Source organism: Pseudomonas avellanae BPIC 631, from assembly GCF_000444135.1.
In the GTDB taxonomy this organism is placed as follows: Bacteria; Pseudomonadota; Gammaproteobacteria; order Pseudomonadales; family Pseudomonadaceae; genus Aquipseudomonas; species Aquipseudomonas avellanae.
In genome coordinates, this window is record NZ_ATDK01000230.1 from 1 (window position 1) to 57,671 (window position 57,671).

Genomic DNA, 57,671 nt, shown 5'->3' on the forward strand with positions numbered 1-57,671 from the left:
TGGCCAAACTGGATCGTGATGCGTTCTTCAATGCTGAGTTCATGATATGACATAGGTTCACCGTACCGGATTGGTCAGGTGTTGCGCTCAGTTTTTGCCGCCGCCACTTTAAAAAGCTCAGATATCCTATGGGTGGAGTGACCGATAAGTTGTTCTCGCAATTTTTTAAAAATCTATCCAGCTCTGACTCATCAGCGCCTGGCGTTAGCAGATATGATTCACTCGTTCCGAAATTTTATCTTCTAAGTTTTTAGATTTCATTAGCGCCATCGCAGTACGTGTGATCGGTAGACGTGCCTACGAAGAATTTAGGCATTTCCTTGGCTGCTGTTTCTAACCGAAGGCTTGGAGGCTTTTTCATTCAATGCCCATTATGTTCATAAAATTCAGCCTCCTTCAGTTTTAAAGTCGATTACACAGTGTGCTGGTAATACTTACAGGTCCAAGACTGAGGCTCTGGTTTTGTCAAAAATATTAACGTCATTTTTTGAAAGCAAATCTTCAAATTTTGCACTACCGTGTTCGTCTATAAAATTCTTTTCTGAATCATGAATGGCTATGCATTGAAGCCAATTAATCCTGACGTCAGAGAATAACAGCTCTGGAAAATGTCCTTCGTTCCACAAAAAGGGTACTGTTAAATAGATATGAGGCATTGTAGCGTCAGGAAAATATTCGTAGATAATATTCTCCATTACCTCGCCCGGCATCACCGCATTTTCAGTTCTTAAAATCTTGAATGCTGTAGAGATGACAAAATTACACCATTCTTTTTCGTCGTCAGGCGCACCGGCGCAAAGTTCAACTCGGGTGATAAATTCTGATCCATCAGCTTCGCGAAGAAAAGTCTCGGATAATCCTACTGTTCCTATGGATATCATACCTTTGTCAATTTCATCCGGCACTGTGAGCAACTCAAGTGATAAAGTTTTATTGTCATTGTAATAGTTGTTTACACGGAAATCATTTTTTCCGAATACAGACAGCTCATGCTTAACTATGGCGGTGCGCTGTGGGCTGGGTACTCTTTTCATACTAGTCTCCTAAGTAATAGCCATCTGTAGTATCCTCGCCGAGGTGTCCTCGATTTGAGGCGGGTAACTCTGGTCTATATTTTTCCGCTTTATTGAATTCATCTAAAAATTGTTTCCTACTAATACCTCTTGCCTCAGCGCTTCTTACGTGTTTCCAATGTTCGTAGCCTGGTTTATGCCCCATATCCCATGGTTCGGCTTTATTCAAAGGAACATTTGTAAGAGGGTCTCTGACGATGCCGTCGCTGCTTTTAGTGGCAGCGTTCTCCCACACTTTATCTCGAACTCCGGATCTAAATTTTCCCTATTATAGAGGGTTTTTGACCAAGTAGAAGGCTTGTCACTTGCAGTCTTAGGTTTTACCTGTATATTTCCTAAATTCGAGCCTAAGCCGTTAGCAGTTATTTTGTATTTGGCATCGAACGCTATCCCTCTTTTTGCGCCTAGCCCCCCACCAATAAAACCGCCTACGAATGTGGATATTTTTTGTCCATCACCGTCCTCTTCAAAGACGCGTCCACCTATCCAGGAGCCTGCTTGACTCCCGAATAGCCCGCCGAAGAAACCGAACGCGACTACTATGGGCCCAGCGAGTACCGTACCGCTGGCCAGTCCTAAACCCAAAACTGAATTCTCTAGCCACTCAGGCACCTCGGGATTAATGTCATCTGTGGTCTCGGTTCCACCACCGATGAACACATTCGAGGAACCCGCACTAATCTTTCCATCGCAGGCGGTTCGATCACCTACTCGAGCGGCAGGTTGGCCATTAATTGAGACTGAATCACTGCCCTGCGCCAATACTTGAGGCTTTTCTGCATGTTGCTCACATTCTGCCGTGTCTATATGTGCTCGGGCAGCAGGCTTGCCGTTAATAGATACGTTCGGGGAGCCAGACACTATTTTTCCTGTATTGTCGCAGGCAAATGAGAGACTCCCCAGCAGTTGTCCGATGCCTGCACCTGTGGATGCGCCTACACCAACCATTGCGGCGAGTGCAAGGGCACCAAAACCACCGGTTCCTACGACAGCTATGCCAATTAGAACGGCGCCGGCACCCACAGCCAGGCCAGCCAGCAGCCCTTGTAGTGCGCTAGAGTGTTCGATTGGATCATCAACTCGAGCCGCAGCGGCACTCATAACGGAATAGCTTCTTTTAACGAGTCATCGTCTGGTGTTGTGTACCTCAACTCTAAGGTATCAATCAAGGTGAAGAAAGCAGCCCGCTCCTCCGGCGTCATCGCGCTGACATTATTGCTGGTGCCGGTAATCTGCATCAAAAGCGTTTGCCCTTGCTCATCCCGGTGCAGAAAGATCAGTTGTAACTGGTGCACCGGCTGACCCTGCTGTCGCCATCTGAATTCGACCTGACGCGCATCGATTCCGGCTACTTGGGTCGGGAAAAGCGGTTCTAGCCAGTCCAGGTGGGACAGGGTCTTTCCCAGCTCCGTGAGCAGCTGTTGCGCCATGGACTCCAGGTCTGCGTCCGGTTCGACTACCGACCGCCCTATGACAACTGAAAAAGGGCTAGGCCCGAGGTCTGTCAGTGTGAACACATGAAACGTCTTGTCCTTGAACCCCTCTGGACGAATGAAGCTCAGCTCATTGGTCTGAAAGCGTTCAGGCACTGGAATGGCATCAAGGGCTTCTTGTATCAGACGCTCTTCTTCCAGACGCTTTTCTTCGCGAATGCGAGCCTCGGAAATGCGATCAAAAAGGCTTCCACGCTCACCCGGTCTTCTATACATGCGGCTACTCCTTGTCAGTCGCTTACTTGTTCAGGTTGATTTTCGTCGTGCCTTCAACGTTCACCATGATCCCGGACAGGGTGATGGTCCCGTCCTTGTTCATGACCAGCTTGCTGGAGCCCACCTCAAGCGTGATGGAGGTAGCAGCCTTTATTTTTACTTCGCCTTTGTCGACGGTGACGAAGTACGAGCCTTCCTCTACTGCAATGCTCGCTTCAAGCTGGATGGTTTCTGAGTGTTTGCCCTTGACCGTGATCTTTCTGTCACCGCCGACGGTATGACTTTCATTGGCCTCGACGTGGGTGTCCAGGTCGCGCTCGGCGTGCAGGCTTACCTGCTCTGCGCCAGCCTTGTCCTCAAAGCGAAAGAAGTTGGCGTTGCCGCCGTGGCCTTTTATGGAGCGCGTCAGAAAACCGCTTTGGGTCTTGTTGGCTGGCAACGACCACGGCGGAGTGTTCCGGCTGTTGTACACGCTGCCCATGATCAGAGGCCGATCAGGGTTGCCATCGAGGAAGACCATGACCACTTCGTCGTCAACGCGAGGGATCTGGATGCTGCCGAATCCGCCGCTTGCGCCGGATTGAGCGACGCGGACCCAGCATGAGCTCTTGTTATCGCGCTGACCTTTGCGGTCCCAGTGGAACTGGACCTTTACGCGACCCAGTTCGTCGGTAAAGATTTCTTCGCCCGGCGGGCCGACGACAAGGGCGGTTTGCGGGCCGTAAATAGTCGGGCGTGGTGTGGCGAGTTGAGGGCGGAAAACGATCTTTTTACGCACACAGGAAAACGTATTGAAGTAACCCGCCTGCTGGCCAGTGAGGTAGTTGTTGTGGCCGCTACTGCTGACACTGACGAGCAGGAACTGACGGTTTTCAGCCAATCCGTGATCGTGGTCATAGTGCTGCAACAACTCGAAGGTGTAGCCGGGTTTCATTGCACGGCAGTTACTGGCCCCTTGAAAGTCTTTGCCCTTCAGTTCCAGTGCTTCGATCCGCCGACGCAGCAACGTTTCGCCCTCGTGGGACGTTCCGTGGGTGTATTGACCGGGGAAATCATAGATCTCGAAATGTTCGACGTCGCCCTGCTGGTTCAGGCTGTTCATGACAACAGGCAACCGATTGTTCGGCTGGCGATAATCGAAAGTCTGCACCGCCATCCGCGATGCCTGCAAATGGCGGTTGGCGCTCCAGTCAGTGATGGAGTCTGCCAACTCGGTTACTGATGCGGTATGAAAGCGGATCTGCGGTTGTTCGGGCAACGGCACCAGCGAGGTGGAGTCGTCGCAGATGATCATGGTGTGACCTTCGGCGGTGTGCTCGAAGTAGTAGAACAATCCTTCTTCTTCCAGCAGGCGCTGGACGAAGCTGAAGTCAGACTCACGGTACTGGGTGATGTAGGTATGGCGCTTTAGCTGCGTGGCCAGACGGAATTCGTGGCGAGAGATTGCGGAGCACTGCGCAAACACTTGAGCGACCACTTCATCGACCGTATTGCTCTGAAAAATGCGGGTATCAACGCGGTTTTCCAGCATCGCGAACCAGGGCCGCAATGTGGCGGTGTAGCGAGCCATGCCGCCGTCGCTTCCGACGCTGGCAAAGCGTGTCAGGTATCCAGCGATATAACGTGAGGAGCCGTCAGCCAGTTCAATTTCGATCACCGAATGCTGGCCCATCATCGACTTCAGCTTGATCCCCGAGTCGTAGTGAATGAGCAATAGCTCAAAGCTGTAAGCCTGAGAAAGCCCTTCTGTGCCGCTGAAGGACTCCAGCAGCAATTCCTGATTGGGATTGGCGAGATTCCTGAATTTGAAAAGACGCCGGTTTTGCGGCGAGAGCATCGCGGCAAGGTCCATCAACATGTACATCTCCTTGAAGGCTGGGCGTCGGACGCCGCCGGATTCAACGGCTCCTGCTCGTACTGACGAACAGGTCGCGGGCCTGGTACGCAAGCATCAACCTTATGGAGTACTGCTGCGACGTCTACAGCCCATGAGGTCAGCGTTAAATCTCTGAAAATGTTGTGGGAATCGGGCTACAGACGTGACCGATACCTCGCAAATATCAGCGAGTGTGACCGCAACAACGGGTGAAAGTGCCAGTGGTCGGGTATGTTTGAACGAATACGATCTAAGCAAACGCGACGATTTACGGCCATGAAAGCAGGTGTTCAGGTCGCTATAAAGGCGGGATGTTCGTGGAGTTCGAATGCCATAACGTGCTGGCTTACAAGGCTGGATAAGTTACGTGTGTAGCGGGGATACCGGATACTACCTGATTATTCTCAAAGAGCGATTGATGCATAAAAGCCCGCACAAGCGGGCCATTTACTGGTCTTGGAACAGCAGGACTTCATGCAGAAAGCCGAGAACAACCGACAGCCACCCAAACCGCCGGTCACTCCCCATTCAGCCTCAGTCCAGCCTCAACTCAGGCGGCTCTGGCGCATCCTTGGTTGCCGGGGCCACTTTGGTGTTTACCGGTTGCAGCGTGGTTTGCCCAGCCGGTGCGCCGTGTTTGTCGCTTGGCTCGGCGGGCACCAGTTTGTATTCCAGGCCCTGGGTGTTTTTGAGGTAGATCTCCATCTGACGGAACGAGATGTTGATGTGCTGTTTCTTGAACTCGCGGTTAATGAAGCGGTTGATCTCGTCGAGCACCGGGTTGCGGTCGCCCAGGTCGCGGACGTGCATGCGCAGTTCGTGGTCGAGGGTGCTTTCGCCGAAGTTCAGGAAGTAGACGATGGGCTCTGGCTCCTTGAGCACCCGAGGGTTTTCCCGCGCGGCTTGCAGCAGCAGGGAGCGCACCAGGTCCAGGTCCGAGCCGTAATCCACGCCCAGCTTGAGCGTTACGCGGGTGACGGTGTCGGTCAGCGACCAGTTGATGAGCTGGCCGGTGATGAAGGTTTTGTTCGGGACGATGATGTCCTTGCGGTCGAAGTCGGTGATGGTCGTGGCGCGGATGCGGATCTTGCTGACCGTACCCGACAGGGCACCGATGGTGATGGTGTCGCCGATCCGTACCGGGCGCTCGAAGAGGATCATGATGCCGGAGATGAAGTTGGCGAAGATCTCCTGCATGCCGAAGCCCAGGCCCACTGACAGCGCTGCGACCAGCCACTGCAGCTTGTCCCAGCTCACGCCCAGTGTCGACAGCGTGGTCACAAAGCCGACGCCTGCGATGGTGTAGGACAGCAGCGTGGTGGTGGCGTACGCGCTGCCTTGCGCCAGGTTCATGCGTGACAGCACAAGCACCTCGAGCAAGCCGGGCAGGTTGCCCGCCAGCACAAACGTGATGACGATGATGACCCCGGCACCGAGGAAGTCGCTCAGGCTGATCGGCACCATGCTCATGTTGGCGCCGGTGCCGCTGGTGTATTCGTAAAGAATGATGTTGTCCAGGTAGGCGAACACTGTGATCAGCTCGGCCCAGACCAGATACAGTGCGCCGACGAAGCCGGCCAGCAGGGCCAGACGAATCAGGCGCAGCGACTGCTGGTTGACCTGTTCGATGTCCAGTTTCGGTTCTTCGACAGGGATGTCGCTGTCACCGTTTTCTCGCGCAGCCTGACGTTTGGCCAGCGCACGCTGGTAGGCCAGTCGCCGTGCGGCAACGCCCAGACCACGAACGAAGGTGGCTTCGACCATCAGCCAGATCATCATCAGGTACAGCGTGTCGATCAGACGGTCGCTGAGCTTGAGGGCGGTGTAGTAGTAGCCGAAGCACACCGCCAGAAAGAGCGCGACCGGCAATGCCGTGAACGCCACGCCCAGCGTCTTGCGGAACAGCGACGCGTTGTGGTGCGTTGGGCTGGAGAGCAGCAATCGGCCCAGCAGCCAGGTCATCAGCGCGTAACAGGTCAGCACCACGCCGATACCCAGCACGTCGTCGGCCAGCGCGGCCGGTTGATGCTCGGCGACCGCAACCACGGCGACCAGCGCCAGCACCACCAACCCCAGGCGACGAACCCAGCCGCGCAGGAACGCGACCTGCGCCGGTTCCCAGCGAAAGTGCAGCTGCGCAACGCCGGACGGGGCCAGCACGCGGTAGGCGGTGTAGAACACCAGCCAAGCCAGCGCGATCTGCAGCAAGGCCTCGCCGAGGTTGGCGTTTTGCCCGCGCGCATCGATTTGCAGGGCATAGCCACACAGCGCCAGCCCCAGTGCGACCGGCATTGCCAGCAGCACGTTGATCAGCAGCGCCAGCGGGGTTTTCCACTGGCTGTCACGTTTGAAGTGGCCGATGTCGGCGTGCAGCCGGTTGAGCTTCTGGTACAGCGCCTTGCGCCTCCAGGTCAGCACGCCGATCAGCAGCAACAGCGGCAGAAACAGCAGCGGGCGTTGCGTCAGGCCGTCCGACAGTTCGCTGAGGCTGGACGTCCAGGGCAGGGTCGCGACCTGTTTTTGCAGGCGCGGCCAGATGTTCTGGAACCACTCCAGGTCCAGTGGCTTGTTGCTGGGGATCCAGAACATCTGCTCGTCCAGCGTGGAGCGCAGGCCGACGGCGGTGCTGGTCAGCTGCTTCTGGTTCAATTGCAGCGTGATGGACTCGTTGAGCAACGCGCTCAACTCACGATTCAGGCGTTCGAGCAGGTCGCTGCGGGTGATGGCCAGATCAAGCAGCGTCCTGCGCAGTTGCGGGGTGACATTTTCCGGGGGCTGGGTGGCGAGCAGCCGTTCGACGTAAGCGGTCGGTGTGCTCATCTGCTCGCGTTGCTGATTGACGTCGAACTGATACAGGCGAATGTTGGCGATTTCGTCAGCCAGGCCTTTGTCCAGTTCCAGGTGCGGCAACGACTGTTTTTGCTTGTAGAGAATCTTGGACAGCAGCAGGCTGCCGCTCAGCACGTTGATCTGCTCGCTGAGGGCTTGATCGGTCTGCGTCAGGTTGTCCAGTTGCTGCTTGGTCTTGAGGTTTTGCTGGGTCAGTTCGTTGAGACGGTCGGTGCCGCGCAACAGGTAATCCGACAGCTTGAGGTTGGCCGCGCTTTCGGTCGCCAGCAGGCTGCTGCCGCCGGATTTCTGCGCTTCCAGAGAAATATCGGCTACAGTTTTCTGCGACTGGGCGCGACGCTTATCGTTGATCAGGGTTTGCAGGTCCTGAATTTCCTGCTCCTGACGGGCGACTTTTTCGGTCAGCAAGTCGTGCTGGCTGTTGCCCAGGTCCTGCAACTGGCTGTTGCCGGCCAGTTCCTGGCGACGCAGCAGGTTCAGCGCGTTGATCGAGGCCAGTTCCGCGTTGAGCAGATTGCGCTGATCGGCGCTCAGGGTTTTGCCGTTGTCTTTGCCATTCTTGAGGATGGCGTTGATCTGCTGGATGCGTGTCTGATTGGCGCTGATTTCAGTCTGCGCCCGTTCTGGCCGGGTTTGCGCGGTGATGGCCAGGCTGTTGGCTTCGTTAAGCTCGCTTTGCAGATCACTTTGCTGGGTGCTGCGCTGGCTGAGCAGTTGCTCCAGTTGCGGCACATCAAGGCCGCCGTAGCGCTGCGCGACCGCAACGACCTTGCTTTCTTTCAACCGGGCCAGCTCGCGCTGGTTGTCCGAGGTCTGTTTCGGCGCTTGAGCCAGTTGCTGCTTGAGGGCGATCAGCTTTTGTTCGCTGTCGTCTTTGCTGTTGAGAAACGCCAGCGTCTGCTCAAGCACCTGCTGCAAGGCCTTCTGGTCGGCATCAGGCAGTTTGCGATCGGCAATCTTGTCGAGGCTTTGCTGCACGGCATCGCGGGTGGGCGGCTCGGCGGCCAGCGCCGGGACGGTAGACAGGCAAAGCGCAAACAGTGCGGCAGCACAAATGAAACGCAGGGAAAACATAGACACCGGTCGCATGATGATACGTGTGGGTTGGCAGTTTAAAGGAACAGTCCGGGGCCCGGGCGGGTTCCTTCGGGGAATTTGACGCCGACTTTCTGGATCTTGTTCCCGTCCATCACGGCAACGGTCCAAATAGTGCCATTCCATTCAATCTGGTCACCCACCACAGGCTCGCCGCGATTCTTTTGCACGATGAACTGGCTGAGCGGCATTCCGGGGTCGATGCCGTCGAGTTTCAGGCCGTACAGCGCCGCCACTTCGCCCAGCCGCGCATCGCCTTCGAGTACGAAATCGCCGAAAAAGCGCAGGTCCAGACCGCGTTGCGGTGCTTGGCTGAACAGTTTGCCCAGCGCTGGAAGGTCGTGTTCGTGGCCGATTACACACAGCAGGTCGCCCACTTCCAGGGTCGTACTGCCAGACGGGTGCAGCAGCTGCTGGCCGCGAAACAATGCGGCAATACGTGTGCCTTCCGGCATCTTCAATTCGCGCAGCGCCGCACCGATGCACCATTTTTCAGCGCCCAGCCGGTAAACGAACAGCTCCCATTCGCTGGTGACATGCACCTCCAGCGCGGCGCGGGAAATAGGCGCGGGGTCTGGCGGAACCGTCACTTTCAGCAGCTTGGCCATCCACGGCAGGCTGGTGCCTTGCAGCAGCAGCGAAACCAGCACGATGAAGAAGGCCAGGTTGAAATACAGTTGCGCGTTGGGCAGCCCGGCCATCAGCGGGAACACCGCCAGAATGATCGGGACCGCCCCACGCAGGCCGACCCAGGCAATGAACGCCTTTTCGCGACCATGAAACGCCTTGAACGGCAGCAGGCCGACCATCACCGACAACGGGCGTGCGACCAGAATCATCCACAGCGCCAGGCCCAGCGCCGGTATCGCAATCGGCAGCAGGTCGTGCGGTGTGACCAGCAGGCCCAACACCAGAAACATGCCGATCTGCGCCAGCCAGGCCATCCCGTCGAGCATGTGCAGAATGCCGTGGCGGCTGCGGATCGGCCGGTTACCGAGCACCAGGCCGCACAGGTACACCGCAAGAAAACCGCTGCCATGAATGGCGTTGGTCAGGGCAAAGATCGCCAGCCCCCCCGCGATGACCAGAATCGGGTACAGCCCGGCGGCCAGATTGATGCGGTTGACCAGTTGCAGCAAAATCCAGCCGCCACCCAGGCCGATGAAACTGCCGATACCGAATTCCTGAATCAGGTGCCCCAGCAGGCCCCAGTGCAGGCCGGTCTGGCCACTGGCGAGCATACCGATCAGGGTCACGGTCAAGAACACCGCCATGGGATCATTACTGCCCGATTCGATCTCAAGGCTTGCGGTGACACGCTCGTTCAGGCCTTTGCCGCCGAGCAGCGAGAACACCGCTGCGGCGTCTGTCGAACCGACGATGGCGCCGATCAGCAGGCCCTGAATAAGGCTCAGGTTGAACAGCCACGCGGCGACCATGCCGGTCAATACAGTGGTGATCAACACGCCTACCGTTGCCAGCGACAAGGCCGGCCACAGCGCTACCCGAAAACTGGCCACCCGCGTTCGCAGGCCGCCGTCGAGCAGGATGACGGCCAGCGCGAGGTTGCCGACCAGGTAGGCGGTAGCGTAGTTATCGAAGATGATCCCGCCGCCATCCACGCCCGCCACCATGCCCACGGCCAGAATGATAACCAGAATAGGAATGCCGAGGCGCGATGAGAGAGAACTGACCAGGATGCTTGCGGCTACCAGCAACGCGCCGATCAGGAACAGGCTGTTGATGGTGGTGGCGTCCAAGGGCGGTACTCCATACAAAACGAAAGTGAAGCGAAAAGCGGAAAAGTGACCATGCAGTCCGCGTGCCAAGGGATTTAACCTGTTGAATTGCTTGGCTGTCAAAGTGCAATTTCAAGTCTGGGGCAGATGAAGCTCTCCGGCACACGTGATTCGCGACCATGAGTCGTTACTGAATATATATACACCGCAGGCCAAACGCTCTAAGTCCTAACGTCTGTGCTCCACCCCTCAGAGAGTTTTCATCATGGACGAAGATGATTTTGCAAAAGGCTCGGTTACCGACGAACAGTTTTGGGCGCGTGTCCGGGAGAACTTTTCGGTGAGCGATTACTTTCGGCTGAACAGGATCAGCCTGAAGTCGCCTGCAGCCCAGGCCAGCGAAGATGTGAAGCGCGAATGCCTGGCGAAGTGGGACGTGGAGCTCGAGCCGGACGAAACACTGATCGCGACCCTGTTCCTTGAGGACCCGAGTGCCTATCCGGCACCGCAACGGGCCAATGTCGTGCACGCCATGACATTGACCCAGGCGCTGCTGCGTAACTGGCAACAAAAGGGCAACGGCGACTGGTTCGATCACCTCGGGCATCTGCTGGCTCATCGTGACGGCGGTTTCAACTGTCAGGTCGTTGACGAAAAACTGCCGACTTATGACTGCATTGCATATGAGGCTGTCTACCGGAAAACTGACCCCCAGCACTACGGCTCGACTACCCAACTTGCCATCACTGCCGAGGCATTCAAGCAATACATCTGGGATCATAATCTGCAATCAGGCTATCTCGCCTACCTGAAGCAGTTCTGGCAGGCGCACGCCAAAGACTACAACCTTATGCTCAAGGCCGGATTGTTCAAGGCGGCCTGGCTACAAGCCGACGAACAGACTCTCAAGGCCGAGCACAAGGCCATGATCCTGGAGGCGCTCGGCTTGCCTGGCGATCGGGGCTGGAAAGAACTGAGCTTCGACGATTTTGTCGCCGCCCCGGTTTCCACTCGCGTGACGATTTCCGAATTGCGGGTGCATGGTTACAGCGCGGTCGACATCATGGTCATACGCAGTGCCGATTCGCCGACTGTACTGCTCTATATACCCGGTAACTCGTCGCCCATTCATACCTTCAAAAACGCCGACGCACTCAAGGACTGGGTCGCGCTGATGTGCAGGGATCCGGGCAAGCGCCGTTCTTTCGAGGGGCATTTCAGCGCTGCAGATGATGTCGATGGTTTTTTCTACAGCGGTGTTGCCACTGCGCTGCGAGGCTTTGCGGTCTATCCGAAGCTGCTGGATTCCGCGACCGGTGCCTGGAACCCCCGCAAACTGGTGCAGTTCGGCGAGCCTTTGCATCCGTGGCCGTTTTCGCACTTCAAGGATCGGGTCAAGGCGAAGTCAGAAACCGATGCGCTGCAAAAAATTCGCAGCCATGACGACTATTGGAAAGAAGAAGTCAGCAGTGGCTTGAGCGAGTGCGTGTCTGTCCTGGGAGGCGTCTCCATCGTCTTTCCCGAACTTATGCCGGTGATTGCGGGGCTGTCTCTTGCGCTGGTAGGACTTGGCGTCGACGCGGCAGTGAATGGTCGCACGCTCGAAGAGCGCCAGGCAGGGCTTGGGCGGATTGCTTTCGGCGTATTGAATGCGTTGCCGATCCTTGCCGAGGAGGGCGCTGCGGTCGAGGCAGGAGTTGAAACGGGGCTGGTTGACGACGCGGGTGGCGGCTATGAGGTTTCTGGCCCATCTACAATCGACCCTGCTATAGAGGTCGAGCCGGTTCCTGTTTTCAGGGAAGAACCTCCAGCCTTGCGCTCGCTCAATCCAAAAATGCGTCGCCTGTTGCGTGCTCTCCAGGTGCCTCAAGAATTACCGGGCCTGGCACCGGGCGAAGTGGCGGGTATCTATCCGCTTGAAGGCAGAAGCTACATCGAGTTGCATGATCGTACCTTCCGGGTGGAGTGGGTGCCGCAGGAAAAGCAGTACCGAATTCGCACGGCCTCGGACCCGCGAGCCTGGGGCCCCTATGTGAAGACTATCGACACCGGCTATTGGGATCTGGACCTCAAGCCGGGGTTGCGCGGCGGGGAGAGCTTCGATGGGTCGCAGTTGCCGCCTGCCAGCGAGGCAGAAATTGCCTCAATGTCGGTTGTGGCTGGCGAGCCTGCAATCGAGGTGCAGCGCTGGGCACCCAAAGTGCAGGTCGAGTTGCCTCTGGATCAGATCATGATCGAGGAAGTCCTGAGCCAGGAAAAAGGAACGGTCGTAGAGAAATACTTCATTCAGATTGGAGGCAGCAGGAAGAGCGTCTATTACGATGCCGATATCCTGTGCTGGAGAACTGACCAGTCTTCAAGCGGGCTCGTCTGGCTGGACCGCAACGGGGGCTGGAACAGCGGGTCTGAGGATGCATTCAGAAAGGTAAGGGCAAAACTGCCACAGAGCCGCCGCTTCGAAATCTATGCCTTCCCTCGCGTGCCCAGGATTCCTGCAGATGCCGAGCCCGTCAGCCGTGTGGTTCATCATATATGGCTGGGCGAACGAATGCCGGGCAATAACCTGCTGGAAAAGATGCTCGACAACATGCGAACCAGTCCGGACTTGCGCTTCGAGCTGCATATCGATATCAACCACCCGACGGCCCATCGGCAGTTAGTGGATTACTTTAGCGAACATTCGCAAATGCAGATTTCCAGACTCAAGGAAGAAGCGTTTTTCCCCTCATTCTTGAATGGAGAAAATGGCGAGGCGTTCAACTATTTCATGCATTCGGATAATCGTAATTATGCTGCTGCTTCGGACGTTCTACGTTACCGGCTGATCGACGAGTATGGCGGCATTTATCTTGATTGCGATGACACCATTGATGTTTCTTTCGCTGGCGCGCCATTAAAAGCCGGGCCCAATGATGTATTACTGGGAAGGCGTCTGGAGGCGAAGCAATTGAGCTACACCGGGCCAGGTAACAGCCATTTCGCCAGCCGCCCGAACAACCCGGTTCTGAAGAGGTTCCTGAAAGAAATAAACACCCGCTTTCAGAATGAAAAGCAGACCAACAACGCGTTTTTCAGCACGCGTAGACCCTTCATTGATCGCAGCAGTGAAGCCTTGCGAAGCGCTTCGAAAGACAGAATGACGCCCTACATGACGCGCATTTCAGACCTGACCGGTCCCAAACTCATGTCAGACGTCTTGAGAAAACTGCGACCTGACTATTTTGATCTGCTGGAGCGTTCCTACTTACCGGTTGATGAAGTCCTGTCCGTGTTGTACATCGAACACCTGAACGAGGCCGTGGACTTTTATTTTCCCTTCAAGAGAGTCGCGAAAATCTCGTCAGGCTCTGAGAACGGTTGGTAACGGATACTGTTTACATCGGCTCGGCTCTTTCGCCAGACGGGCGGTTTGCTGAATAAGGACCACATGTAACGCTATAGATAGTTAGTGCCACACTTGTATCAATGGGTGACTACATGCATGACTTCTCTCATACAGGAAGACGTCATGACATCCACACCTTCGATAGCCCATATACCTGATCAGCAACTGCTGCGTGAACGCGCGCGGCAGTTTTTTCTCGATTATCCCGATCTGCACGGTCTGGCCTCCAGCGTAGCCAGCAAGATCATGCTTCGGCACACGAAAAAGGTGTTCAACCCTGACAAGGTCTACTGGCATCGTTTCGGCAGCGCAAGCAGCAGTCCGCGCACATTTACCGGCTGGCAGCATTCCGGCAAACCGTTGCAGTCGATGACATTGATCGAACTGCTCATGCAGAATTTCAGTGCCCACGACCAGGAGGCCAGTGACGAGCTGTCTCTTTACGGCGGTTTCTACACCGATGGTCCTGATCACGAGTTTTTCGACGAGCGCAATGAAGTGCCAATGTTGCCTCAAGATGTACTCAAGGACATGTGGACGCTCGACTTCAGCACTTTGTACACCCGACGCATGGACCGCTTCTGGAGCGCGCACAGTGAAAACTTCTGCATTCTGGCCAAGGCGCACTATCTGGTGGCAGCCGCTAATTGCTTGCGCAAGGGCCAGCTTTCGTCAGACGATTTCAAACACGTCACGTGCATCGTTACCGCTGATCCCTCGCAGGCTCCAACGCTGAATAACTTGCGCAACTCGCGCCCGTCAATGCCCGGCCTTTCGGTGCATATGCTGGACATCAATGGCATCAAGGCTCATGACATCCTGCGCATCGTTATCGCCGGTGGGCGGGAGGTGATTTACTGCCCCGACGCAGAGCAGCCCTTTCGGGTGTTCGACAACGAACGCGCTGTTTACAACTGGCTCAAGGGCCAGTTCACGAGCGAACAGGCGGGCAAGGCGCTGACAGGCCATTTCCTGCGTGGCGAGGCGACACGAACACAAGACAGTGCCAGGTTTTCTCGCGGGGTCAGCGATTTGCTCGCGCACGACTGGCGTGCTGACGTTCGGCTCATCAATCAATCCCAGGCGCCCATTGTGGGTGATCCCTTCACTTACCTGCGTGACATCGCTCGTCAGGTAATGACTGCTGACGCACATCAATTGCTGACCTCCAATGCCGATCTGCGTAAACAGATGTGGATCGGTTATCTGAGCGCGTTCATGCAGGTTTTTGGCGGGCTCGCCCCGCTGGGCTGGCCAATCGCCTTGACGCTGGTTGGCGCAAGCCTTGCCAATATCGGGTTGAACATCGATCAGGCGGTCAATGGCAAGACCCCGGCGCAACGCCGGGCTGGTGTGTTGGGCGCCATTCTCAACACCCTCTACCTGCTCTTTAATCTGCCGCTGTTGATGTCCATTCGGGCCACGCCCGAGCCTACGTCGTTAGCGCGGGCGGACGTCGTGTCACTCTCCGGTGAAGTTGTGCAGAGCGGCGCCCCTGTCGATCCACTGGAAAACATTGAAGGCAACCTGCTGCTGGACAGCCTCACGCCTTCAGCCGAAGAAGGTAGGTTTCGTGGCATTTACTCGGTGGGCAAGGGCGAAACCTGGATCAAGATTGCGCAGTTGCCGTATCGCGTGATGTTCAATGAACAGCAGCAATGCTGGTTTATCGTCAACCCGGACAATCCTTTTGCGTTCATCGACAGCAGGTCTGTACGTCTGAGTGCTGACGGGGAGTGGACGTTGATGAAACCACTCGGCTTGCAGGGCGGCTCGCCCATGGATGGGCAGGTTCCTTCGACCAGCGCATCTGCCCCGACAGGCAAACCTTACGCAACGGTGCGATCGACGTTTTGGGACAGGTATCTGCAAACGGACATGTTCAACGAGCAGGACTATGCAGAAACAGCCCTGACTCGTCAGAAAGAGGCCATGGCGATCTGGGAGCCAACCCCGGAGGATGTTCTGGAGTCTGATTCTTCGCCGGAAGGCGATGAGGTGTACAAAGACCCTTGGCATGGCAAGCATCGGGTGTTCAAGGTCGGTCAGGACGAGTATTACGGCAGAAATATCATGCTCTATACCCAGAATGACTCGGAGTTCAATCGGTTCCTGCGTACGGGCGAGAGCAACAGGGTCAATCAGGTACGACTCATCGAGCACCTCGCCGAGGACATTCATGTGGTGGGGTACAACAATGATGTCGAGTTGTATCGGGGTGGCAGCGGCGAGCGGGGCACTTCGGGAGCTGTATTTCGCAGTGGGAAGATCAAGGTCGGCGATGTGCTGGTCAATACCGATATCACTTCGTTCAGCGAAAACCCCTATGTGGTCAGCGCCTTCGCCAGCAGTCGGGCCGGGGCGCCGGTTAGTGCCATGATTGGGCCGGTAACGTTCGATGACACATCGGTGGTCTTCATTTTGCCCAAAGGTCGATATTTGAGGGCCACCCCGATTGCGCCCTTTTCAGCGTCACCCGAGGAGGCGGAGTCGATCTTTCTGCCCGGCTGCTATTTCAAGGTCGAGAGCATCGAAGAGGTAGTCGGCGAGTTTTACCGCATTATGAAAATCCAGATGCAAGAGGTTGACCGCCCGGCTCAAGGACGGCCACTTTACGATTTGCGTACAGGCGAACCTTTCAGTCGAGAGCACTACGCACTCAAGTTAGGGGCGGAAGCCAAGGTACTGGTCGACCGGTTTTTTCCACAGAACCCGGTCACTGATCTGTTCAGTCCTCACTGATCAAGCGCTAGCCAGTTTTTCATCAGAACCAGTCATCGCGCATTGCCAGACAGGTGTCATCGCGGTTTTCCAGAATCGCCAGTTCGTGATGGCAGCCCGGTACTTCCCACGTCAGGAAGTACCGGGCAGCTTGCAACTTGCCCTGATAAAAATCACTGTCCGCCGAATTACCCTTGCCCAGGCCTTCCTCGGCGCGGATCGCCTGTTCCAGCCAGCGCCAGCCTATTACCGTGTGACCGAATGCCTTGAGGTACAGCGCCGAGTTGGCCAGTGTGCTGGTGATCCTGCCCTGCGCCAGATCGCCCAGCAGCCCCAGAGTGACAGCCTGCAAGCTAGCAACCAATTGCTCCAGAGGTTGGCGCAATTCAACGAGTGACGCGTGAGCCTGCGCGCGCTCGCAGGTGCTGGCGATCAGGCGCAGCAGTTGCTTGAGACCGGTGCCGCCGTTCTGCGCCAGCTTGCGCCCGAGCAGGTCCAGTGACTGGATGCCGTGAGTGCCTTCATGAATCGGATTGAGCCGGTTGTCGCGGTAGTACTGCTCAACGGGGTACTCGCGGGTGTAACCATGACCGCCGAGCACCTGAATCGCCAGTTCATTGGCCTTGAGGCAGAATTCCGAAGGCCAGGATTTGACAACGGGGGTCAGCAGGTCCAGCAGTTCATGGGCGTGCTTGCGGACGTCTTCTGTTTCCCCGGTCTGGGTGTCGTCGAACAGCCGTGAGGCATACAGGCACAGGTCGAATGCGCCCTCTACGTAAGCCTTCTGGGTCAGCAACATGCGTCGCACGTCAGCGTGCTGAATGATCGGCACGGGCGTGCTCTCGGGGCTTTTGCTGTCGGGCAGGCGACCCTGAGGTCGATCCCGGGCGTAATCCAGCGAATACAGATAGCCCGAGTAGCCCAACATGACAGCGCCCAGGCCAACGCCAATACGCGCTTCATTCATCATCTGGAACATGTACGTCAGGCCGTGATGCGGCTTGCCAACCAGATAGCCGACACACTCACCGTTATCGCCGAAATTCAGCGCTGTAGAGGTCGTGCCTTTCCAGCCCATCTTGTGAAACAGCCCGGCAAGCAGCACATCATTGCGCTTGCCTAAGCTGCCGTCGTCGTTGACCAGAAACTTGGGCACGATGAACAGTGAGATGCCTTTGACGCCACCTGGCGCATCCGGCAGTTTCGCCAGCACCAGGTGGACGATATTTTCCGACAGCGAATGATCGCCCCCGGAAATGAATATCTTGTTGCCGCGCAGCCGGTACGTGCCGTCATCGGCCGGTTCGGCGCGTGTGCGGATGTCTGACAATGATGAACCCGCATGGGGCTCGGTCAGCGCCATGGTGCCGAAAAAGCGTCCCTCGATCATCGGTTGTAGAAAGCGCTGCTTCTGCTCGTCACTGCCAAAACTTTCGATCAGGTTTGCGGCGCCCATGGTCAGAAACGGATAGGACGTGGTCCCGACGTTGGCGGCCTGAAAGTGGGCAAAGCAGGCTTGCGACAGCAGGGTAGGCAACTGCATGCCACCCACGTCGAAATCACGCGATGCGTTGAGAAAGCCCGCCGCGATAAACGCGTCCACTGCAGGCTTGACCTCCGGGATCAGAATCGCCTCGCCATTTTCATAGCGCGGTTCGTTTTCGTCAGCCTTGCGGTTATGCGGTGCAAAGTACTTTTCCGCGATGACGCGCGCCGTCCCCAGCGCTGCATCGAAGGTTTCCCGCGAATGCTCGGCAAAGCGCTCGCGACGCGTCAGACCTTCGGCGTCCAGCACTTCATACAGCTCGAAAGCCAGGTTTCGGGAACTGAGCAGCGACTCGGACATGATGGCGTACCTGTTCTTGGAATAGGCTCAGTCTAGGTTGCGTCGTGGGAAGAGGGTAGCAAGATTGATGAGGGTGATAGGCGAGCGTCGGAGAGAGGTATTGCTGTGAATAAAAACGGCACGCCGACACGGAGCGTCGCACGATAGTTGAGATTATCGTTCCTCACGCTCCAGCGTAGGAATGCCTTGCGTGACGCTCCGCGTCACAAATCTGCGCCACGCTGGGGACTCAATATCAGTCCCCAGCTCCTATCGCATCACCCTATCGTCATCAAGCTCGCATTGCCCCCCGCCGCCGCAGTGTTGACGCTCAATGCCCGTTCGATCACCAGGCGCTCCAGCGGGACGTTGGTTTCGCCGTGGGACAGGCCGTTGACGCCGACGATCGCGCCGCTGCGCTGGGCGATCTGTTGGCAGATGGCGCGCAATTGGTCGGAATCGCCGTGGTGCAGAACAGCGTCGATAGCGACTTCGTCCTTGGCCCAGTCAGGTATCAGCTTGATGCGGGCCTGAACTTCTTTTGGCAGGCGAGCGAAGAGCGGTTTGCTAACGTCGCTTTCCGGCCAGATGGCTGCACTGCCGACCGCCAGCACGGCTGCCAGTTGAATCAGCAGGTCGTTCTCGTCGTCAGCCAGGCACAGCACGTGCTCGCGTGGCAGGATGGCGTAACTGTTGCGCTCGCCGGTCGGGCCGGCCAGTTGGCGGGTGATGCCGCTTTGCGATTGCTCGGCGTACTGGCCGCACAGCGCATCCAGTTCGGCGTGCTGGCTGCTCGCTGCCCAGGCCTTCAAGGCTTGCAGCGGTTTGCTCATCACTTCGCGCAGACGTGTATCCGGTGCAACCAGTGCATCGCCACGCACAAACGATTTTTCGATGGCATCCAGCGGTCTTGTCGACAACAGGCGATACAGGTACAGCGGGCCACCGGCTTTAGGGCCGGTGCCAGACAGGCCTTCGCCGCCAAACGGCTGAACCCCGACCACCGCACCGACGATGTTGCGGTTGACGTAGACGTTACCGGCGTTGACGTTATCGATGACCTTGGCGATGGTTTCGTCGATGCGCGTGTGCACGCCGAGCGTCAGGCCGTAGCCGGATGCATTGATCTGGTCGATCAACAGGCCTAGCTCCTTACGCTTGTAGCGCACCACGTGCAGCACCGGGCCGAAGATTTCGCGTTGCAGTTCATCGAAGCTTTCCAGCTCGATCAAGGTTGGCATCACGTAGGTGCCGCGCTTGAGTTCGGCGCTTTCGGCGATGGCAACCTGATAAACCGTGCGGCCCTTGTCGCGCATTGCCTGGATGTGTTTCTCGATACCGGCCTTGGCCTCGGCGTCGATCACCGGCCCAATGTCCACGGACAAGCGTTCCGGGTTGCCCAAGCGGCTTTCAGCCATCGCGCCCTTGAGCATTTCGATGACGCGATCTGCCGAGTCTTCCTGCAGGCACAGCACGCGCAGTGCCGAGCAGCGTTGCCCTGCGCTGTCGAACGCCGAGGATACGACGTCTATGACCACTTGTTCGGTCAGTGCCGAGGAGTCCACGATCATTGCGTTCTGACCGCCGGTTTCGGCGATCAGCGGGATCGGACGGCCCTGAGAGTCCAGGCGACCGGCGACATTGCGTTGCAGCAGGCGGGCGACTTCGGTGGAACCGGTGAACATCACGCCCTTGACGCGCTCATCGCCCACCAGCCCGGCCCCGACGGTTTCGCCGCGGCCCGGCAGCAATTGCACCACGCCTTCCGGGATTCCGGCTTCAAGCAGCAAGCGTACCGCCTGAGCGGCAATCAGTGGCGTCTGCTCGGCGGGTTTGGCCAGTACCGGGTTACCTGCAGCCAATGCAGCGGCCACCTGACCACTGAAAATCGCCAGCGGGAAGTTCCACGGGCTGATGCAGACTACCGGGCCCAAAGGGCGGTGCGCATCATTGGTGAAGTCGTTGCGCGCCTGCACCGCGTAGTAGCGCAGGAAGTCCACGGCTTCACGCACTTCGGCGATGGCGTTGGCGAACGTCTTGCCTGCTTCACGGACCAGCAGGCCCATCAGCGGCTGAATCTCGGCTTCCATCAGGTCGGCGGCGCGCTCCAGAATCGCGGCGCGTTCGGCGGGCGGCGTGGCCTGCCAGATCGGGCCGGCGCTCAAGGCGCACTGGATGGCATTGTCGACATCCTGCAAGGATGCTTCCTGCACATGGCCGACCACGTCACGCAGATCCGACGGGTTCAACGCCGCAGCAAGCGTGCCTTCGCTGGCCGTGCAGCCGAGCATTGGCGTAGCTTTCCAGTCGTTGTGCGCGGTCGACAGCAGGGCTGAGGACAGCGAAGCCAGACGATGTTCGTTGGCCATGTCGATGCCACTGGAGTTGGCGCGCTCGGTGCCATACAGATCGCGCGGCAGCGGAATACGCGGGTGCGGCAAGCCAAAACCGCCTTCCTGCGTTGCCATGCGTTCGATCTGGCTGACCGGATCGGCGACGAGTTCCTGAATCGAGATCGAGTGGTCGGCAATCCGGTTGACGAACGAAGTGTTGGCGCCGTTTTCCAGCAGGCGACGGACCAGATAAGCCAGCAGGGTTTCGTGAGTGCCAACCGGCGCGTACACGCGGCATGGACGGTTCAGCTTGCCGTCGGCGACTTTGCCAACAACCTGCTCGTAGAGTGGCTCGCCCATGCCGTGCAGGCACTGGAACTCGTACTGGCCGGGGTAATAATTCTGACCGGCAATCTGGTAGATGGCCGCCAGGGTGTGGGCGTTGTGGGTGGCGAACTGCGGATAGATGACTTCCGGAGCGGCCAGCAGTTTGCGGGCGCAGGCGATGTAGGAAACGTCGGTGTACACCTTGCGGGTGTACACCGGATAGCCTTCCAGACCTTCAACCTGCGCGCGCTTGATTTCGCTGTCCCAATACGCGCCTTTTACCAGGCGGATCATCAGGCGATGGCGACTGCGCCGAGCCAGATCGATCACGTAGTCGATCACGTAAGGGCAGCGCTTCTGGTAAGCCTGAATCACGAAACCGATGCCGTTCCAGCCGGTCAGTTGCGGCTCGAAGCACAAGCGCTCAAGCAGATCGAGCGACAGCTCCAGGCGGTCAGCTTCTTCGGCGTCGATGTTCAGGCCGATGTCGTACTGTTTGGCCAGCAGGGTCAGCGACAGCAGGCGCGGGTAGAGCTCGCCCATGACGCGCTCGTACTGGGCGCGGCTGTAGCGCGGATGCAGTGCCGACAGCTTGATGGAAATACCCGGGCCTTCGTAGATGCCGCGACCGTGGGAGGCTTTGCCGATGGAATGAATGGCCTGCTCGTAGGACGCCAGATATTTCTGCGCATCGTGTTCGGTCAATGCCGCTTCACCCAGCATGTCGTAGGAGTAGCGGAAGCCCTTGGCTTCGAAACGACTGGCATTGGCCAGAGCCTCGCCGATGGTTTCGCCGGTGACGAACTGCTCACCCATCAGGCGCATGGCCATGTCGACGCCCTTGCGGATCATCGGTTCGCCGCGCTTGCCGATGATCCGGCTCAGCGAGGAGGTAAGGCCTGCTTCGTTGTGCGTGGCGACCAGCTTGCCGGTCAACAGCAGGCCCCAGGTGGCTGCGTTGACGAACAGCGACGGGCTGTTGCCCAGGTGCGGCTGCCAGTTGCCGTTGCTGATCTTGTCGCGAATCAAGGCATCGCGAGTGCCTTTGTCGGGAATACGCAGCAGCGCCTCAGCCAGGCACATCAGGGCAACGCCTTCCTGGGATGACAGCGAAAACTCCTGCAGCAGGCCTTGAACGATGCCTGCGCGCCCGCCCGCGCTTTTCTGATTGCGCAGTTTTTCGGCAATCGACGCAGCGAGCTTGTTGGTCGCTTCGGCGACAGGCGCTGTCAGGCGTGCCTGTTCCAGCAGCATGGGCACCACTTCCTGCTCCGGGCGACGGTAGGCGGAAGTGATCGCCGCACGCAGCACTGACTGCGGCTGAATGCTTTCGGCAAAATCCAGAAAGCATTGCAGGCCTGCATCTTCTGCCAGCTCACCACGGTCTTCGCTGTCTTTGCCTGTCGCGCCATTCAGCTCAAGCAAGGTTGCACCACTTTCCAGCTTTTCCAGGTAATTGAAAATCGCTTGCTTGATCAACCAGTGTGGCGTGCGGTCGATCGAATGGGCGGCGGCTTTCAATCGCTCGCGGGTAGGGTCGTCGAGCTTGACGCCCAAAGTGGTGGTGGCCATGTATTGTCCTCATTGTAGCCACTGCAAGTGTGGCGTCGGCTTTCACGCAGATTAGCGTCGAGGTGGGGGTGGGTGCAACCTAGTGCAACCCGTTTTCGAGAATATTTTGTGACATTCCCGTCAGGCAGTCAGATGAGCGCCTGCTGTGCTCGGTGATGGTGCGAAATTTTTTGTAACTTATACCGAAAACGCACTAAAGAGACGCGAAAACGTACATCTGTGTGTTTTTTGTAACAGGTGCAACTCATGAGGTGAAATGGGTTGCACCTTGTGCGCTTTGTTTAATAGGATTCGTCCCCGCGGAGCAACCGCCAGTCATTGATTGCCGTACCTCACGGAGCGGTCAGTCAGCGCGGTGTCGGGTGCAAAGGCGCGTATGCACTGATATGTCGGTCGCTACCCCCTTTTGGCATCGGGTGCCAACATAAAAACAATGCCAAGGCAGAACTCATGAGTGTCAGCAACCCTACCTTGATCACGTTCGTGATCTACATCGCGGCAATGGTATTGATCGGCCTGATGGCGTATCGCGCCACCAACAACCTGTCGGATTACATCCTTGGCGGACGTAGCCTGGGCAGTGTGGTTACTGCTCTTTCGGCGGGCGCCTCGGACATGAGCGGCTGGCTGCTGATGGGTTTGCCGGGGGCTATCTACATGTCCGGCCTGTCGGAAAGCTGGATCGCCATCGGTCTGATCATCGGTGCGTACCTGAACTGGCTGTTCGTCGCCGGCCGTCTGCGCGTGCAGACCGAGCACAACGGTGATGCACTGACACTGCCGGATTATTTCAGCAGCCGCTTTGAAGACAGCAGTGGCCTGCTGCGCATCATTTCGGCCATCGTGATTCTGGTGTTCTTCACCATTTATTGTGCCTCCGGCATCGTTGCGGGTGCGCGCCTGTTTGAAAGCACCTTCGGCATGTCCTACGAAACGGCGCTGTGGGCCGGCGCTGCAGCAACCATCGCCTACACCTTCGTCGGTGGTTTTCTGGCCGTGAGCTGGACAGACACCGTGCAGGCCACGCTGATGATCTTCGCCCTTATCCTGACGCCGATCATCGTGCTGCTGGCGACCGGCGGGGTCGACACGACCTTCCTGGCGATTGAAGCGAAAGACCCCGCCAGCTTCGACATGTTCAAGAACACTACATTCATTGGCATCATTTCCCTGCTCGGCTGGGGCCTGGGTTATTTCGGTCAGCCGCATATCCTGGCTCGCTTCATGGCGGCCGATTCGGTCAAGTCGATTGCCAGCGCCCGACGCATTTCCATGGCCTGGATGATCCTGTGCCTGGGCGGCACCGTGGCGGTCGGCTTCTTCGGCATCGCTTATTTCTCCGCACATCCGGAGGTCGCCGGGCCGGTTACCGAGAACCCGGAGCGGGTGTTCATCGAGCTGGCCAAGCTGCTGTTCAATCCGTGGGTTGCCGGTGTGCTGTTGTCAGCCATTCTGGCTGCGGTGATGAGTACGCTGAGCTGCCAGTTGCTGGTGTGTTCCAGTGCGCTGACCGAAGACTTCTACAAGGCTTATCTGCGCAAGGGTGCTTCACAGCTTGAGCTGGTATGGGTCGGCCGCGCGATGGTGCTGCTGATCGCAATCATCGCCATCCTGCTCGCTGCCAACCCCGAGAACCGCGTGCTGGGTCTGGTGAGCTACGCCTGGGCGGGCTTCGGCGCAGCATTTGGTCCAGTGGTACTGATTTCCGTGCTGTGGAAGGGCATGACCCGTAACGGCGCGTTGGCCGGTGTGATTGTCGGCGCAGCCACCGTGGTGCTCTGGAAGCAATTCAGCACCATGGGCCTGTATGAAATCATCCCTGGTTTCATTCTTGCCAGCATTGCCATCGTGGTGTTCAGCCGAATTGGCACACCGGCATCGGCTTCGATGCAAAAGCGCTTTCTGGCAGCCGAGCAAGAGTTCAAAGCCAACCGTTGATCACGCGCTGTTTGAATAACAGCTGAAATAAAAGCGGCCCGCACTTCCTGTGAAGTTCGGGCCGTTTTTTTTGCCTGAGCGAGGCTTGCGTGCCATTCAGCTCTTGTTGTGATCGATATCAAGGTTATAGAACGTGGCCTTGCCGCCTTCCGAGGTGTACCCGGTATTGTCCTGGGTATAAACACCTGCCTTGAAGTACAGCGGCTTGTCGCGCCAGGTCTTGCTGATGCGCTTGCTCCAGTCGGTGTCGTTGACGCTGACCGTCAATTTGCCGCCCTTGCTCAGGTGAATGACGTAATTGAAGGTCTGATTCAGCTTCACGCCTTCGACTATCGTATAGACCTTGCTGTCGTCGTCATCGTAACGATTGCGAACTTTCGCAACGATGTCGCCAGTCTTGGTGTCTTCCTTGTACTGGTACTCGACTTTCAGAAGCGGTTCGGTGCTTTCGTACGCGTGGATCTGGCCGATCACGATCTTGCCCGACGAAGGCACCTGATCGACTTCCAGTTTGGCGTTCAGGTAATTGTCCGCATCCGGGTACATCCAGTTATGCAGCGTTCCGTCGGGCCATGTTTCCCGTAACTCGCTGCGTGAATACTTGGCGTTTTCGGTTTTGGTTCCGGTTACCGGTGACCAGAACACAATGGAGTCCGATTTGGATTTGAAGTATTTGCCGTCATAACCTTTCACAAGCTGAGCGGTTGTAATGGTCTTGGGTGGGGAGCCCACTGGAATGCTGAGTTGGTACGATCCGAGATCGATCATTTTTTATCCTTCCGCGCATGTCTTTTTGCTACCAAGGGGGACCTCTAGTGAGAGGGTTTGAGGGCGTTTTATACGGATCGTAGGGCAATTTGTTAATGGAAACTTGTCGAACCAATGACGTCAAAGTGCTGTCACTTTTCCTGCAGGGCAGGCCCTGTAAGGCGTGCAGAGAATGACCGTTAGTCGGGTAGATCGAACTTTGAGGGTAGGGAAGAGGTGCCTTGCTTCTGCTTTTGGCGAGACGGGGCTAGAGTTATTCCAAAGTATGACGGTCATCCTGAAACCCAGGCGTCATGCCCACACAGAGAAGCAGCATGGAACGCGTGCCAACCCAACCTCATGATGGCTCTTCGGTTTTACTGGTAGTAGACGATTACCCGGAAAATCTGGTGACGATGTGCGCTGTTCTGCAAAGAGCGGACTGGCACATCGTGACTGCAAGCTCAGGAATCGAAGCACTGACGGTGCTTCTGGAACAGGAAGTCGACCTGGTTCTGCTGGATGTGCAGATGCCGGGTATGGACGGTTTCGAGGTTGCACGCCTGATGCGTGGCAGCCAGCGTACCCGTCTGACGCCGATCATTTTTCTCACGGCCAACGAGCAGACTCAGGATGCCGTGCAGAAGGGCTATGCCAATGGTGCGACGGACTACCTGTTCAAGCCCTTCGACCCCAATGTGCTCAAGCCCAAGGTGCAGACTCTGCTTGAGCAGCAGCGTAACCGTCGTGCGCTGCAACAATTATCGATGGAGCTGGAATCGGCTCGTGCTTTCAACGCGTCAGTGCTGGCCAACGTGGCCGAAGGCATTCTGGTGGTCGATGAAACGGGCAAGATCAGCTTCGCCAACCCGGCCATCTGCCAGTTGTTGAACGCCTCGGTCGATCAATTGCGCGGGACGCAGGTGCTCGACTATGTCATCGAGCCGCAAGTCGGCAGCTGGCTGGAGTCGGGTTTCTACCAGCACTATCGCAAGGCTGATACTTACCGCGTACACGACGCCATTCTGCGTACCGCACAGGGCTCGCAGTTGCCGGTGGCGCTGTCCTGCGCGGCGCTGCCGGCCGAGCAGAAAGCGATGGTGCTGACGGTGCTCGATATGTCGGTGGTGCGCGATCTTTATCAGCAACTGGAAAAGCAGGCGGTTACCGATGCCTTGACCGGTCTGCTCAACCGGCGCGGGCTGTATCAGGCGGTTGAAAGCATGCTGTTGCGCAACGAGCGCGCAGACAAATATCTGGTCGTGCTGTTCATGGACCTGGACGGCTTCAAGCAAATCAATGATGCCCTGGGCCATGATGCCGGTGATCAGGTGTTGCTCTGGGTCGCCGAGCAGTTCAAGGACAGCATGCGGCCCTATGACGTACTGGCGCGTATTGGTGGTGACGAATTCACGGTGGTGATCGACGGGCTTGATTACCCCGAACAGGCGGCCAAAATCGCCGAAAAGCTCATTGAACGTGTGTCCGGTCGGCGGCAGGTCAATGGTGTCGATATCACCCTTGGCGCCAGTGTCGGGATTGCCACCTTCCCCGATTGCGGCTCGAATCTGGACGGTTTGTTACGTGCAGCAGATATCGCCATGTACGAAGCCAAGCGTGCCGGGCGTCAGCAATACCGGTTCTACGACCAGAACATGAACGGCCGCGCCCGCTCCAGGCTGATGCTTGAAGAGAGTGTGCGCACGGCCATCGACGGCAAGGACTTTTCGGTGGTGTATCAGCCGCAGATTCACGTCGGTGACGGTCGGCTGCGCGGTTTCGAGGCGCTGTTGCGCTGGCAGCACCCGGCGGTAGGCGAAGTGCCTCCAGCGTTGTTCATTCCTTTGCTTGAAGAAACCCGGCTGATCAACCGGCTGGGTGGCTGGATCTTCGATCAGGGCGCCGAGCAGCGTCAGGCATGGAGCGGCGTGTTTGCCCCTGATGTGGTGCTGAGCGTGTGTGTCAGCCCGACACAGTTCTGCATGCCCAATCTGGCGTCCGAACTCAAGCGCGCGATGGACCGCTTCGATTTGAAACCGGGGCAGATCGAGGTGGAAATCACCGAAGGCTCGCTGGTGCACAACCTCACGCACAGCCACAAGCAACTGAAGTTACTGCATGAAGTCGGCGTGCGCATTGCACTGGACGACTTCGGAACGGGCGAGTGTTCGCTGTCGCACCTGCGCAATCTTCAGCTTGATACGTTGAAGCTCGACAGGCGTTTTGTGGCCAACATCGTGGAGTCCAAGCGAGAGGCTGCGATGGCCAGAAGCATCATCGACCTGAGTCGCAACCTCGATATGCTGGTCATTGCCGAGGGCGTCGAAACCGTCGAGCAATATCAGTGGCTGACCGATAACGGTTGCCAGGTCATGCAGGGCTTTCTGATCGCTCATCCGATGGTGGCGGAAGACGTTTTGCACTTTCCCGGGCACTTTGAGCCAGCAGGCTTGAAGAGGGGTGGTTTGCTGTAGAATGGCGATTTTCGATTCCATGCCAAGGCCCCATGACTGCATCCAGCCAGGCTCCACTCAAATACCTGCAGGCCTACCCGCAGGCGCTGCAGGATCAGGTGCATCAACTGATCGTACAGGATCGCCTGGCCGATTACCTGCAACAGCGTTACCCCGCAGGCCATCAGATTCAGAGTGACAAAGCGCTTTACGCCTACGCACTGGCCCTCAAGCAGGACCATCTGCGCAACGCGCCCGCCATCAAAAAGGTCCTGTTCGATAACCGCCTGGACCTGACCCACCGCGCCCTCGGGCTGCACACCAAGATATCCCGAGTGCAGGGCGGCAAGCTCAAGGCCAGTAACGAGATCCGCGTGGCAGCGTTGTTCAAGGAGGCCCCGGCAGAATTTCTGAAGATGATCGTGGTTCACGAACTGGCGCACTTTCGCGAGTCGGACCACAACAAGGCGTTCTACCAACTGTGCGAGCACATGCTGCCCGGCTATCACCAGCTGGAATTCGATCTGCGCATTTATTTGACTTACAACGAGCTGAAAGCTTCAAGCGGTAAGTTTTGAGCTACAAGCTACAAGCTACAAGCTTAGAGCTGGGCGTTGAATGCATTTAAAAAGGATTCATTGATGGAGATCAGCAAGACCAAAAGCAGCTTCTATCGGCGCTTGTATGTGGCGTACCTGATTGATTCAAAGCTCGCTTGCAGCGTACCGGAACTGACCGCAGTAACCGGCATGCCCCGCCGCACGGCGCAAGACACCATCGGTGCGCTCGCCGACCTGGATATAGAGTGTGAATTCGAACAACAGGAAGGTGCGCGTAACCACGCTGGCAGTTACCGGATTCGGGACTGGGGTGCCATCGACAAGAGCTGGATTGCCAGTAATCTGGCCAGCGTCAAAACAGTGCTCGGATATCCCTGAGAAGCAGCTTGCAGCTTGCAGCTTGCAGCTAAAAGCTGACAACTGTCCCTACTCCAGATCGCGGCGCATGCCGATGTGCGGGATGTCGTCTTCCAGATAGACTTCGCCCACCGGGTTGAAGCCATAACGGCTGTAGTAGCCCTGCAAGTGCGCCTGAGCCGAGAGATAGATCGGTTGGTCGGGCCATTTGCGCTCGGCGTTTTCCAGTGCCTGAACCATCAACTCGTGGCCAATGCCTCTGCTGCGGATAGAAGGCGCTGTCACAACCCGGCCAATGGTCACATCGCCGCCCTGCTGAATCGGGTCCAGCAAACGCAGGTAAGCAACCAGTTTGTCTTCCTGCCAGGCCATCAGGTGGCAGGTATCGCCTGTCAGGTCCTGTCCGTCCACGTCCAGATATACGCATTGCTGCTCAACCACAAACACCTCGGCACGCAATTGCAGTACGGCGTAGAGCTGCTGGATGCTCAGCTCGGTGTGATGTTTGCAGATCCAATTGATAGACATGTCGCAGACTCGCAGGGAAACCAGAAGCGAAGTCTAAACGTATCCAGCGACATTCCCAATAAACCCTGTCAACGAAGTGTGTGGCGTTGCAGAACGTGTTCAGCCCGCCAGTTGTCTACCGACGGCTTCAGGTCTTCAATTAAAAGCAGCGGGCACTCTAATGCGTCGCGGTTTTGCTGCCGATAGGATTGCATCGGGCATACCGCTCTTTTCAGGAACCTGGGCATGTCGCAGTGGCTTCGAGCGGTTGGGTTGCTGGTCTTTCTGCTGATGGCAAACGCCAATGCAGCTGAAAAGTTGCGCCTTGTCGCTGACCCCTGGCCTCCGTTCACAGATGCGCTGCTGCTCAATGGCGGGCTGGCGACCGATATCGTCAACACGGCGTTGAAGCGCGCCGGGTACACGACCCTCTACGAACAGGTGCCTTGGGCGCGGGCGCTGCTGGGGTTGAGCGAGGGGCGTCACGATGTGCTCATCAATGCGTGGTTCAGTGAAGATCGCACCATAATCGGCCAGTTTTCTGCCGAGTACCTGCTTAACCGTATTCGCTTCATCAAGCGCAAAGAGTCGCCGATTGATGCTCTGACCCATGAGCAACTGCACCATTACCTGATCGCCGTAGTGCGCGGCTACGCCTATTCGCCCGCATTCGACAGCGACGTGCTGCTCAAGAAGGTCCCGGTGCAGAACTTCTCCACGGCAGTGCGCATGCTCGCTGCTGAACGCGTGGACCTGACACTGGAGGATGAATACGTGGCGCGCTACAACCTTGCGCTGGAGGCCAGCGAGGTTCGTGATCGTGTCGAGTTTCTACCGGGCTCGTTGAGCGAAAACAGCCTGCATATTCTGGTCAGCCTGAAAAACCCCCATCACGCAAGGATCGTCGCCGACTTCGACCGGGAAATTGCCGCCATGAAAGCCGACGGCACCTACGAAGAACTGCTCAGACTGCACGGTCTGCAAGGGCCTCCGGAGCTTTGATCAGGTGAGCGGCGAGGGTGCGCAGCGGCGCCAGTTGGCGGCAGATCAAGGCCAGTTGGGCCTGTACCAGACGCTGGCTTTCGTCCATCTCTTCGGGGAGCTGTTCCAGTTGAGTGGCCAGCGCCTCCTCGACGTCGCTTTGCACGGCGACAGACTTCTTGTCGGCCAGTCCTGCGGCGATTTCGTCAATGCTGGCTGCCAGTGAGGTGCCCACGTTATCGATCAGGTGCTCGCGGACATCGCTCGGCAATTGCGTATCGCGGTGTGCGCCGAGGCCCGACAGGTAGCTCAGCAGCGTGTGTGACAGCACCAGAAAGCGGAAACCGACGTCTGCCTCCTTGCGGAAGTGACCGGGCTCCATGAGCATGTTCGCCAGGGTGGTGGACAGCGCGGCATCGGCATTGTGCGCGTTGCGCCTGGCCAGTCGGTAGGCCAGATCGTCACTTTTGCCCTTGGCGTATTGCTGCATGATCTGCCGAAAATACACGCTGTTGCAGGTCAGGGTATTGGCCAGCACCTTGTTCAGGCGTCGTCCCTGCCAGTCGGGCAGGAACAGGAACACCGCGAGCCCGGCGATCAGGCTGCCCAGCAAGGTGTCGAACAAGCGTGGCAGGAACAACCCGTAGCCGTCGCCGACCTGATTGAAACAGAACAGCACCATGACCGTGATGGCCGCGGTCGAAAGCGTATAGCGGGTAGTGCGGTTAACGAAGAACACCACGCCAGCCAGCACCGCGCACATCGACTGCAGAATCGGGCTGGTGACCAGATCGAACAGCACCCAGCCGACGGTCAGGCCGATGGCCGTGCCGATGATCCGCTGACCGAGCTTGCGCCGGGTGGCGCCATAGCTGGGCTGGCAGACAAAAACCGTGGTCAGGATGATCCAGTAGCCTTGCGACGGATGAATCAGGTGCACCATCGCGTAGCCGATGGTCAGTGCCAGCGGCAGGCGCAGTGCATGGCGGAACAGCAGCGAGGTCGGGGTCATCTGCAGGCGCAGGCGCGTCCAGACGTCCTTGAGGTTGCGCGGTGAACGGTCGAGCAGGCTGCTGTCGGTGGCGTCGGCCACGGCGTCCGGGTTGCTGGCGTCGCTGATCAGGCGATCCAGCGTGCCGAGGTTGGCGGCCAGTGCGCGCAGCGAGCGCAACAAGCCGCGCCATGCCGGGTTGCTCTGGATGCGCAGGTGCTCAAGCGAGGCCTGCAGGTCTTCCATGGCTTCTGCGAAGCTTGGGTCGTACACGAACGGCTGACGCAGCTGTATGGACTCTGACAGTGCCTGACAGGCAACGCCTTGCTGACGCAGCAGGCGCTGACAGCGGAACAGCACGTCGCTGTGGAAAAACGCATCGGCCAGCGAGTTGTAAGGGTAGTGCGACGAGCTGGCGCGCTCGTGGATGTCCTGAGCGATGAAATACAGTTTCAGGTAGCGGCTGACTTTCGAGCCGGGCCGACTACTGCCAACGCGGTGCAGAATGATTTCCTTGGTGGAGTTCAGCGCCGCAACAACACGGCCGTTCTGTTGCGCCAGCTCCAGGCGGCGGGCCTCCACGTTGAGGGTGCGAATCGGCTCGAACAGCGTCGATTTGAGTTTCAGATACTGCCCCAGTTCGCGGAACAACCGCGCCAGCGCCTGCTGCACCGGCTGGTTGGAAAACAGCATTTGCCACAGCACCGACAACAGGCCGTACCAGGCAGCGCCTGCCACCAGCAGCATCGGCTCGTGCCAGAAGTCCAGCACCTCACCACCGCGCTGATCGACGCCGATCATGGTGTAGACCGAGAGAATCAGCGTGCCGTAGGCAATCGCGCCATATCGCTCGCCCAGCGCGCCGAGCATGGTCAGGCAGAAGCTGGCCAGCGCCAGTGAGCAGACGAACAGCCAGGGGTAGGGGAACAGCAGTTCTACAGCGAGTGCGGCGATGCTGAAGCACACCAGGGTCACGGCCAGGGCATTGAGCCGGCCTTGCCAGCTGTCATCGGTCTCGGCCAGGGCGCTGGCGATAATCCCCAGGAACAGCGGGATCAGCAGGGCCATCTCGTTTTGATACCAGCACAGCGCCATGCTGCCGGTCAGTGCGATAAAGACCCGAACGCTATAGCTGAATTTATCCAGCGCCCACAATCGACGGAGAGTATGACGGAGAGATTTCGATGCCATGGATAAGCTGACGGCCCTGTTCGCAATTGATCGATCGTGCAGAAGGATATGTACAGGCCAAACGGCTGGCTGTACATCCGCCTCGCACAATTTATACCGGCCTGCGGTGTTGCGATGTTAGTTCAAAACGTTACGTCAGGCGTATTGCGCGGCTGCATAGGCTGATGCCCAGGCCCACTGGAAATTGAAACCGCCCAGATGGCCGCTGACGTCCAGCACTTCGCCCACAAAATAGAGACCGGGTGATTTTAGCGATTCCATGGTCTTGGACGACACTTCACGGGTGTCAATGCCGCCCAGCGTTACTTCGGCGGTGCGATAGCCTTCGGTGCCGGCCGGGACCACCTTCCAGCTCGCCAGTTTTTCAGCGATATCGGCCAGTTCGGCGTGGGTGTACTGCTTCATGGGCTTGGAAACGAACCAGTGTTCGGCGATCAGGTTGGCCATCTTTTTGGTGAAGATTTCCCCCAGCAGGGTTTTCAGCTCGCTGTTGGGGCGTTCGGCCTGTTGTTGCGTGAGCCAGGCGGGCACATCGTGGTCAGGCAGCAGGTTGATTTCGACGGTGTCGCCGTGCTGCCAGAACGAGGATATCTGCAGAATCGCCGGGCCACTGAGGCCACGGTGAGTGAACAGGATGTTCTCGCGAAAAGCGGTGTCGTTGCAGCTGACCAGACAATCCACCGAGGTGCCGGACAGCTCGGTGCACAGCTCCTTGAGCTGATCGGTGATGGTGAACGGCACCAGCCCCGCGCGGGTGGGCAGCAGCGTGTGGCCGAACTGCTTGCCGACCTGATAGCCGAAGCCGGTGGCGCCCAGCGTCGGGATCGACAGCCCGCCTGTGGCGATGACCAGCGACTCGCAGTTCAACGTGCCCAGCGTGGTGTGCAGGCTGTAGCCGGATTCGGTTTTGTCGATCTGCTGCACGGAAGTGTCCATGTGCAGACTGACACCGGCCTGACGGCATTCCTCCAGCAGCATTTCCAGAATGTCACTGGACTTGTTGTCGCAAAACAGCTGGCCGAGTTTTTTCTCGTGATACGGCACGCCGTGTTTGGCGACCATCGCGATGAAATCCCACTGGGTGTAGCGTGCCAGGGCCGATTTGCAGAAGTGCGAATTCTGCGACAGGAAATTGGCCGGCTCGGTGTACATGTTGGTGAAGTTGCAGCGCCCGCCACCGGACATGAGGATCTTCTTGCCGGGTTTATTGGCGTGATCGATCAACATCACCTTGCGCCCGCGAGCGGCAGCGGTAAACGCACACATCAAACCTGCGGCGCCAGCGCCAATGATTACAACGTCAGTAACGGGCACAGCGTGTTTCCTCGGTTATGCAAATCGATCTGTCACGATCGTTCCCATGCTCCGCGTGGGAATGCCTCTCGTGACGCTCTGCGTCACATATCTGCGCCGCACCACCTATTCATAATCCAGCTAACGACTATTTCAGAGAATCCGTACGCGCAGCGACTTGCCTTTGATCTTGCCATTGTTCAGACGCTCCAGCGCCTGTTTGGCCATGCTGCGTTCGACGGAAACGTAGGCCTGAAAGTCAAAGATCGCGATCTTGCCGACCTGGGTGCCCGCAATACCCGCTTCGCCGGTCAGTGCGCCGAGTATGTCGCCCGGACGCAGTTTGTCCTTGCGGCCGGAGCCGATGCACAGCGTGGTCATGGCGGGCAGCAATTTGCCGCCTTCCTTGATGCTCAGGTTGTCGTACTGCTGCCAGTTCAACGGGGCTTTCTGCAATTCTTCGATCGCGCGGGCGCGCTGGCTTTCTGACGGTGCCACGAGGCTGACCGCGATGCCTGTCTCGCCTGCACGACCGGTACGGCCTACACGGTGAATGTGGATTTCCGAATCGCGGGCCAGTTCGACGTTGAGCACCATGTCCAGTGCATCGATGTCCAGACCGCGCGCGGCTACGTCGGTGGCGACCAGTACCGAAGTACTGCGGTTGGCGAACATCGCCAGCACCTGATCACGGTCACGCTGCTCCAGATCGCCATGCAGGCCGACCGCAGACATGCCTTTGGCGGTCAGGTGGTCGACCACTTCCTGAACCTGCTGCTTGGTGAAGCAGAACGCGACGCAGGACGTTGGGCGGAAATGGCCAAGTACCTTGACCACGGCTTCCAGACGCTGCTCGGGGGATATCTCGTAGAAAATCTGCTCGATCTGGCTGTCGGCGTGCAGCGCTTCGACTTTTACAGTCTGCGGATCGCGCATGAACTTCGACGACAGTTGCTTGATGCCGACCGGGTAAGTGGCCGAGAACAGCAGGGTTTGGCGGCGCTGCGGGGTCTGCTCGATGATGTCGGCGATGGAGTCGTAGAAACCCATGTCCAGCATGCGGTCGGCTTCATCGAGAATCAGCGTGTTCAGACCGTCAAGCACCAGCGAGCCTTTGCGCAAATGCTGCTGAATGCGGCCTGGCGTGCCAACGATGATGTGCGCGCCGTGTTCCAGCGAGCCGATCTGCGGGCCAAAAGACACGCCGCCGCAAAGGGTCAGCACTTTGATGTTGTCTTCCGAGCGCGCCAGGCGACGGATTTCCTTGGCCACCTGATCCGCCAGCTCGCGGGTCGGGCACATGACCAGTGCCTGGCAGCCGAAGAAGCGCGGATTGATCGGGTTGAGCAGGCCGATGCCGAACGCAGCGGTCTTGCCGCTACCGGTCTTGGCTTGCGCGATCAGGTCCATGCCCTTGAGGATCACCGGCAGGCTCTGCGCCTGAATCGGCGTCATTTCGGCGTAACCAAGCGACTCCAGGTTAGCCAGCATGGCAGCAGACAGAGGCAGAGAATTGAAGGCGGTGTTAGTCACGACGGTGGACCTGCAAAACAAAAATGTCGCGCAGTGTATCACCCGCCAGCCAGACCTGGCACCGCGATAAAGGTCGTGGGTGCGAGCTTGCTCGCGAAGGGGTCCGTACAGCCCCGGAAGACGGGGCGTCTGGACCATGGTCTTCGTGAGCAATGCGGATCGCCGCCCCGGTCACACAGGATCTAACAATGAGCGCGGAGCATGGGCGCGATAGCCAGACAAAAAAATCCCCGCTGGAGGGCGGGGTTGAGGTTCGAGCGTGGCAGCTCGCAAAGGTGTACGGCAAGGCCCGTCGTGGTGACGGGCCTGGCTGGCTTACAGCAGGATTGTGCGGATGTCCGTCAGCAATTCGCTCAAGCGCTTGGTGAAGCGTGCAGCAGCTGCGCCGTTGATCACGCGGTGATCGTAGGACAGCGACAGCGGCAGCATCAGTTTCGGCTGGAAGGCTTTGCCATCCCAGACAGGCTGGATGGTTGCCTTGGAAACACCGAGGATCGCCACTTCCGGCGCGTTGACGATCGGCGTGAAGCCGGTGCCGCCAATGTGGCCGAGGCTGGAGATGGTGAAGCACGCGCCCTGCATGTCGTTTGCAGTCAGTTTCTTGCTGCGCGCCTTTTCAGCCAGTACGGCTGCTTCGGCTGCCAATTGCAGCAGGCTCTTCTGATCGACGTCGCGGATGACCGGGACCAGCAGGCCGTCCGGGGTGTCCACGGCGAAGCCAATGTGCACGTACTTCTTACGGATCACAGCCTTGCCGCTTGGTGCCAGCGAAGCGTTGAAGTCCGGCAGTTCCTTGAGCAGATGCGCGCAAGCCTTGAGCAGCAGCGGCAGCACTGTCAGCTTGACGCCAGCTTTCTCGGCAGCGCCTTTCTGCGCAACACGGAAAGCTTCCAGGTCGGTGATGTCGGCCTGGTCGAATTGCGTGACGTGCGGGATGTTCAGCCAGCTGCGATGCAGACCTGACGCACCCAGTTGCATCAGGCGAGTCATCGGCACTTCTTCGATTTCGCCAAAACGGCTGAAATCGACTTCCGGGATCGGCGGGATGCCCGAGCCGCCGCTTGCGCCGCCTGCTGGAGCTTCCTTGGCCTTCTGCATCATGGCCTTGACGTAAACCTGAACGTCTTCTTTCAGCACGCGGCCGTGTGGGCCGGTGGCGCTGACCGCGCTCAGCTCGACGCCGAACTCGCGTGCCAGCTGACGAACAGCCGGGCCTGCGTGAACCTTGGCGCCGTCTTTGGCCGGTGCTGCTTCGGCTTTCGGTGCAGGTGCAGCGGCCGGGGCAGCCGCTTCGGCTTTGGCAGGTGCGGCAGCCGGTGCGCTGGCGGCAGGCGCCGGTGCAGCAGCAGGCGCTGCGCCTGTGACTTTCAGTTTCAGGATCAGGTCGCCGGTGCCGACTTCCTGGTCCAGCTTGACTTCTATGCTTTCGATAACGCCTGCGGCTGGAGACGGGATCTCCATGCTGGCCTTGTCGGACTCAAGGGTGATCAACGATTGATCAGCCGTGATGCTGTCACCGACCTTGACCATCAGTTCGATGATCTTGGCTTTGCCCGACGAACCGATGTCCGGAACATGAATGTCCTGAACGGTGGCGGCGGCAGCCGGAGCTGGCTCGGCAGCAGCGGGTGCGGCTTCGGCAGGTTTTTCAGCAGCGGCAGCGGCAGGGGCCGCAGCGGCTGCAGGTTCGGCAGCAGGTGCCGGCGCTGCAGAAGCTTCGCCTTCCACTTCCAGCTCAAACAGCTCGTCGCCTTCTTTCAGGCGGTCGCCCAGCTTGACCTTCATGGCCTTGATGACGCCAGCCTTGGGAGCAGGGATTTCCATGCTCGCCTTGTCCGATTCAAGCGTCAGAACGCTCTGGTCGGCTTCGATGCGATCACCGACCTTGACCATCAATTCAATGACTTCGCCTTCACCGTTGCCGATGTCGGGTACGCGAATTAACTCACTCACTATGTCTCTCCTTAGGAGAACCTGTTCACTCACGAATACGCTGGCTCAGTTACAACGAAACAGCCAGGATGCTCATTTACGGTGGGTAAATTCCGCATCCTGGGCTGTTTACGCTCTGATCAGCGCTCTTGAAGCAGACTCTTAGCAGTCCAGTGGATTGCGTTTTTCAGGATCGATGCCGAACTTGACGATGGCTTCCGCCACGACTTTAGGTTCGATATCGCCACGATCAGCCAAGGCTTCCAGAGCTGCCAGCACAACGAAGTGGCGATCGACTTCAAAGAAGTGACGCAGCTTCTTGCGGCTGTCGCTACGGCCGAAACCGTCGGTGCCCAACACTTTATATTCCTTGGTCGGAACCCACTGACGAATCTGGTCAGCGAACAGCTTCATGTAGTCCGTCGAGGCAATGACCGGGCCTTTGCGACCGTTGAGGCACTGCTCAACATAGCTCAGTTCCGGCTTCCGGCCAGGGTGCAGGCGGTTGTTGCGCTCTACAGCCAGACCGTCGCGACGCAGTTCGTTGAAGCTGGTAACGCTCCACACGTCAGCACCGATGTTGAACTCGTCGCGGAGAATCTTCGCCGCTTCGCGAACTTCACGCAGGATGGTGCCCGAACCCAGCAACTGGACGTGGTGCGCGGCTTCCTTGGTGTCTTCTTCGAGCAGGTACATGCCCTTGACGATACCTGCCTCGACACCGGCCGGCATGGCTGGCTGCGCGTAGGATTCGTTCATCACGGTCAGGTAGTAGAAAACGTCCTGCTGTTCTTCGAACATCAGGCGCATACCGTCCTGGATGATCACTGCCAGCTCGTAACCGTACGTCGGGTCAAAGGTGCGGCAGTTCGGGATGGTCGATGCCAGGATGTGGCTATGACCGTCTTCGTGCTGCAGGCCTTCGCCGTTCAGGGTGGTACGGCCGGCGGTGCCGCCGATCAGGAAGCCACGGGTGCGGCTGTCGCCAGCGGCCCAGGCCAGGTCACCAATGCGCTGGAAACCGAACATCGAGTAGAAGATGTAGAACGGAATCATCGGCTGGTTGTGGCTGGAATACGAAGTGCCGGCAGCGATGAAGGAGGACATGGCGCCTGCTTCGTTGATGCCTTCTTCGAGGATCTGGCCTTTCTTGTCTTCGCGATAGAACATCACTTGTTCTTTATCGACTGGCTCGTAGAGCTGGCCGACCGACGAGTAGATGCCCAACTGGCGGAACATGCCTTCCATGCCGAAGGTGCGTGCTTCGTCAGGGATGATCGGCACGATGCGCTGACCGACTTCCTTGTCCTTGACCAGTTGGGTCAGGATGCGCACGAAGGCCATGGTGGTGGAAATTTCGCGGTCGCCCGAGCCGTCAAGGATGGCCTTGAGGGTGTCGAGTGGCGGGGTCGGCAGGTTGAAGCTCTTGGCGCGACGCTGCGGTACGAAGCCACCCAGCGCAGCACGACGCTCGCTCAGGTAACGGGCTTCGGCGCTGCCTTCTTCCGGCTTGTAGAACGGCAGGGCTTCAAGCTCTGCGTCCTTGACCGGGATGTCGAAACGGTCACGGAAGTGACGCAGGCTGTCGACATCGACCTTCTTGGTGTTGTGCGCAGTGTTTTTCGCTTCGCCGGCACCGGTGCCATAACCTTTGATGGTCTTGGCCAGAACCACGGTCGGTTGACCCTTGTGGTTGACGGCTTCGTGGTACGCCGCGTAGACCTTGTACGGGTCGTGGCCGCCACGGTTGAGTTTCCAGATCTCGTCGTCGGACAGATCGGCAACCATGGCCTTGAGTTCAGGCGAATTGAAGAAGTGCTCGCGAACAAACGCGCCGTCCTTGGCTTTGTAGTTCTGGTATTCGCCGTCGATGACTTCGTCCATACGACGTTGCAGGATACCGTCGACGTCCTTGGCCAGCAGTGGGTCCCAGAAACGGCCCCAGATGACTTTGGTGACGTTCCATTGAGCGCCACGGAACACGCCTTCCAGTTCCTGGATGATTTTGGCGTTGCCGCGAACCGGGCCGTCGAGGCGCTGCAGGTTGCAGTTGACGACGAAGATCAGGTTGTCGAGCTTCTCGCGACCGGCGAGGGCGATGGCGCCCAGGGATTCCGGCTCGTCGGTCTCGCCGTCACCCAGGAAGCACCAGACTTTCTGCTTGCCTTCCGGAATGTAACCGCGGTGCTCCAGGTACTTCATGAAGCGCGCCTGGTAGATCGCCTGGATCGGGCCAAGGCCCATCGATACGGTCGGGAACTGCCAGAAATCCTTCATCAGCCATGGGTGTGGGTAAGAAGACAGGCCTTTGCCGTCGACTTCCTGACGGAAGTTGTTCATCTGGTCTTCAGTGATGCGGCCTTCGAGGAACGCACGGGCGTAGACGCCTGGCGATGCGTGACCCTGGAAGTAGATCAGGTCGCCGCCGTGTTCGTCGGTCGGGGCCTGGAAGAAGTAGTTGAAGCCGATGTCATACAGCGTGGCGCTGGAGGCGAAGCTGGAGATGTGGCCGCCCAGATCCGGGTCGCCGATGTTGGTTTTGACAACCATGGCCAATGCGTTCCAGCGCACCAGCGAGCGAATGCGGCGTTCCATGAACAGGTCGCCAGGCATGCGTGCTTCGTGGGTGACAGGAATCGTGTTGCGGTATGGCGTGGTGATAGCGTAAGGCAGCTGCGAACCACTACGGGTGGCCAGCTCGCCCAGACGGGTCATCAGGTAGTGAGCGCGGTCTTCGCCTTCTTTGTCGAGAACCGATTCCAGGGCGTCCAGCCATTCCTGGGTTTCGACGGGATCGAGGTCTTGCATGGCTTGCTCCAGGGCGGAAAGGCTTCCAGAATCGGTTGCCTGAGTTTGCGACTGGCCTTGTGGGCAGACGACATAAATTCTTGGATTACCGGAGGGTGGGATCCGGCGGCGTGTAGTTTTACTACAAAACGACGACGATTTCAGCCCTCCGAGTATCGGACCCAGTAGTAAAACTACAGAGAAGCGACTCAATCGCTCCTGTTGTCTTGTAACTTAAAACGTTACTGTTGATCGCTATTGAATATCTTGCAGGTAAAAAGCGGATTTTTATGCTTCTAATTTGATTTTTCCAGCAATTTATAACCTTTGTTCGACAAGCGGTGCTGGCAGACGTATCTCGCCGTCATGACGAGCGGCCGTTTGCACGCCGATCAAGGATAGACCATGAGCCTACCTTCACTGGCCGATTTTCCGGCTATTTTGCTGCCGTTGATTACCCGTGCCCGGCAAACCTGGCGCGCCGCCCTGACTGAATCGTCCGCCGACGCGCTGGCGTCTTTCGAGGCCTGGCCCGAGGCACGCCGCACGGCATTTGACCGGGTGTGTGCGGCCAGCGACTTTGTTGCCGAGCAAATCTGCCGCGATCCGCAGATGTTCCTGCAACTGGCCGGTTCGGGCGAGCTGGAACGTAGCTTTTCTGTCGGCGAGTTGCGCGCACAAATTGCCGATGCGCTGTCGAGCGCCGTCACCGAGGACGAACTGGGGCGTAATCTACGTCGGCAGCGCGCACGCCAGCAAGTGCGAATCATCTGGCGCGATCTGACCCGTCAGGCAGATTTGATCGAAACCTGCCGCGATCTTTCCGAAATGGCCGATGCCTCGATCGACCTTGCCTACCAATGGCTCTATCCGCGCCATTGTCAGCAGTTCGGTACGCCGACCGGTCGCCATTCCGGCCTGCCGCAACAGATGGTCATTCTCGGCATGGGCAAACTCGGCGCGGTCGAGCTGAACCTTTCGTCGGACATCGACCTTATTTTCGCCTACCCGGAAGGCGGCGAGACGGTCGGCACCAAGCGCCCGCTGGACAATCAGGAATTTTTCATTCGCCTGGGCCAGCGGCTGATCAAGGCGCTGGACCCGGTGACGGTCGACGGTTTTGTGTTCCGTGTTGACATGCGCCTGCGGCCTTACGGTTCATCCGGGGCGCTGGTGCTCAGCTTCAATGCGCTGGAGCAGTATTACCAGGATCAGGGCCGCGACTGGGAACGCTACGCGATGATCAAGGCGCGAGTGGTCGGCGGCGATCTGGCGGCGGGTGCCGAATTGCTCGAGATGCTCCGACCGTTTGTGTATCGCCGTTACCTGGATTTCTCTGCCATCGAAGCGCTGCGCACCATGAAGCAGCTGATTCAGCAGGAAGTGAAGCGCAAGGGGATGGCGGAAAACATCAAGCTCGGTGCCGGCGGAATTCGCGAAGTCGAGTTCATCGCCCAGGCGTTCCAGTTGATCCACGGTGGCCGCGACCTGAGCCTGCAACAGCGTCCGCTGTTCAACGTGCTGAAAACCCTCGAAGGGCAGGGTTATCTGCCCTCGGCGGTGACCGAAGAGCTGCGCGAAGGCTACGAATTTCTACGCTACACCGAGCACGCCATTCAGGCGATTGCCGACCGCCAGACGCAAATGCTGCCTGACCACGAACAGGATCAGGCGCGCATCGCCCTGATCATGGGCTTTGCCGACTGGGCCAGCTTTCACGAACGCCTCATGTACTGGCGCAGCCGGGTGTCCTGGCATTTCCGTCAGGTCATCGCCGATCCCGATTCTGATCCGGACGACGAGCTGCAGGACGACAGTGAAGTGGTTGTGGGTGGCGAGTGGCTGCCCTTGTGGGAAGAGTCCCAGGATGAAGACGCAGCGGGTCGTCAGCTGTTGCAGGCAGGTTTCGTCGATACCGGCAAGGCACTGAAAAGTCTGGCCAACCTGCGCAGCAGCCCGAATTTGCGCTCGATGCAGCGTCTGAGTCGCGAGCGTCTGGATGCCTTCATTCCCCGGCTGCTGGCGCAGGCGGTGGAGCATGAAAAGCCCGATCTGGTGCTGGAACGGGTGTTGCCGTTGGTGGAGGCCGTTGCCCGGCGTTCGGCGTATCTGGTGCTGCTCACTGAAAACCCCGATGCGCTGCGCCAGTTGCTGACCCTGTGCGCCGCCAGCCCATGGATCGCCGAACAGATCGCGCTTCCCGCTACTGCTTGATGAGCTGCTCAATGAAGGCCGCCTGTTCAATCCGCCGTTGGCACCGGAACTGGCGGCTGAGCTGCGTGAGCGGCTGGTGCGTATTCCTGAGGACGACCTCGAGCAGCAAATGGAGGCCCTGCGCCACTTCAAGCTGGCGCACAGCCTGCGGGTGGCGGCTTCCGAGATATCCGGCAGCCTGCCATTGATGAAAGTCAGTGACTACCTGACCTGGCTGGCCGAAGCGATTCTGGATCAGGTGCTGGCCCTGGCCTGGCGCTACAGCGTGGCCCGTCACGGCACGCCTTTCCGGCCCGACGGCACATTATGCGATCCGGGTTTTGTGATTGTCGGTTACGGCAAGGTCGGCGGTATCGAGCTGGGTCATGGCTCTGATCTGGACCTGGTGTTCATTCATGACGGAGATTTGCAGGCCGAGACCGACGGCGCCAAACCTATCGACAGTGCGCAGTTTTTCACCCGGCTGGGGCAGCGGGTGATCCATTTACTGACCACACAGACCAACTCCGGTCAGTTGTATGACGTCGATATGCGCCTGCGCCCGTCCGGTGCATCCGGGCTGCTGGTCAGCTCGTTGGGTGCCTTTGCCCGCTATCAGGCCAATGAAGCCTGGACCTGGGAGCATCAGGCGCTGGTTCGCGCGCGCGTGCTGACCGGCAGTCGTGATGTGGGTGAGCAGTTCGAGAAAGTCCGGGCCGATGTGCTGGGTCGCGAACGTGATCTGGGCACGCTGCGCGCCGAAGTCAGCGAGATGCGCGCGAAGATGCGTGACAACCTCGGCACCCGGCTGACAGCGGCGGGCAGGGCGGCCAATGCCTTCGAGGCGTCGGTGCCATTCGACCTCAAGCAGGACGCCGGTGGTATCGTCGATATCGAATTTATGGTGCAATACGCCGCCTTGGCGTGGTCCAGAGAGCATCCCGCGCTGTTGCAATACACCGATAACATCCGGATTCTCGAAGGGCTCGAAGAAGCCGGACTGTTGCCTGATGTGGAGGCCAGCCTGTTGCGTGAAGCCTACAAGGCGTATCGCTCGGCGGCGCACCGTCAGGCCTTGCAGAAGCAGGCCGGGGTGGTCAGCGGTGATCAGTTTCATGCCCAGCGGCGTGAGGTGATGCGGATCTGGGCGCAAATGGGATTGAGCTGAGCCGCAAGGCCGCGCCGTATTCCGCTGCGCCGCTATATAAAGCTATGACAGGGAGGCGACAGGTTGTGTGGGAATGTCACGCAGCCTGCTCGGCCTCCCTGATCGTTTCTGGTCGTTTTTGGATGAGACATGAAAATTCTGATCGTTGGGCCTAGCTGGGTCGGTGACATGGTGATGGCGCAAACGCTGTTCCAGTGCCTGAAACAGCGTCATCCCGAGTGCGAAATCGACGTGTTGGCCCCTGAATGGAGCCGTCCGATACTGGAGCGCATGCCAGAGGTTCGCGCTGCGCTCAGTTTTCCGCTTGGTCACGGTGCGCTTGAACTGGCGACCCGTCGGCGCATTGGCAAGTCCCTCGCTGGCCAGTACGACCAGGCCATTCTGCTGCCCAACTCGCTGAAATCCGCGCTGGTGCCGTTTTTCGCCGGTATCCCGAAACGCACCGGCTGGCGCGGTGAATTCCGTTACGGCCTGCTCAATGACGTGCGTACCCTCGACAAACAGCGCTACCCGCTGATGATCGAGCGTTTCATGGCGCTGGCCTTCGACAAGGGCGCCGAGCTGCCACGTCCTTACCCTCAGCCCAGCCTGCGCATCGACCCCACCACGCGCGACGCGGCCTTGAGCAAGTTCGGCCTGACCCTCGACCGTCCGGTGCTGGCGCTGTGCCCTGGCGCCGAGTTCGGCGAGTCCAAGCGCTGGCCGGCAGAGCACTACGCGCAAGTGGCCGAAGCCAGCATTCGTGAAGGCTGGCAGGTCTGGCTGTTCGGTTCGAAAAAGGATCATCCGGTCGGCGAGAGCATCCGTCAGGAGCTGATTCCCGGCCTGCGCGAAGAATCCGTCAACCTCAGTGGCGACACCTCGCTGGCCGAAGCCATCGACCTGCTGTCGTGTGCCGACGCCGTGGTGTCCAACGATTCGGGCCTGATGCATGTGGCCGCAGCGCTGAACCGCCCGCTGGTGGCGGTCTACGGTTCCACATCGCCAGGCTTCACGCCGCCGCTGGCCGACGAAGTCGAAGTGGTCCGTCTGGGTCTGGAATGCAGCCCCTGTTTTGAACGCACTTGCCGTTTCGGCCATTACAACTGCATGCGTCTGCTTGAACCGGACGCCGTGATTCAGGCACTGACCCGCCTGAGCAGCACTCCGGTCGAGGTCGCCTGATTTTGCGGGTACTGCTGATCAAGACGTCTTCGTTGGGTGATGTGATCCATGCCTTGCCGGCGCTGACCGATGCGGCCCGGGCGTTGCCCGGCATCCGCTTTGACTGGGTGGTAGAGGAAGGTTTCGCCGAGATTCCCGCCTGGCATCCGGCAGTCGACATGGTCATTCCGGTCGCGATCCGCCGCTGGCGCAAAAACCTCTGGCAAACGTTCAGGTCCGGCGAATGGCGGCGCTTCAAGGCGCGTGTTCGCGAGCAGCGTTACGATCTGGTGATCGACGCCCAAGGCCTGCTCAAGAGCGCCTGGCTGACGCGCTACGTTGATGCGCCGGTGGCCGGTCTGGACCGCGACTCGGCACGCGAGCCGGTGGCCAGTCGCTTTTATGACCGCGCCTTGGCGGTGGCACGCGGGCAGCATGCCGTCGAACGGCTGCGTCAGTTGTTCGCCCAGGCGCTGGGCTATCCGCTGCCGTCCGGCATGGGCGATTACGGACTCAAGCCACTGGCGGCGCTGGATAACACCTTACAGGCACCGTTCGTGCTGTTTTTGCACGGTACAACCTGGGACACCAAGCATTGGCCCGAGCTTTACTGGCGGCAACTGGCCGAATTGATGGCCGCACGTGGCTTGCATGTGCAGTTGCCGTGGGGCAATCCGACCGAAAAAGCGCGTGCCGAACGCATCGCCGAAGGTCTGGAGAACGCCCATGTGCTGCCGAAACTGAACCTGGCGGGTGTCGCGCGGGTACTGGCCAGTGCTCAGGCCTGCATAGCGGTCGATACCGGCATCGGGCACCTGGCCGCAGCGCTGGACGTACCGACCATTTCCCTGTTCGGCCCGACCAATCCGGGCCTGACCGGGGCTTATGGCAAGTCGCAGGTGCATCTGGCCAGCGACTATCCGGGCTGCACGCCTTGCCTGCAAAAGAAATGCACCTACCAACCGAGCGCCGATGATCAGCGCCGGTTCGACCTTAAGCGCGAGTGGCCGTTATGCTTCACTCGCTTGAATCCCGAGCGAGTAGCGAGCCAACTGGGCGCGCTGTTGCTGGCAAAGGAACCTGGCTGATGCAACTGGCTTTTGTACTCTACAAATACTTTCCATTTGGCGGCCTGCAACGCGATTTCATGCGCATTGCGCTGGAATGTCAGCAGCGCGGCCATCAAATTCGCGTCTACACGCTGATCTGGGAAGGCGACGTACCGCCCGGTTTTGAAGTGCTGGTGGCGCCGGTCAAGGCGTTCTTCAATCACCGACGCAACGAAAAGCTCACTGCGTGGATGGAAGCGGACCTGGCGGTACGCCCGGTGGACCGTCTGATCGGTTTCAACAAGATGCCGGGGCTGGACGTGTATTACGCCGCTGACGGTTGTTTCGAGGACAAGGCGCAGAACCTGCGCAGCCCGCTGTACCGCAAGTGGGGCCGTTATCGCCATTTCGCCGATTACGAGCGCGCCGTGTTCGCCAGGGACTCGAAAACCCAGGTCTTGATGATCTCCGAAGTGCAGCAGCCGCTGTTCATCAAGCATTACGACACCCCGTTGTCGCGTTTCCACCTGCTGCCACCGGGCATTTCCCAGGACCGTCGCGCACCGCCAGACGCTGCGGCCATTCGCGCAGATTTTCGCAGGGAATTCGGTCTCGCCGACAATGACCGTTTATTGGTGCAGATCGGCTCCGGTTTCAAGACCAAGGGCGTGGATCGCAGCCTGAAAGCACTCGCGGCTTTGCCGGCAAACATGAAGAAACACACTCGCTTGTTTGTAATCGGCCAGGACGACCCCAAAGTATTCCAGTTGCAGAGCGCTGCGCTGGGGTTGGGCGATCAGGTGACGTTCATGAAAGGGCGCAGCGATATTCCGCGTTTCCTGCTCGGTGCCGACCTGCTGATTCACCCGGCCTACAACGAAAATACCGGCACGGTGTTGCTCGAAGCGCTTGTGGCCGGGCTGCCGGTAGTGGTCAGCGCAGTGTGCGGTTACGCCCATTACATTGCCGAGGCCGATTGCGGGCGGGTTCTGGATGAGCCGTTCGATCAGGCGCAGCTCAATCGCTATTTGACCGACATGCTTCAGGATGATGCTGCGCGCAGCGCCTGGAGTCGCAACGGTCTGGCCTTTGCTGACACAGCAGACCTTTACAGCATGCCGCAACACGCTGCGGATGTGATTCTGGCGGAGCACTATTGATGAAGTTGTTCCTTGCTGAACCGTTCAAGAGCCTGTGGGCCGGGCGCGATGCATTCGCCGAGGTCGAGGGCCTGAGTGGTGAGGTCTACCGCGAGCTGGAAGGACGTCGCACGCTGCGCACCGAAGTTGACGGGCGTGGCTACTTCGTCAAGATCCACCGCGGCATTGGCTGGGGCGAGATCGCCAAGAACCTGGCAACCGCCAAGTTGCCGGTGCTGGGGGCGGGCAAGGAATGGGACGCCATTGAGCGTTTGCACGAGGTCGGTGTGCCGACCATGACGGCTGTGGCGTATGGCGAGCGTGGCAGCAACCCCGCCGCGCAGCACTCGTTTATCGTCACCGAAGAGTTGGCACCGACCACCAGCCTGGAAGACGTCAGCCTCAACTGGCGTACCGAGCCACCCGAGCCGCGCCTGAAAAGGGCGTTCATTGCCGAAGTCGCCAGACTGGTCGGGATGATGCACCGGGCGGGCGTCAATCATCGCGATTGTTACATCTGCCACTTTCTGTTGCACACCGAAAAACCAGTGACCGCTGACGATTTCAGGCTGTCGGTTATCGATCTGCACCGTGCTCAGACCCGTCGGGCGATCACGCCACGCTGGCGCAACAAGGACCTTGCGGCGCTGTACTTCTCGGCGCTGGACATCGGCCTGACCCGTCGCGACAAACTGCGTTTTCTCAAGGATTATTTCCAGAAGCCTTTGCGCGAAATACTGCTCAAGGAAGCCGCGCTGCTGACCTGGCTGGATAAAAAAGCCGACAAGTTGTATCAGCGTAAAGTGCGCTACGGGGATGCGCTCTGATGGCGGGTTGGAACCTTGAGCCCGAGTACACTTCTCTGGCCCGGGACTTCGGAAGCCTGGACGCCGTGTTCGCCTTGCAAGGCCAGCAGTTGACCCGTGATCCGCTTTCCGATGTCATCCGTGTCGAGCGCGCCGGCGTCTACTATTTCGTCAAACGCTACGTGGGCGCGGGCAAAGGCCTGCGTCGTTACATGGGCAAGCCCAGGGTCAAGTCCGAGTGGCAGAACCTCAAACGCTTCGCCAAATGGGGCATTCCCACGGCTGAAGTGGTGGCCTGGGGGCTGGAGCGCAACGGCGCAGCGTACGATCGCGGCGCACTGATCACGCGTGGCTTGCCGAACACCGAAGACTTGTCGGCGCTGGCGCAACGCAAGGACCCGCGATTGGCTGATCGCCAGTGGGTCGATGGCATCAGCCGTCAGTTGGCGGCTTATACCCGGATCATGCACGACAACCATTTCACACATAACGATTTGAAATGGCGCAATCTGCTGGTCGATAACGAAGGCAGGCTGTTTTTCATCGATTGCCCCAACGGCGCATTCTGGTGGAGCTTCATGCTGCGCTACCGGATCACCAAGGATCTGGCGTGCCTGGACAAGGTTGCCAAGTATCACCTGTCGGCTACCCAGCGCCTGCGCTTCTACCTGCAGTACCGTCAGCGAGCGCGTTTGAACGCCGCCGACAAAAAACGAATTCGACACATCGTCAGCTTTTTCGAGGGCCGTGAATGAGCGTTTTTATTGCCAGTGCCGATCAGCCTTTGCTGATGCGTCACGACCTGGCTGATTTTGAATCGCTTTGGAACATCCGGCTCGATGCAGTCGATGAGCCCAACACCGGTCGCGGTGGCTGGAGCAGTGTGTTTCGCCTTGATCTGGACGGCCAGGGTTTCTACCTCAAGCGCCAGAGCAATTACCTGACGCACACGTTGCACCACCCGTTTGGCGAGCCTTCGTTTTCGCGTGAGTTTCGTAATATCAGCCGCTACCGCAAACTGGGTATTCCGGCGCTGCAAGCGGTGTTTTACGGCGAGCGCAAGGTCGATGGCGAGCGCCGTGCAATCCTGATGACCCGCGCGCTGGATGGCTGGACCGATCTTGATGAGCTGTTGCAGCAATGGGGCGCATTGGGTTCGGAGCAGCGTTCGGGGATACTTCAGGCCTGTGGTCTGCTTGCACGCACGCTGCATGGCGCGGGGCAGGTGCACGGCTGCTTCTACCCCAAGCATATTTTTCTTCAGGCAGTCGGCGCGGGCTATCAGGCGCAACTGATCGATCTTGAGAAAACCCGCCCGGTGATCTTCGGCAAGCGTGACTTGGCCAGGGATCTGGAGCCGCTGCTGCGGCGTGCCCAGGTTTGGAATGACGCCGAGCGGCGCGAGCTGTTGGCGGCTTACCTGCAAGCCACGCCCGACAGCCTGCTGGTCGATGCCTGGAGCGAGCGTCTGGGCAGGCGCGCCGCTCACAAACGTGACCTTCAACACCGATGATTTCAACACCGACGATAAAGAGACCCGTTGATGCGTTTGTCTGAACTCAAGAACGCGGGGCGCACCCCCGAGTTGCCGATGAGCCTGACGCTGGCCGATGCGGCCGGCCCGGCCGAGTTGCAATTGCTGACCCTGCTGCGCGTGTTGCCGGGGCAGCGCTATGTGGGTGCCGGTGTGTGGCGAGGCAGAACCGTGCTGGCAAAACTGCTGGTCGGCGACAAGGCCGCCCGGCACTTTCAGCGTGAACTGGCAGGGGTGCGTTTGCTTGCCGAACAAGGCCTGACCACACCGCTGTTGCTGGCCGACGGCTTGCAGGAAGGCGAAGGTGGCTGGCTGTTGTTCGAGTTTCTGGAGCAGGCGTCCAGTCTGGGCGATGCCTGGACCGAGGTTCAGGAACTGCCGCCTCTGGCCGACGAGCAGCAAGCGGTACTCGGCGAGGCGCTGACTGCCATCGCTCAGCAGCACGCCAAAGGCTTGTGGCAGGAAGATCTGCATCTGGATAATTTGCTGCGTCATAAGGGGCAGCTGTACCTGATTGATGGTGCGGGCATTCGCGCCGAGCAGGCCGGCAAGCCGTTGTCGCGGCAAAAGGTGCTGGAAAACCTTGGGGTATTCTTTGCTCAACTGCCCAAGGCTTTTGAGCCATTCACGGAAGAGCTGCTGGTGCATTATTTGCTGAGCAACGGCGAACATGGCTTGCCGATGGAAGCGCTGCAACGGCAGATCGACAAGGTTCGCAGCTGGCGGCTCAAGGATTTTCTCGGCAAGACCGTGCGCGATTGCAGCCTGTTCAGCGTCGAGGACACCGCATCGGTGTTTCGCGCTATTCGCCGCAACGAAGAAGTGACCATGCTGCCGGTGCTTGAGCAGGCTGACGCCTTGCTCGACAAAGGGCACTTGTACAAGACCGGTGGCGCGGCAAGCGTGGGGCGGGTCGAGGCCAGCGGTCGCACGCTGGTCATCAAACGTTACAACATCAAGAATTTCAGTCACTGGCTCAAGCGCTTCTGGCGTCCGAGTCGCGCCTGGCATTCGTGGCGCGAAGGCAATCGCCTGATGTTTCTCGGCATTGCCACGCCCAAACCGCTGGCGGTCCAGGAGCAGCGCTTTCTCGGGTTGCGTAGCAAAGCCTGGCTGGTCACCGAGTTTATCGACGGGCCGGACATCATCGAGCGCTTCGCGCCCTATGTCGAAAGCGGTGATGCCCCCGAGGTCGAGTTGCTGGCGCTGGACAAACTGTTCGCACAGCTTATTCAGGCGCGCATCAGCCATGGCGACTTCAAAGGGCACAACCTGTTCTGGCACACCGACCGCTGGGCGATGATCGACCTGGATGCCATGCAGCAGCAAAGTTCGCAATCGTCCTTTGCAGCAGCCTACGCGCGTGACCGGGCGCGGTTCATGCGTAACTGGCCGGTGGAGAGTGCGCTGCACCAGAGGCTGGAGCAGCGCTTGCCGAAGATCGGGTCAGCCTGAGGCTGAGTCTGCGCGTCAGCCCACCCGCGTCAGGTTCATCTCCTCCAGCGCCGCTACCAGCGCGTCTATGTTCTCAAAAGGTTGGAGGTGGATGTGCGGCCAGCGCACGCGCTCCAGGTACAGCTTGCCTTCGGCATTGACCAATATGGGCGTGCGGTGAATCAAGGTGTCGCGAGCACGGTGGACAATGGTCTGCAGGCTGCCCTCGGTTTGCTCCACCAGAAACATTCCTGGTCTGTCCAGTCGCTGTTCGAGGGTAGCAGGCTGGGGCGGCCGAATGGCATCCTTCGCGCGCGGTATTTCTATCTCAACTCGATAATCGCCTTTGATGTGTACGTCGGTCGTCGAGATGCTTCCTGATAAAAGTTCTCCCGGGTCGTGCATCACACCCTTCGACTGCCCCGGTGCCACATCGACAACCCGCAGACCAATTCCGCCTTCCAGCTCGGCGATACCCGGCACCACGCCCTGGTAGCCATTGGAATGGCTGTTGCCAACCAGTGCGATCCACTTGTGTGAGCCCATGACGTCCTGATGCCTGCGCAGGGTGCGCGATGCAAAGTAGTTCATCATTTGCTGGCGGGCGATTGAACCATCGTTGTCAAGGCCATTAAGGTGGTAGCTGGCTGCGCAGTCGATGGCCCGGACTTCCACGCCGTGCTGCCGCGCTTTGATGACCAGTTGCTCGAAGGTATAGACCTTGTCCGGGTCGGTGTGATGACCCCGGTCTAGAACTTTCAGGTCGTGAAGCAGGGTTTTGCTCATCTGGCCGGTTTCAAAAAAACGATCCAGATCCGCCTGATGCAGGTCGGTCAGCAGGTGTTCCATGTACAGCGTGCGCACGTTTTGCTGCGACAGCAACGGCAGGTTGTCGATGATCATTTTTTTGCTGGCGACCGAAAAGTGCGACTCGCCGATAACGATGCCATCGGTGTAGCGGTATAGCGTTTCAAGCAGCTCCGCCGTATTTGCCCGAGGATTGACCGCAGGCAGGGTCGGGCGTGGCGGCAGTTGTGTGGCGCTGATCATAGCCGCATCCTGTTGCAGCTTCTTGCGGCGCAGGGCAAATGCACTGCGAACCGTTTCGAATGTGTCATCTTCAAAAAAATACTCCATATCGAAGCCCTTTTTTTCAAAGTTCGCCAGCGTATGGAGCGTGTTTCGGGTATCCAGCGGCATGTCGTAGGTCGCGTCCGCGAGCGATTGCTGGATAGCCGTGGCCGGGCTGTCCGCACTCCAGTCATCGGGGTCCACACGCAGCCAGGCATCGTTTTCATTACGGACAAACCCGTACTGGCCTGCCCAGCGCTCGCCGTCGTCGAGGGTGGATCTACCCCCTAGCGCCCTCAGCAACATGTTATCCACCGGCGTGGCGGGGGGCAGCAGGGTTGCGGGTAATGCCGGGTCGGCAAACGCGATGGTGAAGTCGCAATGCGTCGTTGTGTTTTGAAGCGGCGCGCCGGTACCTTCGCTTACGCGGGTCGGGCGTCCTGCCGGGATACCCTGAACGTGCACGCTGACTACCCCTTGCATCTCGGCGATGCCGGGCACCTGATCATGCGCCGTGGCAAGTTTCTGGTCGAGCAGGGCGACCCAGCGTTTTGAAGAGCCGGGTACGATGTCGTGGCTGATGAGCCTGTGCCCGAAGAAGTTGCTCATTTTGCTGGCCGCTGCCGGATCATCAACGGCGGTCAGCACTGGATGGTCGAGAAACGGGTAGCTGATCGACGAACTGAACGGGCGCACTTCGATCCCGTGACGGTGGGCCTCCTTGATCAGGTGGTAGTAGTCGTATTCGGTGCTCGAGTTGTTCAAGGCACCGCGATTGACCTCATGCAGGTAGTCCTTAAGCTCATGAGAGCCAGAGCGACTCTTTTTTCCCAGTTGGCGATATCTGGCCAGTTTGCGCAGGTGCTTGTCGGTCAGCAGGTGCTCGATGTACAGAACCTCGACACGCTGCTCTGCCAGCAAGGGCATGTTGAGCAGGAGCAGACGCTTACTGGCCACCGACTTGGGGGCCTCGCTGAAAACCAGCCCGTTGCTGTGCGTGAAGATGTGCTCGATCAGTGTATCGACGCTACCGGGCAGGGCATAAGCGGGCAGTGTCGGCTTGGGCGGCGGAGAGAATCGGGTAAAAAATGCCTGGGCATCCTGGTAGAGTTTTTCCCGAAACGTTGTAAAGGTCTGGCGTACTTCCGTGAAATAGGTCTCGAAATAGACTTCCAGACCTGCGCCAGTCGGGTCAAAGGCTTCCTTGCTGATGACGATGTCCAGATGCGCGCGCATGGTGCTTGGCATCTCATAGTCAATCAACGTGTCGAGCGAGCTTCCGGCTGCCTCCTCATGCAGTGGCCGGTAGGCCCCCGGACCGTCCAGCCCGCCGCCGCGCAAGCGCCGATCGACGACCAGCCACTGGCCCTGTTCATCCAGGCGAACCGGCTGTTTGCCGAAGAACGAGAATGGATTGGCCGGATCGATGATCTGCCAGCAGCGCAGGTGCGCATCGTATTGAACCTGAAAGGTGTGGTCTGACAGCCTGATGTAATGTTTGCCGCTGAGTGGGTACACGCCTTTCGCGTGGCCGTCGGTAATACGCGTCACGTTATCCAGCGAAACGTCGACTGCCAGATCGGTGCGCAACCCTGAAGGGACGCGCGGTACGGCGGTGGGCGGCGGCAGGAGCGGCTGCCAGGCACCAGCGGCCTCTCGCAGGGCGAACTGACCGGTTGCCAGCGGGGGCGCAGAGGCGACGTGGGGTGCATGGAAAACCGCGGCGTGACCATGAGCGTTGGGCTTGCTGATCAGGAATACCTGCTCCTGCAGTTCCACCGGGTACAGATCCTCGTAACGCGGCAGTGAGGACTGGCGCTGGAACGAGCGCAGGGCCGGTGTTGATTGATGGCTGTGCTCAAGCTGATGCAATACGCCGCCGAAGCCTTTCAGGCCGACCAGCAGGTCGCTGCCAGCCCCTATTCCATTGAACAGTGCGGACAGCATGTACGCCGTAGCGCGTCCGTGTTCACCTTCGGTCAGGGCCTCGATTGCGCGCCCACTTTCATGCAACGACAGCAGGCTGCCGACAGCAAAGCTTGCCGGCGGGAACGGTAGCGTCAGCGCGGTAGCAATGATCTCGACGCTGACCCAGATCAACTGGTTCAACATGTCATTGCGCCCGGTGGTGGTTTCTTCCACGTCACGCAATCTGCGTTCGAGCGGCCTGTTGAAACAGGTGTCTGCGAAGTCTGACATGAATGCCTTGGGAATGACCGGAGGCTTGTTGGCCTTGCCCTGCTGCATGTCGCGAAGGAAGAACGACAAGGTGCGTCGCGCCTTGATCCGGCAGCGATCCTTGTAGTAATCGATCATGCCGTCGCTATCGAGCGAGCGCACAAAGGCGCTGAACAGGCGAAACTCGATACCGTCAGGCGCCTGCGGCGTGTAGAGCAGCGCGGCATGGCGAATCTGTGTCGGCAGGATCACCAGGCAGCCCTGCACGGTTTCGACGTGGGTGAGTAGCGGGCTGGGGATGAGCAGTTGATCGGCGCCGTTCAGCCCCGAGGCGATAAGTGGTTTATCCACATGCACCTGCAGGGGGTAGAGGGGGTATCGCTCGCGGGAGGCCGCGTCGTTCAGGTGGGCGTTATCCAGAGATTGTTTCAACCAGACATAGTGCGCTGCTTCGATATGACCTTTCAGGGCGCTGCGCAATGCCGCTGCGTTCATCTGCAGTTGAGTGATCATCACGCTGAACTGGCGACGGTAGGCATAGCCTTCGCTTTCGCTGTTCAGCAGCGTGTTTCTGATCAAGGCAATGTACTCGTCCGCCAGCCACTGACCGCGCACCGAACCTGCGACGACAGCGGATGACAGTGCGCTCAGGTCGATACCTTTCGGGCCGCTGAACGTCGCATTGGTTGCTGCGGAAGTGCGCAAGGGGTCAATGCTGTCGTCATAGCCATTGAGCAGCATGTCGGTGTAGGTCAGTGTTTCGCGCTCGGTGGTGATCACGATCAGGTCGGGGTCTACCGCGCCGACGGGTGTGTTCAGCAGTTTGCCTATTTGCTGGCTGGCACGTTGGTGTACGTAATCCTTGAAGGGCTGAACCTCGGTGTGTGGCTGAGCCTGATAGTTGTCGAGTGCTCCGCCAATGGCTTGCTCAAGAGCCAGTAGTTCGCGGCGCTGGGCGCGACTGGCGCGCAGGTACCAGTCCGGCGTATGTCTGGCCTGTTCGGAAAGCAACACGCTGGTCTGTTCGTCGGTAAAGTGGTGCAAGGCCGAATCGCAGTCCGCATGATCGATAAACTGAATGAAGTTCTTCGAAGGCTGAGGTTTGAGTGCCAGTGCCGTCAGTTGCTCTGCCAGTGTCGCACGGGCATCCACTTCCACCTGATCAAGCAGGTAGTTGACCATTGACGGCGAAGCAGTCCAGCCGACTACTTCTTGCAGCAGTTGGGTTTCAGTGTCGAAGGCTCTGAAATACTTTTGGCCAGGTACATCGGTGGCGACCATGATCAGCCGCTGCGTCCGTCCTTCGGCATCCTGTTTGCGAAACACCAGCAATCTGGCCATCACATTGCGGTCGTTGAGTTTGATCTGTTGTACACGCAATGCAGGACCAGGTGCGCCTGCTGCGGGGCTGGTCAGTGCCGCGACCATGGCGAAGTCACTGGGCTGGATATGCCCCTGCATCTTCGCCGCCCAACCCTGCGCGGTCAGCCGGGTTTGTGCCAGTGCGCGTAGCATTTTCCGGTTGTGCGCCTGCTGACAGGCCTTGCGTTGAAATTCGCCAAACCCTGCGCGCAGGTCGAGTTCATCAATCAGTTCGGCAAGGTAGACCGGGGTCAAAGCTGAGTAGGCGGCATCCAGCGGTTTGCCATCAAGGGTGATAACGGTGTGGTCGAGAAAGTCCGAACCTGCGAGCTCGTCACCCGGATGCAGGCCGTAGAGTGCCAGCTCGACCAGCGAGCCTGTCACGCGGTAGGTCTCGTTCCTCGACGGCAGCGTGCGACGAGTGTCGATGGTCAACGCACGCGGGTCCAGATCATGGCCCAGGTTATCGGCGAGGCGGGTGCGTAAACTTGCTTCGGCAAAATGCTCCGGGGACGCAGCGCTGCTCAGTACGCTGAGCATCGCAGCATGTGCCTCATCGTAGTGTTGGAGGTGCCCGGCGTAGGTCTGCAAGTCGGCCTCGCTGGCAATTTTCATCCAGTCCGGCAGGTTTCGATGATGCTGACGTTGCCTGTTGGTCAGTTCGCGCAGCTCGAGCATGGCGGCGGGCCCGAACAGGCCGGGCATGCGGATGGCTTCCTGGATCAGCAACTGACGACTCTGCTGATCCGCTGTGTCTGGCTGTTCGCAGGCGTAGCGGATGTCGTTGCGCTGTTTGTTCAGCAGCCTGTCAAAAGCATGAACGAAGGGGGCCGTTGTAATGGGCTGTAACTGCACGTCCGCTGCCGTGAAGGGCTCGAGGTACAGGTCGGTGTCCTGGCTGATTTCGGTCAGACGGTCCTGATGCTGCCTTTCCAGGTTGTTCAGCAGCGCATCCCTTAACCTCGGCGTGTTGAGCCATTGTGCGAGGGTCGCGAGCATCAGGGCCTGGGTGGCAAAGCCCATGATGCCGAGCCCTGGCAGCATCAGCAGCGTGCGCTCCTTCTCCTGGGATATGGCCAGCACACCGGCCATTTCGATCTGTTCGTCATCATGCAATTGCACGTGCAGTGAAGCGTAGGTGAGCGCCGGGCTTTGCGGCTGCTCGGGCGAGTCCGGCAGGCAGGCCAGGTAGCCGCTCTCCAGGTCACGCTCGTGAATCCTGACGCTGGCTTCATCGCGCAACGCCCTCTGCAAGGCAGGTACAAGCCGGTCACGGCGGCTTTCACCCGCTTCGCCAGGATCTGTCCAGTAATCATCGGTCTGTTGCAGCAGGCTGAAGATTTCCAGCTCCCGTTCGGAAACGTCGGATTCGCCAAGGGCAGTCAACAACGCTTCGCTGGGGCCGGGCTGCATTTGCAGCTCGCTGGCCAGCAGGGTGCGCAGCTCATCGAGCCTTTTCAGGGCGGCCGATGCTGCAGGCCAGGTATCGGCAGGTGTCAGCGGTGTAGGCGTTATAGTCAAAGGGGGCAGTGTTTGTTTCATGACAGGTTTCCCATTGCGCTTGGGGCGCTGAGGTTTGAGCGACGACCTGAAGGCCGGCGACGATGGGCCTCAATTAATCAGAAGCAACGGGCGGCAAGTCGTAGATAGTTATTGGCGTTGATAAAGAGACCTTTCCTACGCCGTCTGGCGGGCACTCCGAGCGACATTTCAGCCCGTCGAGCCAATCCTCGGCCATTACGTTATAATCCCGCCCTTTAGCTGCCCTCAGCCCGCTGTGCGGGGGCACACCTTTTCTCGGGCGCGACGCGCCTGCATGCAGACTAAAGAGGCTAGACCCTAGTGGCATTGACGATCCTTGGCCTGTCCGGCGCCCTTAGCCATGATCCTTCCGCAGCGCTTTACATCGACGGCAAGCTGATAGCAGCGGCCGAAGAAGAGCGCTTCGTTCGTGATAAACACGCAAAGAACCGCATGCCCTACGAGTCGGCGAAGTTCTGTCTGGAACAGGCAGGCATCAAGCCTTCGGACGTCGATGTGGTCGCGATTCCGTTCGCCCCGATCAGCCTGTTCGGCAAGGCCCGTTGGCACTATGCCAAGCGTTACTGGTACGCCCCGGATCGCGCCCTTGATGCGCTGCTGATGGGCAACCGCCGTTACAAGCGCTATCGCAACAAGATCGTCTGGTGCCTCGAGCAACTGGGCTTCGACCCAAAAAAAATCAAGATCGAGCCCGTCGAGCACCACTTGGCTCACGCCTCCAGCGCCTACCATTGCTCCGGTTTCACCGAAAAAACCGCGATCATGGGCATCGACGGCAAGGGCGAGTACGCCACGACCTTCTTTGGCTACGGCGAAAACGGCAAGATCCACAAGATCAAGGAATTCTTCGATCCGGATTCGCTGGGCGGCCTGTACGGCGCGATCACCGAATTCCTCGGTTTCGAGATGCTCGACGGCGAATTCAAGGTCATGGGCATGGCACCTTACGGCGATGCCAGCAAGTACGACTTTTCGCGTCTGGCCACCTTCGAAAATGGCGAGCTGATCATCAACACCGAACTGGCCAACGTCATCGGCCTGCGTCGCTATAAAGAGAACGGCAAGGGCTTCTACTTTTCGCCCAAGCTGATCGAATGGCTGGGCCCGAAGCGCGTCGGCGATGTGGCCGACGAGCCTTACATCCATTACGCCGCCAGCATGCAGGCGCTGTTCGAAAAACTCGCCTTGCAGATGATGGACCACTACCTGGGCGACATCCTCAAGGAAACCGGGAAGATCGCCTTCGCCGGAGGCTGTGCGCTGAACGTCAAGCTCAA

The 57,671-nt window shown here is 58.7% G+C and carries 32 protein-coding genes and 1 pseudogene (1 of these 33 running past the window's edge); 16 read left to right on the forward strand and 17 right to left on the reverse strand.

All coding sequences use genetic code 11. From position 1 onward, the window contains the following. Window positions 1–434: 434 nt before the first annotated feature. The 7 genes from DW49_RS0111355 to DW49_RS0111380 all read right to left on the reverse strand — a co-directional run bounded on the left by DW49_RS0111355 (window position 435) and on the right by DW49_RS0111380 (window position 10,363). Window positions 435–1,034, reverse strand: coding sequence for a suppressor of fused domain protein (locus tag DW49_RS0111355; RefSeq protein WP_024421240.1), 600 nt, complete (start codon window positions 1,032–1,034; stop codon window positions 435–437). Window position 1,035: 1 nt separating this feature from the next. Beyond that, a complete protein-coding gene (locus tag DW49_RS1000000133915) occupies window positions 1,036–1,218 on the reverse strand; it encodes a GH-E family nuclease (protein WP_269433777.1) in 183 nt (60 codons plus the stop codon). Between the two features lie 20 nt (window positions 1,219–1,238). After that, the gene (locus DW49_RS0111360; protein WP_086005789.1) at window positions 1,239–2,174 is read right to left on the reverse strand and encodes a PAAR domain-containing protein; all 936 of its coding nucleotides are present in this window, start codon (window positions 2,172–2,174) and stop codon (window positions 1,239–1,241) included. After that, window positions 2,171–2,782, reverse strand: coding sequence for a DcrB-related protein (locus tag DW49_RS0111365; protein WP_005620997.1), 612 nt, complete (start codon window positions 2,780–2,782; stop codon window positions 2,171–2,173). The genes DW49_RS0111360 and DW49_RS0111365 overlap by 4 nt, the downstream gene beginning before the upstream one ends. Window positions 2,783–2,804: 22 nt before the next feature. Next, window positions 2,805–4,640: a type VI secretion system tip protein TssI/VgrG gene (gene tssI, locus DW49_RS0111370; protein ID WP_005620995.1), complete on the reverse strand. Its 1,836-nt coding sequence runs from the start codon at window positions 4,638–4,640 to the stop codon at window positions 2,805–2,807. 552 nt (window positions 4,641–5,192) lie between these two features. Then, entirely contained in the window at window positions 5,193–8,582 is a 3,390-nt protein-coding gene (gene mscK / locus DW49_RS0111375) for a mechanosensitive channel MscK (RefSeq protein WP_005620992.1), read from the reverse strand. A 38-nt stretch (window positions 8,583–8,620) separates the two neighbouring features. Then, entirely contained in the window at window positions 8,621–10,363 is a 1,743-nt protein-coding gene (locus tag DW49_RS0111380; RefSeq protein WP_005736929.1) for a potassium/proton antiporter, read from the reverse strand. A 244-nt stretch (window positions 10,364–10,607) separates the two neighbouring features. On the opposite strand from DW49_RS0111380, the gene DW49_RS0111385 reads away from it, so the two are divergent. Then, a complete protein-coding gene (locus tag DW49_RS0111385; RefSeq protein WP_005620988.1) occupies window positions 10,608–13,706 on the forward strand; it encodes a dermonecrotic toxin domain-containing protein in 3,099 nt (1,032 codons plus the stop codon). A gap of 144 nt (window positions 13,707–13,850) precedes the next feature. Further along, on the forward strand, window positions 13,851–16,469 hold the full coding sequence (locus DW49_RS0111390) for a dermonecrotic toxin domain-containing protein (RefSeq protein ID WP_005620986.1): 2,619 nt from the start codon (window positions 13,851–13,853) through the stop codon (window positions 16,467–16,469). A gap of 22 nt (window positions 16,470–16,491) precedes the next feature. On the opposite strand, the gene DW49_RS0111395 is transcribed toward DW49_RS0111390, so the two are convergent. Then, window positions 16,492–18,294, reverse strand: coding sequence for an acyl-CoA dehydrogenase (locus DW49_RS0111395; protein ID WP_005620984.1), 1,803 nt, complete (start codon window positions 18,292–18,294; stop codon window positions 16,492–16,494). A 257-nt stretch (window positions 18,295–18,551) separates the two neighbouring features. Next, a complete protein-coding gene (putA, locus tag DW49_RS0111400) occupies window positions 18,552–22,505 on the reverse strand; it encodes a trifunctional transcriptional regulator/proline dehydrogenase/L-glutamate gamma-semialdehyde dehydrogenase (protein WP_024420565.1) in 3,954 nt (1,317 codons plus the stop codon). A gap of 450 nt (window positions 22,506–22,955) precedes the next feature. Between putA and putP the strand changes: the two genes are divergently transcribed. Next, on the forward strand, window positions 22,956–24,443 hold the full coding sequence (gene putP, locus DW49_RS0111405; protein WP_005620980.1) for a sodium/proline symporter PutP: 1,488 nt from the start codon (window positions 22,956–22,958) through the stop codon (window positions 24,441–24,443). A 96-nt stretch (window positions 24,444–24,539) separates the two neighbouring features. On the opposite strand, the gene DW49_RS0111415 is transcribed toward putP, so the two are convergent. Next, a complete protein-coding gene (locus DW49_RS0111415; protein ID WP_024420564.1) occupies window positions 24,540–25,211 on the reverse strand; it encodes a polysaccharide lyase family 7 protein in 672 nt (223 codons plus the stop codon). A gap of 314 nt (window positions 25,212–25,525) precedes the next feature. On the opposite strand from DW49_RS0111415, the gene DW49_RS0111420 reads away from it, so the two are divergent. The 3 genes from DW49_RS0111420 (at window position 25,526) to DW49_RS0111430 (ending at window position 28,581) form a co-directional block, all read left to right on the forward strand. Beyond that, window positions 25,526–27,664, forward strand: coding sequence for a two-component system response regulator (locus DW49_RS0111420; RefSeq protein ID WP_005620976.1), 2,139 nt, complete (start codon window positions 25,526–25,528; stop codon window positions 27,662–27,664). Between the two features lie 32 nt (window positions 27,665–27,696). Further along, a complete protein-coding gene (locus DW49_RS0111425) occupies window positions 27,697–28,221 on the forward strand; it encodes a M48 metallopeptidase family protein (RefSeq protein ID WP_005620974.1) in 525 nt (174 codons plus the stop codon). Between the two features lie 63 nt (window positions 28,222–28,284). Beyond that, window positions 28,285–28,581 carry a winged helix-turn-helix domain-containing protein gene (locus DW49_RS0111430; RefSeq protein WP_005620972.1) on the forward strand — a complete coding sequence of 99 codons (297 nt, stop codon included), beginning with the start codon at window positions 28,285–28,287 and terminating at the stop codon, window positions 28,579–28,581. Between the two features lie 48 nt (window positions 28,582–28,629). Here DW49_RS0111430 and DW49_RS0111435 read toward each other — a convergent pair whose 3' ends face one another. Further along, the gene (locus DW49_RS0111435) at window positions 28,630–29,088 is read right to left on the reverse strand and encodes a GNAT family N-acetyltransferase (protein ID WP_005620970.1); all 459 of its coding nucleotides are present in this window, start codon (window positions 29,086–29,088) and stop codon (window positions 28,630–28,632) included. A 225-nt stretch (window positions 29,089–29,313) separates the two neighbouring features. Between DW49_RS0111435 and DW49_RS0111440 the strand changes: the two genes are divergently transcribed. Next, window positions 29,314–30,069 (forward strand): substrate-binding periplasmic protein, encoded by a 756-nt coding sequence (locus DW49_RS0111440; RefSeq protein WP_005620966.1) that lies wholly within the window; start codon window positions 29,314–29,316, stop codon window positions 30,067–30,069. On the opposite strand, the gene yccS is transcribed toward DW49_RS0111440, so the two are convergent. The 5 genes from yccS to aceE all read right to left on the reverse strand — a co-directional run bounded on the left by yccS (window position 30,032) and on the right by aceE (window position 39,796). After that, a complete protein-coding gene (gene yccS / locus DW49_RS0111445) occupies window positions 30,032–32,230 on the reverse strand; it encodes a YccS family putative transporter (RefSeq protein WP_032616968.1) in 2,199 nt (732 codons plus the stop codon). The genes DW49_RS0111440 and yccS overlap by 38 nt on opposite strands. Before the next feature lie 135 nt (window positions 32,231–32,365). Next, the gene (locus DW49_RS0111450) at window positions 32,366–33,544 is read right to left on the reverse strand and encodes a BaiN/RdsA family NAD(P)/FAD-dependent oxidoreductase (protein WP_005620961.1); all 1,179 of its coding nucleotides are present in this window, start codon (window positions 33,542–33,544) and stop codon (window positions 32,366–32,368) included. A gap of 132 nt (window positions 33,545–33,676) precedes the next feature. Next, window positions 33,677–35,056 carry an ATP-dependent RNA helicase DbpA gene (dbpA, locus tag DW49_RS0111455; RefSeq protein ID WP_005620959.1) on the reverse strand — a complete coding sequence of 460 codons (1,380 nt, stop codon included), beginning with the start codon at window positions 35,054–35,056 and terminating at the stop codon, window positions 33,677–33,679. Between the two features lie 315 nt (window positions 35,057–35,371). Further along, window positions 35,372–37,009 carry a dihydrolipoyllysine-residue acetyltransferase gene (gene aceF, locus DW49_RS0111460; RefSeq protein ID WP_005620957.1) on the reverse strand — a complete coding sequence of 546 codons (1,638 nt, stop codon included), beginning with the start codon at window positions 37,007–37,009 and terminating at the stop codon, window positions 35,372–35,374. Window positions 37,010–37,150: 141 nt separating this feature from the next. Beyond that, window positions 37,151–39,796 (reverse strand): pyruvate dehydrogenase (acetyl-transferring), homodimeric type, encoded by a 2,646-nt coding sequence (gene aceE, locus DW49_RS0111465; RefSeq protein WP_005620955.1) that lies wholly within the window; start codon window positions 39,794–39,796, stop codon window positions 37,151–37,153. Window positions 39,797–40,180: 384 nt separating this feature from the next. On the opposite strand from aceE, the pseudogene glnE reads away from it, so the two are divergent. The 8 genes and pseudogenes from glnE (at window position 40,181) to DW49_RS0111505 (ending at window position 50,262) form a co-directional block, all read left to right on the forward strand. Next, window positions 40,181–43,136: pseudogene (gene glnE, locus DW49_RS01000000128280) on the forward strand (bifunctional [glutamate--ammonia ligase]-adenylyl-L-tyrosine phosphorylase/[glutamate--ammonia-ligase] adenylyltransferase). A gap of 129 nt (window positions 43,137–43,265) precedes the next feature. Continuing rightward, on the forward strand, window positions 43,266–44,300 hold the full coding sequence (waaF, locus tag DW49_RS0111475) for a lipopolysaccharide heptosyltransferase II (protein ID WP_005620953.1): 1,035 nt from the start codon (window positions 43,266–43,268) through the stop codon (window positions 44,298–44,300). A 2-nt stretch (window positions 44,301–44,302) separates the two neighbouring features. Further along, a complete protein-coding gene (waaC, locus tag DW49_RS0111480; protein WP_005620951.1) occupies window positions 44,303–45,367 on the forward strand; it encodes a lipopolysaccharide heptosyltransferase I in 1,065 nt (354 codons plus the stop codon). Beyond that, window positions 45,367–46,488: a glycosyltransferase family 4 protein gene (locus DW49_RS0111485; RefSeq protein WP_005620949.1), complete on the forward strand. Its 1,122-nt coding sequence runs from the start codon at window positions 45,367–45,369 to the stop codon at window positions 46,486–46,488. The genes waaC and DW49_RS0111485 overlap by 1 nt, the downstream gene beginning before the upstream one ends. Continuing rightward, window positions 46,488–47,294, forward strand: coding sequence for a lipopolysaccharide core heptose(I) kinase RfaP (gene rfaP, locus DW49_RS0111490; protein WP_005620947.1), 807 nt, complete (start codon window positions 46,488–46,490; stop codon window positions 47,292–47,294). Before DW49_RS0111485 ends, rfaP begins: the two co-directional genes overlap by 1 nt. Continuing rightward, on the forward strand, window positions 47,294–48,028 hold the full coding sequence (locus DW49_RS0111495; RefSeq protein ID WP_005620946.1) for a lipopolysaccharide kinase InaA family protein: 735 nt from the start codon (window positions 47,294–47,296) through the stop codon (window positions 48,026–48,028). Before rfaP ends, DW49_RS0111495 begins: the two co-directional genes overlap by 1 nt. Continuing rightward, window positions 48,025–48,786 carry a lipopolysaccharide kinase InaA family protein gene (locus DW49_RS0111500; RefSeq protein ID WP_005620944.1) on the forward strand — a complete coding sequence of 254 codons (762 nt, stop codon included), beginning with the start codon at window positions 48,025–48,027 and terminating at the stop codon, window positions 48,784–48,786. The genes DW49_RS0111495 and DW49_RS0111500 overlap by 4 nt, the downstream gene beginning before the upstream one ends. A 30-nt stretch (window positions 48,787–48,816) precedes the next feature. Next, window positions 48,817–50,262, forward strand: a complete 1,446-nt coding sequence (locus DW49_RS0111505) for a lipopolysaccharide kinase InaA family protein (protein ID WP_005620942.1) — start codon at window positions 48,817–48,819, stop codon at window positions 50,260–50,262. A gap of 15 nt (window positions 50,263–50,277) precedes the next feature. Here the strand turns inward: DW49_RS0111505 and DW49_RS0111510 are convergent, their stop codons facing one another. Next, window positions 50,278–56,394 (reverse strand): membrane-targeted effector domain-containing toxin, encoded by a 6,117-nt coding sequence (locus tag DW49_RS0111510; RefSeq protein ID WP_024421241.1) that lies wholly within the window; start codon window positions 56,392–56,394, stop codon window positions 50,278–50,280. 300 nt (window positions 56,395–56,694) lie between these two features. Here DW49_RS0111510 and DW49_RS0111515 point away from each other — a divergent pair, with 300 nt between their 5' ends. Then, window positions 56,695–57,671, forward strand: the 5' portion of a protein-coding gene (locus DW49_RS0111515; protein WP_005620939.1) for a carbamoyltransferase family protein. It continues 781 nt past the right edge of the window; the window shows 977 of its 1,758 coding nt (coding positions 1–977); its start codon is at window positions 56,695–56,697; the stop codon falls past the right edge of the window.

What these genes read in the sequence shown, in the direction of transcription:
- DW49_RS0111355 (WP_024421240.1), bottom strand. Translation starts at nt 1,034, where the DNA reads ATGAAAAGAGTACCCAGCCCACAGCGCACCGCCATAGTTAAGCATGAG.
- DW49_RS1000000133915 (WP_269433777.1), bottom strand. Translation starts at nt 1,218, where the DNA reads ATGGGGCATAAACCAGGCTACGAACATTGGAAACACGTAAGAAGCGCT.
- DW49_RS0111360 (WP_086005789.1), bottom strand. Translation starts at nt 2,174, where the DNA reads ATGAGTGCCGCTGCGGCTCGAGTTGATGATCCAATCGAACACTCTAGC.
- DW49_RS0111365 (WP_005620997.1), bottom strand. Translation starts at nt 2,782, where the DNA reads ATGTATAGAAGACCGGGTGAGCGTGGAAGCCTTTTTGATCGCATTTCC.
- tssI (WP_005620995.1), bottom strand. Translation starts at nt 4,640, where the DNA reads ATGTTGATGGACCTTGCCGCGATGCTCTCGCCGCAAAACCGGCGTCTT.
- mscK (WP_005620992.1), bottom strand. Translation starts at nt 8,582, where the DNA reads ATGTTTTCCCTGCGTTTCATTTGTGCTGCCGCACTGTTTGCGCTTTGC.
- DW49_RS0111385 (WP_005620988.1), top strand. Translation starts at nt 10,608, where the DNA reads ATGGACGAAGATGATTTTGCAAAAGGCTCGGTTACCGACGAACAGTTT.
- DW49_RS0111390 (WP_005620986.1), top strand. Translation starts at nt 13,851, where the DNA reads ATGACATCCACACCTTCGATAGCCCATATACCTGATCAGCAACTGCTG.
- DW49_RS0111395 (WP_005620984.1), bottom strand. Translation starts at nt 18,294, where the DNA reads ATGTCCGAGTCGCTGCTCAGTTCCCGAAACCTGGCTTTCGAGCTGTAT.
- putA (WP_024420565.1), bottom strand. Translation starts at nt 22,505, where the DNA reads ATGGCCACCACCACTTTGGGCGTCAAGCTCGACGACCCTACCCGCGAG.
- putP (WP_005620980.1), top strand. Translation starts at nt 22,956, where the DNA reads ATGAGTGTCAGCAACCCTACCTTGATCACGTTCGTGATCTACATCGCG.
- DW49_RS0111415 (WP_024420564.1), bottom strand. Translation starts at nt 25,211, where the DNA reads ATGATCGATCTCGGATCGTACCAACTCAGCATTCCAGTGGGCTCCCCA.
- DW49_RS0111420 (WP_005620976.1), top strand. Translation starts at nt 25,526, where the DNA reads ATGGAACGCGTGCCAACCCAACCTCATGATGGCTCTTCGGTTTTACTG.
- DW49_RS0111425 (WP_005620974.1), top strand. Translation starts at nt 27,697, where the DNA reads ATGACTGCATCCAGCCAGGCTCCACTCAAATACCTGCAGGCCTACCCG.
- DW49_RS0111430 (WP_005620972.1), top strand. Translation starts at nt 28,285, where the DNA reads ATGGAGATCAGCAAGACCAAAAGCAGCTTCTATCGGCGCTTGTATGTG.
- DW49_RS0111435 (WP_005620970.1), bottom strand. Translation starts at nt 29,088, where the DNA reads ATGTCTATCAATTGGATCTGCAAACATCACACCGAGCTGAGCATCCAG.
- DW49_RS0111440 (WP_005620966.1), top strand. Translation starts at nt 29,314, where the DNA reads ATGTCGCAGTGGCTTCGAGCGGTTGGGTTGCTGGTCTTTCTGCTGATG.
- yccS (WP_032616968.1), bottom strand. Translation starts at nt 32,230, where the DNA reads ATGGCATCGAAATCTCTCCGTCATACTCTCCGTCGATTGTGGGCGCTG.
- aceE (WP_005620955.1), bottom strand. Translation starts at nt 39,796, where the DNA reads ATGCAAGACCTCGATCCCGTCGAAACCCAGGAATGGCTGGACGCCCTG.
- waaF (WP_005620953.1), top strand. Translation starts at nt 43,266, where the DNA reads ATGAAAATTCTGATCGTTGGGCCTAGCTGGGTCGGTGACATGGTGATG.
- DW49_RS0111485 (WP_005620949.1), top strand. Translation starts at nt 45,367, where the DNA reads ATGCAACTGGCTTTTGTACTCTACAAATACTTTCCATTTGGCGGCCTG.
- rfaP (WP_005620947.1), top strand. Translation starts at nt 46,488, where the DNA reads ATGAAGTTGTTCCTTGCTGAACCGTTCAAGAGCCTGTGGGCCGGGCGC.
- DW49_RS0111495 (WP_005620946.1), top strand. Translation starts at nt 47,294, where the DNA reads ATGGCGGGTTGGAACCTTGAGCCCGAGTACACTTCTCTGGCCCGGGAC.
- DW49_RS0111500 (WP_005620944.1), top strand. Translation starts at nt 48,025, where the DNA reads ATGAGCGTTTTTATTGCCAGTGCCGATCAGCCTTTGCTGATGCGTCAC.
- DW49_RS0111505 (WP_005620942.1), top strand. Translation starts at nt 48,817, where the DNA reads ATGCGTTTGTCTGAACTCAAGAACGCGGGGCGCACCCCCGAGTTGCCG.
- DW49_RS0111510 (WP_024421241.1), bottom strand. Translation starts at nt 56,394, where the DNA reads ATGAAACAAACACTGCCCCCTTTGACTATAACGCCTACACCGCTGACA.